Below are 57671 nucleotides of genomic sequence, written 5' to 3'. Positions count from 1 at the left end.
GCTGCATTAGCTGCTATCAAAGAAGCCGTTGAGAAAGCAGGTTACGTTTTAGGTAAAGACGTTACTCTGGCTATGGACTGTGCAGCTTCTGAGTTCTACAACAGTGAAACGGGTAACTACGAACTGAAAGGCGAAGGCAAAACCTTCACTTCACAAGAGTTCACTCATTACTTAGAAGAACTAACTAAACAATACCCAATCGTTTCTATCGAAGATGGTTTAAATGAATCTGACTGGGATGGTTTCGCATACCAAACTAAAGTTCTTGGTGACAAAATCCAACTGGTTGGTGACGACCTGTTTGTAACTAACACTAAGATCCTGAAAGAAGGTATCGACAAAGGTATCGCTAACTCAATTCTGATCAAATTCAACCAAATCGGTTCACTGACAGAAACGTTAGCAGCAATCAAAATGGCGAAAGATGCAGGCTACACAGCTGTTATTTCTCACCGTTCTGGTGAAACAGAAGATGCAACTATCGCTGACTTAGCAGTTGGTACAGCTGCTGGTCAAATCAAAACGGGTTCTATGAGCCGTTCTGACCGTGTTGCTAAATACAACCAACTGATCCGTATCGAAGAAGCATTAGGTAACAAAGCGCCTTTCAATGGTCTGAAAGAAGTTAAAGGCCAAGCATAATCTTGTATCTTTGATTAAAAAATCTTATTAATTATAAAGAGGCGAACCTTGTGTTCGCCTCTTTTTTTTGGATTTTTTTATAGGAAAAAAGAATATTTATTCTGGAGCACTTTGAAAAAGTGTGACGTGTAAGAGGAAATAGTGTTCAATTATTACTCTTTTATTAATAAATTGGTTAATTCTCGTGGATGAGATCCCAATTATACGTTTTGCACATTTTCAATGGTGCGAAATGTTTTTATATTTCACATATAACCTATTTCGTTAACAATTATGGCTTAGTGAACCTAATGTTCATATCAGCTAATGTGGAGTATTATCAATGGACGCGTCCAATTTAGCCCCATCGGCGAAATCAAGCCCGATAAACAAACGAGGGTTAATTATTCTGGCAATCGATGTCGTTTTATTATTACTTTTGCTTGAATTTTTACCTTATGATCCGAAGGCCAATGCAGGTTTAGCATTAATGGTGTTTGTGGGAGTGTTATGGCTAACTGAAGCTGTTCACGTTACGATCACAGCATTATTTATTCCTATTTTAGCCGTCGTACTTGGGCTAATGAATACAAATGAGTCATTAAAATCATTTGCGAATCCTATTATTTTCTTGTTCTTCGGTGGATTTGCTTTAGCAACGGCGCTTCATATTCAAGGGCTAGACCGCTTAATTGCTAACCGTTTATTAATGATTGCAAAAGGTAAACTCTCAATTGCGGTATTGTTGTTATTTGGTGTCACTGCATTATTGTCAATGTGGATCAGTAACACTGCAACAGCAGCAATGATGTTACCTTTAGTGTTAGGTATCTTATCTAACTTAGATATTCGTTCAGAACGTAATACTTTTGTATTCGTATTATTAGGTGTTGCTTACAGTGCGAGTATTGGTGGTTTAGGTACGTTAGTAGGAAGCCCGCCAAATGCGATTGCAGCAGCTCAATTAAACTTAGATTTCATTACGTGGATGAAGTACGGTGTCCCAATCATGCTGGTATTATTACCTATCATGTTTATCGTGATGTATCTGATGTTACGTCCTAACTTAAAACATAAGTTTGACCTGAAATTAGAAGTCTTAGAGTGGAATAACAAACGTGTTATTACCATGATCATCTTCTTAGTTACTGTATTTTGCTGGATCTTCAGTTCTTTCATTAGCAGTGCTTTTGGTGGTGTGAAAGATTTGGATACCGTGATTGCTGTAAGCGCAGCAATTGTTATCGGTGTGACAGGGGTAGCAAGTTGGAGCCAAATTCAAGAGAACACAGAGTGGGGTGTATTAATGCTGTTTGGTGGTGGTTTAACACTGAGCGCAATTCTACAATCTTCTGGTGCAAGTTTGGTGATGGCTGACTTTATGAAAAATACCTTTGGTAATAGCCATTGGTTCGTGATTATTCTTGCAGTAACGACCTTTATTATTGTGTTAACTGAATTTACCAGTAATACGGCGAGTGCGGCGTTATTAGTGCCAATCTTCGCCACAGTAGCTCAAGCATTAGGTATGCCAGTTATGGCATTAACAATGATTATTGGTATCGGTGCATCATGTGCGTTTATGTTACCTGTTGCAACACCACCAAATGCGATTGTCTTTGGCTCCGGTTATATTAAACAGACAGAGATGGTGCGAGTCGGTGGGGTGCTTAACCTAGTTTGTATTTTAGTTATCTCTCTGTTTGCTTGGTTCTTCTGGCTGTAGTTAATACACCAAATTAATCTAAATAGAGCGCTTGATAGTCATATCAGGCGCTTTTTTATTGCCTACATCTTGTTATTCTTTGAATTGACGTTGTTAAGGCCATAGAGATCGCTTTAGAAAATAAATCAAGCAAGGGGGGAATGGCATGATTTGTCTTAGTCATAAAAAACCATCAATATTAAGACCAAAGATGTCATAACATTGATGGCTTTAATCAATATAGAATATAAATTAGCTATTTTGTGTAAAGTGTAAGTTGTGTACCCGGTTTTAACATTTTAATGTCTGAGTTCCAACTCATTAATAATTTAAGGTTAATACCGTGGCGACGAGCGATGCTGTAATAAGAATCTCCCTGTCGAACTTTGTAATAACTCGGAGACGGTTTTGTCGGTTTTGTTACCGTGCTATTACTGATACTACCTGCATTATGAATTTTTAATGTTTGTCCTACTAATAGGGTGCTTTTTGCATTTAATCCATTAATACGTTGTAAGTCTTTTATGCTCATATTGTAGCGACGAGCAATAGCGTAAAATGAATCCCCAGAGCGAACTTTATAAATACCTTCTTGCTTAATAGACTGATTTGTTTTGGCAACAGCTAAACGAATAGTCTCTAATACCGCTTCATCTGCAAAAGCATTACGGAATTGCTCAAGCTTATTTCGAGGCAACATAATGACATGAGGGCCATTTGGTGCGGTTATTCCTCGTTTATAGCCAGGGTTATAATCTTTCACTGTATTTATAGGTAACTGGCTTAATTCAGCAACTTTATTTAACGTGATTTGTTCGCCGACATCAAATGAGGCCAATGCTTTATCGCGATAGTTACTTTTTGGAAAAGTAATATTTTGTTCGTTTTCACGAATAACTTTACTTAATGCGAGAATTTTCGGTACATAATTCATCGTTTCTTTAGGTAAAGAAAGAGACCAATAATCTGTTGGTAAGTTTTTACTTTCATTTGCCTTTATTGCTTGCATAACACGGCCTTCACCAGCGTTATAAGCAGCAAGGGCAAGTGCCCAATCACTATCAAACATTACATACAGGCGTTCAAGTAAATCAAGTGCAGCTTTGGTTGACGCCATGACATCACGACGGCCGTCATACCATTGGTTTTGTGCCAAACCATAGTAATTACCGGTTATTGGAACAAATTGCCATAAACCAGCTGCATTTGCAGATGAGGTAACATGGGGATTAAAGGCACTTTCAACAACAGGAACGAGAGCAAGTTCCATCGGTAATTCACGTTTTTCAATTTCATCAATAATTGAATACATATAAGGTTCAGCGCGAGAAGCTACGCTCTGTATATGTTTGGGATTATTTAAAAAATACAACTCTTGCTGCGAGATCCTTTCATTTTCGGGGAGTTCCATTTTCAATTCACTTACCACATAACCCCATAAATTGGTTTTTACATCATATTGAGGTTGGTGAGAAGTTGAAGTCCCTTTCGTTGATAGTGGTGTGATCGCAGACAAATTAGGTTTAATGTTCTCAGATTGCTGGCAACCCGCCAATAGCAATATGGAGAACAAAATCGCTTTTGTCTTCATAATAGAAAAATTCATCCTGTGTGTTTTTTGAACCAAATGATACTTAGTGTGCCCAAATAAAACAACCAATAGGCACTAAAAGTTGTCTTTTAATTCTCTTAATTTTGTAAATGTCTTAATTGGAGCGTAAGTATTAGTGGTTATACCTAAAATCCTTTGTAAATCAATATCGTCAGATTTCAAAAAAAGATTAATACTCTTTTCATTTTTCAGTGTTATCGGCACAGTAGGCTGCAAGTTTTTACGCATTTCACTAACTTGGGCTAAATAATCGGTAATAAGTGCATTTTCTGGCATGATATGATGTGCAAAGTTCATATTTGAAAGCGTATATTCATGCGCACAACAAATTAATGTGCTATCAGGTAATGCACTTAATCTTTGTAATGAGCTAAACATCTGTTGCGCAGTCCCTTCAAATAAACGGCCACACCCCCCTGAAAACAGGGTATCGCCACAAAATAGATAAGGCTCACAATAATAAGCAACATGACCCAATGTATGGCCTGGTGTACCAATCACATTAAAAGTAAAAGAGCTAATAATAATATGCTCTTGGTTATGAATAATATTTTCAGCCCCTTTACTTTGTGTTTCTTGTGGGCCAAAAACGTCGATGTTAGGATATTTTTTTACAAGTTCAGCGACACCACCAACATGATCATCATGGTGATGGGTTAATAAAATTGCGATAGGTGTTAGTGACCGTTGTGAGAGTATTTCAATAACAGGCTTAGCTTGTGAAGGATCAACAATCACACATTCACTATTTTCATTACTTAATAGCCAAATGTAGTTATCGGATAAAGCAGGAATTCTGATAAGCTCCATATAAGTTACCTTACTTATAAATTATAAAGGGTTAAACGATGAAAGCAGCACGTTCAGCAACACCGATTATTATGCCAGATTCTTGGCGAGATATTCCTTGGGGAGAATATTATCGCATGGCGATTGAATTGCGTTTACAAAATTGGTGGCCGAAAATGTATGGCTTTCATTTGTTGAAACTCGGTCAACTCAGTGCCGAACTGGATACCAAATTAAGTATCGTTTCACATCAAGTCAATGTGACATCAAATGCAATAAATGCGGATGTTATCGCGTCTTTAAATTATCTACCCTTTGAAAATAAATCGATTGATGTTTGCCTTATGGCACATATGCTTGATTATAGTGCGGATCCCCATTGGCTATTACGAGAAGCTGATCGCGTTTTAATCGATGATGGCTGGATAGTATTAACGAGCTTTAACCCAATTAGTTTATTAGGACTGGGAAAATGCACGCCTTTTTTACGACAAAAACAGCCTTATTCTAGTCGTATGTTTTCACTTCGTCGCCAAATAGATTGGCTTAGTGTGTTAAATTATGAAGTGATGACGCAACAGAATTTCCAGATTATGCCATTTTCAAGACCAATAAAACGTGATGGTAGCCGCTATCATACTGGTGGCTGTTTAAATTTAATCATTGCACGTAAAAGAACGCTTCCTTTGACACCCACAGCCTTGAAATTTGCCTTACCACGCATGAGTGTAAAAGGTCGAGTTTTAGGGGCGACTCGTAATCATCCAGAGTCATAATGCTTACTAATCTGTGGTTTTATCTTTTTGGCTTTCGATATAACCTGTGTCTTCTTGAGTTGGTGCTTGTGCAGCTGCTTTCGCTAATTCATCACAACGTTCATTTTCATCATGACCTGCATGGCCTTTCACCCAATGCCATTCAATTTCATGACGAGTAATAGCACTATCTAATCGCTTCCATAAATCGACATTCAGCACAGGGCTTTTGTCTGCTTTACGCCATTGACGCTTTTTCCAGCTATGGATCCATTGTGTAATACCTTGCCTGACATATTGGCTATCTGTTGTTAGTGTAATTTTACAAGGGAATTTTAACGTTTCTAATGCTACGATAGCGGCAAGAAGTTCCATTCGGTTATTGGTGGTCATAAAAAAACCTTCACTCAGGGTTTTTTCATGTTGTTGATAGCGTAAAATAGCGCCATAACCACCGGGGCCTGGGTTGCCTAAGCATGAACCATCGGTGAATATTTCTACCTGCTTGTGCATAAAGGCGACTTATCCTTTTTGATTAATACGAAAAATTAACCCTAAGTCTGACATAAAAACGGATTATGAGCACTCCAATCACACGACAAATTGTACTTGATACCGAAACTACCGGTATGAATAAACTGGGCGTTCATTATGAAGGTCATAATATCATTGAAATTGGTGCCGTAGAGGTTATCAATCGTCGATTAACAGGGCGAAATTTCCATGTGTATATTAAGCCTGAAAGATTAGTTGATCCTGAAGCCTTTGAAGTTCACGGTATTAGTGATGAGTTTTTAGAGGATTGTCCTTCTTTTGCGGATATTGCTGACGAGTTTTTAGAGTATATTCGTGGCGCTGAACTGATTATTCATAACGCATCGTTCGATATCGGCTTTATGGATTATGAGTTTAGAAAACTTAACCGTGATATTCCGCCTACCGAAACGTTCTGCCAAATTACTGATAGCCTTGCAATGGCAAGGGCATTATTTCCCGGTAAGCGAAATAACCTTGATGCTTTATGTGATAGATACTTAATAGATAACTCTAAACGTACTCTTCACGGCGCGTTATTGGATGCTGAAATACTTTCTGATGTCTACTTGGCAATGACCGGTGGACAAACCGCATTAGCATTTTCAATGGAAGGCGAATCAAGTAACGAACAAGAGCAAAATGATATTCAACGTATTGAGCGTCCAATTTCAGGATTAAGAGTCATAAGAGCAACCGCAGAAGAGCTTGCTGAGCATGAGTCTCGGTTAGATTTAGTTGAGAAAAAAGGCGGGCATTGTTTGTGGCGTCCTGCATCAAATGATGATGCCGTTTGAATATAAAAAAAGCAGAAATGGTTAGCTGAGATTAAAAACTATCCAAATGCATCTTTTTGTTAGAAAAACAGTTGACGACAAGGCAAGAGATTCGTAATATTCACCTCGTCCGAAAGGATACGCGGAGCGGTAGTTCAGTTGGTTAGAATACCTGCCTGTCACGCAGGGGGTCGCGGGTTCGAGTCCCGTCCGTTCCGCCAATATTCCAAACCCCAGCATTTATGCTGGGGTTTTTGCTTTTATAGCCTTAAATAATTTTCTCTCTTCATATTTTTCTAAGTTATTATTCTTTACTTTTAATATTTGATACCACTATCTTAGAATTTATTAATGAAATATATAAAGAGTTATTTGAGGATAACCTCAAACAATATAATGAAAGGTTAAATAGGCAAGATCCAGAGCATTACTATGAAGGTACTTTCTCTCAAATGAATAAATTTTTTGTTAATTTATCAGAAAAATAAAGGCTGTCAGTAATTAATATATTGAAAATCGTGATGACAGATACGGCATCAACAATATTCGGAACACTCGACGGTACATATTTTATTAATAATATCGATAAAGATTTTCAGCTTATTTATGATGACGAGGAAATTCAAGGCGACCTTCAAGATCATTTTTTAGCGTTAGTGGAAGATAATCATCGCTAAACAAAGATTTATTCTAGTAAGGATCTCATTGCCATAAAGGATATTACGTATTTTATCAATATTCATACATTTAGGATCAGCATGTTATGTTGAAATCAGATAGAATTAACGTAAAAATAATTGAGTCTATTAGCCATGAGCTTTTTTAACGAAATTCAACAAAAAATGGGTACTACTCCTTTTTTTTCTAATATGGGAAAGGGAAACTTCGATGATAAAAAAATTATCTATTTTCACAGTATCCAAGCTTGTTTTGAATCGCCTTTAAATGTCGTATGGTTGCCAACTTCCCCCACTCAAGACGATCCTTTCTATATAAAACAAGAATATCCCAAAGATTTGGTTGAGATGCGATTACTTGTCAGTAAAGCGGTGATAGAGAGTTTAAAAGCGTTCCCTGTGCCAGATAATCAATTTCAATTCGATGCACATAACTTTAAAATTGCAGCAAGAAATGCGATATGTTACGCCTTTAGACAGTATCTTACTGAAAAATATTTCAATTATGGTGATAATTGGGAAAATATTATTCAGATTTACTGCCAAGGCCATTTTCCGATAGGTTTTTGTAAAAAGACATTAGTGGTGATTTAGTTCTGGTTATTTAAAATAAGTTTTCAGTTAGAGTGAAAAATAGAATTAAATTTGTTTTTATCCTTTGTTATTAATATTAAAAAGCAACATTTGCTTTACGCTGATTTTTCCTTTAATTCATATATGATGTAAATGAAACTTTTATTATGTAATCAATGAATTATCTTTTTTTTTATCTTTTTTAATCTCTTATAATTCTACGTTCTCGTAACAAGTACAGTCAGTTATTAGGTTATGATTAAAACAAAAGCGATATTTATTTGATTTGTTGGATAATTCGGCAATGAAATTTTATCTTGATTAGTCACATCAAGCTAAGGTTTAATAGCTGCTTCTCAATTGCGCAAATAATTATGTTTTTTGTTTTTTGTTGCGCAATAATGCAGTGATGTAATGTTATTTTCCGCTTTTATCGTAAAAAATGCTGTGTAAATCAAAGAATTATTGTTTTAAGCTAATTACGATAACCACCTTTGTGGATTTTTTATATTGCGGTTTTTTGCCTGCATTGAGAGAATCAGCTATCTAGATGCTTTTTATCCGACTTGGAGTAGAAAATGACCACTCGTAAAACCCTTGCTAATGCGATCCGTTTTTTAAGTATGGATGCTGTGCAAAAAGCGAAATCAGGACACCCTGGCGCCCCTATGGGTATGGCTGATATTGCAGAAGTATTATGGCGTGATTTTTTAAATCATAACCCGACTAACCCTAACTGGGCTGATCGTGACCGTTTTGTATTATCTAACGGCCATGCTTCAATGCTGATTTATAGCTTACTGCACCTGTCTGGTTATCAAGTTTCTTTAGATGATTTGAAAAACTTCCGTCAATTGCATTCTAAAACACCAGGTCACCCAGAATATGGTTATACCCCGGGTGTTGAAACAACAACGGGTCCTTTAGGTCAAGGTATTGCAAATGCAGTGGGTTTTGCAATTGCAGAACGTACATTAGCGGCTCAATTTAACCGTCCTGGTCATGATATCGTTGACCACTACACCTACGCCTTTATGGGTGATGGTTGTATGATGGAAGGTATCTCTCACGAAGCGTGTTCTTTAGCTGGAACATTACAGTTAGGTAAACTGATCGCATTTTATGATGACAATGGTATCTCTATTGATGGTCAAGTGCATGGTTGGTTTACCGATAATACAGCAGAGCGTTTTGACGCTTATGGTTGGCATGTCATCAGTGGTATTGATGGTCACGATGCAGCAAGCATCAAAGCAGCTATTGAAACTGCAAAACAGATCACTGACAAACCTTCACTGCTGATTTGTAAAACCACTATCGGTTTTGGTTCTCCTCATAAAGCAGGTACTGCAGATTCTCACGGTTCTCCATTAGGTGATGCAGAAATCGCTGAAACACGCAAAGCGTTAGGTTGGGAATACGGCGCATTCGAAATTCCACAAGAAATTTATAAAGAGTGGGATGCGAAAGAAGCAGGTAAAGCAAAAGAAGCAGCATGGGATACTAAATTTGCAGCCTACGCAGCACAGTTCCCTGAATTAGCGGCTGAATTCAAACGTCGTATTTCTGGTGAATTGCCAGCTAATTGGGAAAAAGATTCCAAAGCATTTATTGAAAATCTGCAACAAAACCCTTCAAGCATTGCAAGCCGTAAAGCGTCTCAAAATGCATTAGAAGCATTTGGTAAAGTATTACCAGAATTCATGGGTGGTTCTGCGGACTTAGCACCAAGTAACCTGACTATGTGGTCTGGTTCTAAAGCATTAAACGAAGATAAAGCGGGTAACTACATCCATTACGGTGTACGTGAATTCGGTATGTCTGCAATCATGAACGGTATTGCATTACACGGCGGTTTTGTTCCTTACGGCGCAACCTTCTTGATGTTTATGGAATATGCACGTAATGCTGTACGTATGGCTGCTCTGATGAAGATCCGCAGTATCTTTGTTTATACTCATGACTCTATCGGTCTGGGTGAAGATGGCCCAACTCACCAACCTGTTGAGCAAATGGCAAGTCTGCGTGTAACACCAAACGTGAGCACATGGCGTCCATGTGACCAAGTTGAATCAGCTGTTGCATGGAAATATGCAATTGATCGTAAAGATGGCCCAACAGCTCTGATTTTCTCTCGTCAAAATCTTGCACAGCAACCACGCACTCAAGAGCAATTGGCAAACATCGAGAAGGGTGGTTACATCCTGAAAGATTGTGACGGTACGCCAGAGCTTATCTTTATCGCTACGGGTTCAGAGGTTGAACTAGCCGTCAATGCTTACGATCAATTAACTGCAGAAGGTCGTAAAGTTCGAGTGGTTTCAATGCCAGCAACGGATGCGTTTGATAAACAAGATGCAGATTACCGTGAAGCAGTATTACCAACATCTGTGAAAGCACGTGTTGCTATCGAAGCCGGTATTGCTGACTACTGGTTCAAATATGTTGGTTTAGATGGTGCGATTGTAGGTATGCACAGTTTTGGTGAATCAGCTCCTGCAAATGAATTATTTGAAGAGTTTGGTTTCACTGTTGAAAATGTGGTCACACAAGCAAAATCTTTACTGAAATAATCAATAAGTGTTAACAAGAGCACATTTTTGGGAAGAATTTCTCAGATGTGCTCTTTTTTTATCCTTCCATCTTTGTTTACTATTGCGATCTTCTCGCATTTCTCGTAATCTGATTATCAGTAAGCTGAACCGTTTCAGTTATCTCTAAAATGTCGGTGACTGCACAATTTCTAGATTTACTTGATTTATCGTTGTTGATTAGTATCGTGCTCTATTATTCTAAGCGGTTGCAAATTACTAGTTATCAAGGAAGTCACATGACAATCAGAGTCGCTATTAACGGTTTTGGTCGTATAGGGCGTAATGTGTTAAGAGCGCTTTATGAATCAGGTAAACGGGCTGAAATAACGGTTATTGCAATAAATGAATTGGCTGATGCGCAAGGTATTGGGCATCTTCTCAAGTATGACTCCAGCCACGGACGTTTTGCTTGGGATGTACGAATTAATAACGATTTATTGCAAGTAGGTGATGATACTATTCGTCTCTTTCATCACGCTGATATTACTGATTTACCTTGGGGTGAACTTGGTATCGATGTCGTACTTGATTGTAGTGGTGCTTACGGCTCTCGTGTTGATGGCGAAGCGCATATTGCACAAGGTGCCAAAAAAGTGCTCTTTTCTCATCCCGGCACAACAGATTTAGATGCAACAGTGGTTTTTGGTGTTAATCAACATGAACTTAAAAAAGAGCATCGTATTGTTTCAAATGCATCTTGTACAACAAATTGCATTATTCCCATCATTAAAATGATGGATGATGCGTTTAATATAGAATCAGGAACAGTAACAACAATCCATGCAGCCATGAACGATCAACCCGTGATTGATGCATATCATAAGGATTTACGCCGTACTCGTGCCGCAGGACAATCTATTATTCCTGTTGATACGAAATTGGCCGCAGGAATTACTCGGATTTTCCCAAAATTTAAGGATCATTTTGAGGCAATTTCTGTACGAGTTCCTACAATTAATGTGACGGCAATTGATTTAAGTGTGACTGTAAAAACAGCTGTAAATGTGTTAGATGTCAATCGGTTAATTCAAAAATCAGCAACTGGCGCATTTCGTGGTATAGTGGATTACACAGAATTGCCATTAGTCTCAACTGATTTTAACCACGATCCTCATAGTGCTATCGTTGATGGCACACAAACAAGGGTCAGTGGGCAACACCTGATCAAGACGTTAGTCTGGTGTGATAATGAATGGGGCTTTGCTAATAGAATGCTTGATACAACGTTAGCTATGGCTGCAACTGGTTTTAAATAATCATGTTTTAATGACGGTGTCGCGTAATATTACAACGCACTGAACAGAAGATTACTAAATTTTAGAGAATCAATGAGAGGATTCATCATGTCTGTAATTAAGATGACCGATTTAGACCTAGCGGGTAAACGAGTTCTTATCCGTGCTGACCTGAACGTTCCAGTTAAAGATGGTAAAGTGACTTCAGATGCGCGTATCCGTGCTTCTTTACCAACAATTGAAGCCGCGTTAAAACAAGGCGCTAAAGTGATGGTAACTTCTCACTTAGGTCGTCCTACCGAAGGTGAGTACAACGAAGAGTTCTCTTTAAAACCAGTTGTTGACTATCTGAAAGACAAATTAACCGCACCAGTTAGCCTTGCTAAAGACTATTTAAATGGTGTTGAAGTCAATGCAGGTGAGTTAGTTGTTCTTGAAAACGTTCGTTTTAACAAAGGCGAAAAGAAAGACGACGAAACACTGTCTAAACAATACGCTGCATTATGTGATGTATTCGTAATGGATGCATTCGGTACGGCTCACCGTGCTCAAGCATCAACTCATGGTGTAGCTAAATTTGCACAAGTTGCTTGCGCGGGTCCACTGTTATCAGCAGAGCTTGAAGCATTAGGTAAAGCATTAGACAAACCAGCTCGCCCAATGGTTGCGATTGTTGGTGGTTCTAAAGTTTCAACTAAACTGACTGTATTAGATTCTTTATCAAAAATTGCTGACCAATTAATTGTTGGTGGTGGTATTGCAAATACCTTTATCGCAGCAGAAGGTCATCCAGTAGGCCGCTCTTTATATGAAGCAGACCTTGTTGATGATGCCAAAAAGCTAATGGAAAAATGTGATATTCCAGTACCAAGCGATGTTCGTGTTGCGACAGAATTCTCTGAAACAGCTGAAGCTGTTTTAAAATCAGCAAGTGACATCAAAGATGATGAACAAGTACTGGATATCGGTGATGTAACAGCTGAACGTTTAGCTGAAATTCTGAAAAATGCAAAAACTATCCTGTGGAATGGTCCTGTAGGTGTGTTTGAATTCCCTAACTTCCGCAAAGGGACAGAAATTATCGCGAATGCGATCGCAGAAAGTGAAGCGTTCTCTATCGCTGGTGGTGGTGATACGCTGGCTGCGATTGATTTATTTGATATTGCAGACAAAATCTCTTACATTTCAACCGGTGGTGGTGCTTTCTTAGAGTTCGTTGAAGGGAAAAAACTGCCCGCTGTTGCAATGTTAGAAGAACGCGCTAAACAGTAATTAAGTCAGCTCATTTACAGGTAGAAAGTTACTTTCTACCTGTTCCAAATATAGGATCTTATTACATGTCTAAAGTTTTTGATTTCGTGAAACCGGGTGTCATCACGGGTGATGATGTACAAAAAGTATTTGCAGTAGCAAAAGAAAATAAATTTGCTCTACCTGCGGTTAACTGTGTAGGTACTGACTCAATTAATGCTGTGTTAGAAGCTGCGGCGAAAGTTCGTTCTCCTGTTATTGTACAGTTCTCTAACGGTGGTGCTGCATTTATCGCAGGTAAAGGCCTTAAATCAGATGTACCACAGCAAGCTGCTATTTTAGGCGCAATTTCTGGTGCGCATCATGTACACCAAATGGCTGAATATTACGGTGTGCCTGTTATTTTGCATACTGACCACTGTGCAAAAAAATTATTACCATGGATTGATGGTTTGTTAGATGCAGGTGAAAAACACTACGCGAAAACAGGTAAACCTCTGTTCTCTTCTCATATGATTGACTTATCAGAAGAGTCATTAGAAGAAAACATTGAAATCTGTGCTAAATATTTAGCGCGTATGGCTAAAATCGATATGACTTTAGAAATCGAATTAGGCTGTACTGGTGGTGAAGAAGACGGTGTTGATAACACGGGGATGGATAGCTCAGCGCTTTATACTCAACCAGAAGATGTTGCTTACGCATACGAAAAACTGAGTGCAGTAAGTCCTCGCTTCACTATCGCTGCTTCTTTCGGTAACGTTCACGGTGTTTATAAACCAGGTAACGTTCAGTTAACGCCAAAAATTCTCCGTAATTCACAAGACTACGTATCAGAGAAATTCAACCTGCCACACAATAGTTTAGATTTTGTTTTCCACGGCGGTTCGGGTTCTTCAGCAGAAGAAATCAAAGAAGCAGTTGATTACGGTGTTATCAAAATGAATATCGATACTGATACTCAGTGGGCAACTTGGGATGGTATTTTACAGTTCTACAAAAAGAACGAAGGCTATCTACAAGGTCAGTTAGGTAACCCAGAAGGTGCAGATAAACCTAACAAGAAATACTACGATCCACGTAACTGGTTACGCCAAGCACAATCATCTATGGTTGTTCGCTTAGAGCAAGCATTTAAAGAATTGAATGCGATTGATGTTCTGTAATTAATTCGTTCTTTGAAATGAAAAAAAACCCGCTTATTTTGCGGGTTTTTTATGCTTGATAGAAAGTTATCAGGTAGCCTGGCTATGATGACATTTATATTCAAAAATTAGGTATGAAATTGTGTCGATAACCAATATCTTTAGTCTCTAGTCGTGATATTTGACCCACACGAAAGAAGATCTAATATTGAGATAAAGCAGACATAAAAAAGCGCCTATCAATAAATAGACGCTTAAATTTAGTAATCTATTAACTGAAAGATTAGCCCGTGACTTTAACGCCTTTGCTTTCTTCTTTCATCATTCGGTTAAGTAGAGGCACTGTTGCCCACATAACCAGACCTACAATTAAGGTCACCATACCAATTTTACCAAATACATCGGTATAAATAGGTAAAGTCTGTAGCGGATCTGTAATACCTTCTGGTGCAGCGGTGAAGGTGGCAACATAACCACCTAATAAATAGGCTGTTGCTTGAGTCAAGAACCACATACCTAAAATAAAGCCCATCATATATTGCGGTACGAAAGCCGCAACCATAGCTAAGCCTAACGCACTGATCATTAGCTCACCTAAACTCTGGAATAAATAAACCAGAACGATAAACCAAGGTGATGTTAAGCCTTGAGCATCTGCAAACCACATCCCCGATGCAGCAGCTGTAAGGAATCCTAACGAGCACAGAAGCATACCTGCGGTAAACTTCGCTGGCATTGAGAAGTCTTTGCCTTTCGCGCCTAAACGGCTATATATGATCGCTAAGATTGGGCTCGCAATAATAATCCAGAATGGGTTTAAAGCTTGGAAGCTTACAGGATGGATCTCAAAACCCAATAAATTATGATGAACGTTGTGAATAGCAAAGAAGTTTAGTGAGGTTGGCATTTGTGCGTAAAGGATGTAGAAAATAACGGCTTCTAACATCAGAACAAAGGCAACATACATTTTATTGCGCGCAACTCTGTCTTTTTGTTTAAAGGCTTCACGGAAATAAATGAAGACAACAATAATAGACAAGCTAACTAAAACAATATTCGCAATCATTACGTTGTGCAGTAACCATGCACAAGCAAATACCATAGCTACAGAGCCCGCGATGACTAATAGTAGTTTGTTGTAATTCATTGGTAAATGGTCTGGTTCAGACCCAATATTTGCCACCATCTTACGACAGAAGAAATAAACCAATAAAGCGATAATCAAGCCAATACCACAAATATTATAAGTCAGGCTATATCCATAACGATCGGCAAGCACTGGCGCAATAGATAAAGAGATTAGTGAGCCGACATTTATCGACATATAAAATAGTGTAAATGCACCATCAAGACGAGGATCTTTAGGGGGATAGCATTTTGCTAATAAGCTTGCAGGATTAGCTTTAAATAAACCGTTACCTACAGCGATAGTTCCTAATGCGTAGAAAATTAAATTAGGGTACATGATTGACATACCCGTCATGAAATAACCGATAGCCAGAACAATAGCACCTAAAACAATTGTTCGTTTTGTTCCTAATAAGTGATCACCAACATAGCCACCAATAGAAATAAGCCCATAAACCAGTGCTGAGAATGCACCAAAAGTAATAAAAGCTTGTTCTTGAGAGAAACCGAGTTTACTAACAAAATAAACGGCAAGAATACCTTGTACGCCGTAGTAACCAAAACGTTCCCATAATTCTACAAAGAAAATCATAAAGAATGGTTTAGGTTGTTGTAATAAACCGACTTGAGCGGGTTTATCCATATCTGTAATGCCCCTAATTATTATTTATTTTCAACAACGATGTTATTTACTCAAACTGATGAGATATGTTACACGACGATAACATTATCTGCCGTATTTAGAGTGATGTTTGCAAATTTAAGAAGGTAATCAGCAAGTCGAGTAGACTAATATATTGATAGAATGACTTCTCAAAGGTTGATCACACTGTAAGGAAGATTAATACCAGATTGAAAAAAATATTCATTAATTTATTTTCAAATAAAGTCATTTAATGGATTTTTGGTATAAAATATCACCTGTAAGATTATTCTTTGTGCATGTTTTAATCTGATCAAATTAAATAGAGATGAATGATTAAAGCGAAAAGAAAATATTTTTTATGATATGACTGATTGATTATAAGAAGAATTTTTTCATTATAATTAAAATATATTCTTTTATAACAAACGGATGTTAATAAAAGTTTAATAAAGACTAAAAAATTAGGAATCATTACTTAAATAAATAAGTATTCACTTATTTTAGATAAATATTTATTTTTATGAAGACATTAATAAAAATAAAAAACGCCCTTATTAAAAGCGCGTTTTCATCTTGAGCCAGAAATAGTCAACGTTTAAATGGAGATAGGCACCAATTCATTTTTAACAGAATGGAAACGACGTTTAAAATAAATGAGTCCGTCACCATCTTCACGTACAGCAATATTTTTAATTTCAGCCATATAAACAAAATGTGTGCCAACTTGGCGAACATCATAAATATCGCCTTCTAAGCAGGCGAGTGCATTTGTTAATACCGGTTGTTGTAATTGACCGTTTTGCCATCCTGGTTGGGTAAAACGTTCTGCCATCGCAAGCCCAGTCATTCCGGCGAAATGACAGGCCATTTCTTCCTGTTCATGATTCAATATATTAATGCTTAATTTTCCATTTTCTTGAAAAATGGTATTCATCTGACTTTTACTGTTGATACAAACCATCACGGTTGGTGGGGTGTCAGTCACTGAGCATACTGCTGTTGCGGTTAAACCACAGCACCCAGCATGGCCATTTGTTGCAACGATATTGACCGCAGCACCTAAGCTTGCCATTGCATCCCGAAAAAGTGGGTTAGCCTGTTTTTCCTCAGACATTCTTTACTCCTACTGCCAGACTTCTCGTCTGTGGGCGTCTTCACTTAAAATAATGATTAGTTAAGGTCGTTAAAACATGTTCTAACGACTTCGCTTAACAAAGTTGTTATGAACGCTGGTTTCTTTGCTACACGAGTTTAAAGCCGTAACGCTACCGCGCATAAACAAAGATAGCAATCTTTCTTTGTTACAACCTGTTAACTTTATCTCAAAAAAACGTGAGTCAACCTTATCGCTATGATTATTATTCCTAATTTATCGCTAAGGTAATAGGTAAATTAGGCGACTTTTTTTGATTGATAGAGGAATAACACAAATTGCAAACTAATAATAATTGCAGATAAGCCAAATGGTTGTGAAAAGAGGAGTTAAAATCAATAAAAGGAAAGGGTGATAAATTGCACAAAGAGAATAAAATTGCAAAAATTGAGTCAACTTTATTTATTTGTTAATATGAATAATTGTAACAAATAGTTTATTCTTAGAATATAGTCATTTTTATAAACCATAAATAGCGGTACTTTTTCACTGTCTATACTGAGTGATTTTTCGTCCATTCACCTATAGCACCATATAAAGAGCTTCTTGATTATGCATGAATCATTAACTATCGCGCTATTGCAAGCTCGGGAATCTGCGATGGGGTTTTTTCGACCTGTTCTTAAAGAGCATAATCTGACAGAACAACAATGGCGGATTATTCGAGTGCTTGCTGATAAGCGTTCTATTGATTTTCACGAATTAGCACAAAAATCGTGTATTCTTCGACCAAGTTTAACGGGTATTCTTATTCGAATGGAAAGAGATGAGCTTATTTGTCGACTAAAACCCGTTAGTGACCAACGAAAGCTTTTTGTTTCACTTTCTACCAACGGTCAGAACTTATACGATAAAATTCAACCTAAAATTGAAGAAGGTTATCAATTACTTGAGCAAAAGTTTTCAACTGAAAAGTTACAACAGTTATCAGGATTATTAAAAGAGCTGATGGCACTTAATTCAGATAGTGTAGAACGTTCAGAAAAATAAAAGATTGAGAGTTGATTGATAATAAAAAGGAGATGCTAGAGCATCTCCTTTTTTGCTTTTTCATGTAGATAAAATTATTGCTTACCTAACACATGTAAAAAGTGAATGTGTTTTTCATACTGATCAAGAATATCGTGAATGATTTGTTCTTTTGTCCAACCCATGACATCGTAATCTTGTCCACCTTCTTTTAAGTGGATTTCCGCACGATAATATTTATGTTCTTCGTCTCTTTCTTCATCACTTAATCCAGCTAAAGCAAAGGCTGGTTGGGTATAAAAACGCAGACGAACTTCATAGAAGAAATTCATGTCATCGCCTAAATCGACTTCGAAGCCAATGCGATCATCTTCTTCATTATGTATATAGCATTGAGTTGCTTGTTTGCTTAATTCAGCAGAGACCATTTCCATTGAAGGTTGAATTACTTCATCCATAAAACGTTTTACATGGGAACGTTTTGGAAAATAAGCAATATTTCTTAAACGACGTTGCCAAGGAATTGGATTACGGCTTGCTGGTGGTGCAATCGTAGTTAACTGTTGGCTGTCTCGTTTATACACATCAACTCTTAGTGCTTTTATTAACCCATAAATAGAAGCGAGTAATACAATAGAGAAAGGTAATGCACTTGCAATCGTAACAGTTTGAAGTGCCGTTAATCCACCCGCTAATAATAAGGTGATGGCTGAAATACCCATTAAGGCAGCCCAGAAAATACGTTGCCATACAGGTGTTTCACTATCTCCCCCTGATGCTAACGTGTCTACAACCATAGCTCCAGAGTCCGCAGATGTTACAAAAAATACAATGACCATCAGCATCGCAACAAAGGATAATACGGTTGAAAATGGAAAATAGTTTAAGAACTCAAATAAAGCCAAGGAAACATCTTGTTGCACAATATTGGCAAGTGTTTCGGCACCTTTGTCTTTGATTAAATGGATTGCTGTGTTACCAAACACTGTCATCCAAAGTAAAGTAAAGCCAGCAGGAACAAACAGAACACCGACAACAAATTCGCGGATAGTACGGCCACGAGAAATACGAGCAATAAACATACCGACAAATGGGGACCATGATAACCACCAACCCCAATAAAGTAGTGTCCATCCTCCTAACCAATCGCTCGATTTTGGTTCATAAGCATAAAGATTAAAGGTTTTACTCACAATTTCAGATAAATATCCACCAGTATTTTCAACAAATGATTTTAATATCAATACTGTTGGGCCGAGAATGATCACTAATAAAAGAAGAATAACGGCTAAACCTAAGTTGAGCTCGGATAAAAAGCGGATCCCTTTTTCTAATCCAGACACAACGGAAATAGTAGCAAGAGCCGTGATTACAACAATTAAAATAACTTGAACAGTTGGATTAATCGGAACACCAAAAAGGTGATTTAAACCGGCATTCACCTGTAAAACACCAAAACCCAGAGAGGTTGCAACACCAAATACCGTTCCCATAACAGCAAAAATATCTACAGCATGGCCAATAGGGCCATGTATGCGATCACCAATAATAGGATAAAGTGCTGAACGTAATGTTAATGGCAAACCATGGCGATAAGAGAAAAAAGCCAAGATTAAAGCGACAATGGCATAAATAGCCCATGCATGTAATCCCCAGTGGAAAAAAGTAAGTCGCATAGCTTCTTTGGCTGCTTCTATGGTTTGGGCATCGCCAGTAGGAGGCATTAAATAATGCATGACGGGTTCAGCCACACCAAAGAACATTAATCCAATACCCATTCCCGCAGAAAAGAGCATGGCAAACCAGGCAAAATAGCTAAAGTGAGGGCGTGCATGATCGGGACCTAGTTTTATTTGACCAAAACGGGAAAGACCTAAATAAGTCACACTCAGCAAAACCAATGCTACGGCTAGAATGTAGAACCAACTTGCATTCGTGAAGAGGTTTTCCTGAAGATGACCTAATTTATCATTAGCCAGCTCTGGAAATAACGCAGAGAAGCCAACGACCAATAAAATTAACAGCGCTGATGTATAAAAAACGGGAGGATTAATTTTCATCCTAACTTTTTGAGGGGTTATATCGTTTTGTTGACTCATAGTTAACCTATTTTTTGTTATCTTCCTACAAATAAACTTTCCACTATCTGATTGCTTACGTTATCAGAAAAGAAAAGTTCATAAGAAAATTTGAATAAAATATCAAATCAATCTGATATTTTATAAAAGAACGGAAATAAATTGTTTTTTCCGTAAGGTGAAGAAAACTATATTTAAAATCAATTAATTACTATTGTTGTGATATAAGTGCTTTCGCTCTTTAATAGGTTTCTCCTGTTGAAAAAAGGATAACATGGTTACATTTTTTGCTTAATCGATCAACCCTTGTCTTTTTTTTGCACAAAAAAAACCAGTGGAGAACCACTGGCTTTCAATTCATCAAAAATTCTGAAATCTGATTATTTGTTCTCAGCTTTTAAATCATCAATTTTTTGTTTTGCTTGATCGGTCAATTGATCAGCTTTATCAAGTGCTTGATTTTCTGTCTCTTGAGCTTGTTGCTTTATATCGCCACTTGTTTTTGAAGCATCACTTTTTAGCTGATCAACTTTATTGTCAGCTTCTTGCATTAGGTTATCAGCCGTTTTGCTGGCGTCTTGTTTTAGCTCCGCAGCTTTTTCAGAGAGTTTATTACTTTCAGCTTCTAGACTTTGTTTGATCTCTTCCACTTTTGTTGCACTTGTATCTTTTAATTCATCTGTTTTTTGTGAAATATTCTCTTTTAGCGCATCTGTTTTTTCATCAGCTTGTGCTTTTAATTCTGCAGCTTTTTGTTCTGCCTTATCTTTGAGCTCTTGAGCTTGTTGTGATAATTCATCAGCTTTTGCTGATGCATCCTCTTTCAAGTCGGTTGCTTTATCTTTTGCTTGCTCTGTCAACTCGTTGGCTTTATCTTGCGCTGTTTCAGTGACTTGAGTTGCTGTTTCTTTTGCCTTATCAATACCTTCATTCACTTTTTTAGATGAATCATCACAGCCTGCTGTGATAGTAACAAGACCCGCTAGAACCAATGAAGTAAGTAGTTTTTTATTCATTTTTTTCTCCAAAATGTGTGTTCAAAAACAATTCAGTGATATCCCGCGTAAGTAGTAGAAAAGGCGAGAAGCTATTACGCTGATAGTAAGATATTACAGTCAAACTATCGTAATAAGTATAGTGTCAGTCTTAAAATCAACAAACCTTAAGTATATTAAGTGTTTCTTCTTAGTCAAATATCATGAAAAATAATTTGAATTTTATCAGGATAGCGTTTTCTGCTTTATAATAATGAGGGCAGACATTATTGAAAATGTGAGATACAAATGGAATATTACTTTCTGGTTATTATTAAATTTATTATTGGTTTCACTATTATATTAGTTCATATGAATTTATCAGGGAAAACACAACTTTCTCAATTAACTCCCATTGATTTTATTGGTAATTTTGTTCTGGGGGGAATTATGGGAGGGGTGATCTATACGGATGCTATTCCTCTTTATCAATATATTACTGTCTTTTTAATTGGTGTTTGTTTTATTTCTTTGCTCAATTATATCAGCAAACGATTCAATTTTTTTCGTGCAGTTGCGATTGGAAACCCCATTCCCATAATAAAGAAGGGGGAATTTATTATGGAAAATATTACGGAAAAGAAAAATAAAATAGATATTCTTAATATTACTTCACGTCTTCATGCTCAAGGTATTCATACATTTCAAGAAGTTAATTACGCACAAATCGAACCTGACGGACAAATCACCGTAGTGTGTGATGGGGCAAAAATGCCTTCCTTGATTGTGATGAAAGACGGCATTATTCGTACTTCAGAATTAGTACAAATAGAAAAAGATGAAGCATGGTTACAAGAAGAGATGAAAAAACAACATATTGATAAACCTGAAGATGTTTTTTTAGCTGAGTTTTGGGATGGAAAAGTGAACTTTATTTTGCAAGATGGCAAGATAAAACGTACCGCATCACTGCAGGAGCATTAACGAAAATACAAGCGATGCTCCTGTGCTTTGTGTAGAGTAACAACGGCGACATCATGTCGCTATTGTTACTGTGTGATTGTAAAGCTACAACCTAAAAATGGCAAAATCAGACGCAATTTCCGTATGGCTAAAAACGTGTTGGCTTTCTTTGAGTAACTCAACATAATCTTCTGGTAAATAACGGCTACTAATATGCGTAAGAATCAACTTTTTGACATTCGCGTTTTTTGCTAACGTTGCTGCTTGTACTGTTGTTGAATGCCCACGGCTATTTGCTTGCTCTGCCATTTCATGCTTGAACGTTGCTTCATGCACAATGACATCTGCATTATTGGCAAGATTTAATGCATTTGGTGTGGGTTGCGTATCACCAAAAATAGCAATACATCGTCCTTTTATTTCGGGGCCAATATACGCTTTGCCATCAATGGCTCTTCCATCTGGCAATGTAATGGTTTTACCTTGTTTTAAATCTTGTAACCAAGGGCCAGTCGGAATATTTTCAGCTTTTAGCTTCTGGGCATCGAGTTTACCCGGACTATTTTTTTCTTCTAAGCGATAACCAAAACAAGGAACGGGATGAGAAAGCGCTTCACAACTGACTTTTATGCCTTCTTCATCAAAAAGAAAACCAGCATCTTCTATTTCCATAATATCAAGAGGATAAGTCAGATAAGATTGGCTTAATGTCAGGGCTGTTTCTATAAAGGCTTTTATACCTTTAGGGCCATATACCGTTAAGCGAGTCTCAGTTCCTCCCATTGAACGACTACACAGTAATCCTGGCAAACCAAAAATATGATCACCATGTAAGTGGGTAATAAAAATTTTATTTAAACGCGGTAATTTCACGCGGGTATGCAATATCTGATGCTGTGTGGCCTCACCACAATCAAACATCCACATACTTTTTTGTTTATTTTGTAAATCAAGTACCATACTGGTGACGTTACGATCTTTAGAAGGTACACCTGCATTAGTGCCTAAGAAGATAAGCTCCATAATGATATATTATTCTCCATGTTGAATTTGTTCCCAGCTTAAGCCAAATTTTGCAAGGTATTTGCGTAAGCGATCGGCATCGTTGGGTTGTTTTTTGTTTTGCCTTGATACAGCGAAAAGTTTTCTACCAGCCTCTGAGAGCGTTGATGATTGCTGGCAAGTTTGGATAACCGTATTCAGTTGACTGAGATCGAAAAGATCGATATCCGAGTCCTTTAATAAAGAAGAGCTTATTCCCCAATTATGTTTTAAACGGCCAATTTCTTCCTCAACAAGTGTTAGAGTAATACGACCATTTTCGGCAAGTGTTGCCATTCGCGTTATGCTCGCACTTAGTTCACGAAAATTACCACGCCATAATGCCTGCTCAGATGTGGCAAACCGAATATAGTGAGATTTTGCATCTGAATTAAAGCGGATCGCTTTTTGATAGTGTGTTGCAAAATGATGTAGTTCATAGTCAATATTGGGTTCAATATCCTCTTTGCGATCGACTAATCCTGGTAGTGAAAAAGACCACATATTAATCCTTGCATAGAGATCTTCGCGAAAAAGCCCTTCCTTAATGTGCTTATCCATATTTCGATGTGTACCTGCTATCAACTGGAAATCGCTTTGTACTTCAGTATCTGAGCCATACGGATAAAACGATTTTTCTTCTATTGCTTTCAGTAACATCGCTTGCTCATCAAGCCCTAATTCTGCAATTTCATCCAGAAATAAAATCCCTTTATCGGCTTCTCTTAATAATCCTTGTCTTGCTTGTAATGCGCCTGTAAATGCGCCTTTGACATGGCCAAATAAGGTAGACATGGCATTATCACCACGCAATGTTGCACAGTTAACAGCAATAAAACGCCCTTTTACAAAATGGCGAGATTGCCGTAATTCATAAATACGTTGAGCAAGAAATGATTTTCCTGCACCGGTTGGGCCTGTTAATAAAATGGGGGCAAAAGAGCGCAATGCGACTCGTTCAATTTGAGCAATTAAGGTATTGAATCGTTCATTACGTGTGGCAATCCCCGATTTTAAGAAAGAGAGTGACTCTTTATGGTAGTGTTCAAATCGGCTCGTTAATTTTGTATAACGACTTAAATCGAGATCAATAACAGCATAACTGCCTGTGGCTGACGGTATGGTTTTGACACCGTCTTTATTGTCTACTTTAGAGGAGGGAGAGGTTTGTAATAGTTTTGCTGGTAAGTAATGTGCTTCTGTCAGTAAAAACCAACAAATTTGAGCAATATGTGTTCCCGTTGTGATATGCACATAATATTCTTCATTTTCAGTATCAAATGGATAATTTACTGCAAAATCAAGAAAATGGCTGTAAACCTCTTCAAGATCCCACGGATCACAAATAGCAATTTCATAAGGACACACCTCAGTATTAGGCGAGATAGTATGGATATCTTGTGTAATTTTAGATGCTAGCATTGTGTCATTAGGCTGGTGGATCATCACTAATCGGCTAACAGGGAAATCCTTTTGATGACAAATGGAAATTGTTGGGCGCCATGAGTTCCACCTTTTATGGCTTTTGCCTCTTTTATCTAATGTTGTGCCTAAAACACCAATCACGACTTTACGTTTCATTAAGTTATCCCTACTTATCTTTTTATCTATTTTTATAAATATATAGATAAAAAGATAGTGATCTGTTGTTTTTAATTTAATGGGTAAATATCTAAAAATAGGCATTCAAATATTTTTGTCAATAAAAACAATAAATTAAAAATATTTTTTGTGTGTTTTAAAAATTGGCACGATATTGGCAATGTTATGACTGTCTTGAGCAGATTTTAAATCTGGTAGGCACATAAAGAACACGCTGTGGTGTTATCCAAATGTGTTCCTCCACATCGAGACTCTGTAGGTGAAGAGGGTTATTTTCAGGTTCGATTCCTGACACCAAAACCATTACAAATCCAAATGTAAAATTAACGATAAAAAACCGTTGTGACAGCAGTACCGTCACCTTACTTATCCACCAGTAACTGAGCCGGGTTGAAAGCAGAAGAAGAGACAAACAAAGTATCGTTCCTCTCTTGTTTACCTTTCAGTTTCGCAAAGCTTGCCCGTGGAAAAGTAAGTTACGATAAATTGCACGATATAAAGAAGAAAAGAAGAAGGAACGAAAAATGATAAAAACAACAATAGTAGTAAAACAGGGGCAATTAGCACTTCTAAAGAAAAGAGATGAGTATATTGATGTGTTAATGGCAGGTGAACATAAATTTTTTGATTTAGGGCGTCAGCTCAGTGCGGATATTTTCCCTTTAAATGGTGGGGCATTAGAAAGTGAGAAAGCAGAATTTTTGCGTCAATATTATCCTCAATGGGTGACTGAGTATGGTTTTGATATCGTGTTATCGGATGAAGAGATTGGTCTTTTATATGAAAACGGCTCTTTAAAAGAGATCTTAGCGCCGGGAACGCGACGTTTATATTGGCGTTATGCTGACCGTTATTTGGAAATTGTATCTATCGATGAACTTGAAGTATCTGCAACATTGATGAAAAAACTTCAGCATCCCAAATTACGAAATCAAGTCATAAAGGGAAGCGAAGGGGTACTCAATGTGGATATACCTGCTTGGCACGCAGGTATTATTCGAATCGACGGTGAAACGCAAGCTTTATTGCCACCAGGATCAAAAGGCTATTGGCGTTATCAGCATAAAGTGGATGTTGAAGTAGTCGATATGCGTTTACAAACACTGGATGTTAGTGGGCAGGAGATCCTAACGAAAGACAAAGTGACACTGCGTATTAATTTATCAGCTAACTGGCGTTATAGCGAGGTGCTTTTAGCATATCAACAACTAACTTCACCGTTGGAGTTCTTATATAAAGAGTTGCAATTTGCTTTACGTGAAGCAGTAGGAACAAGGACGCTTGATGAATTATTAGAAAATAAAAGCCTGATAGATAGTTTAGTCAGTGAAAAAATCAGTGAAGTCACTCAAGGATATGGTATTGAAGTGGCTTCATTAGGGGTAAAAGATATCGTTTTACCCGGTGAAATGAAAACGATTTTAGCGCAAGTCGTTGAAGCGGAAAAATCAGCACAAGCTAATGTTATTCGTCGAAGAGAAGAGACATCGGCAACACGTTCTTTATTAAATACCGCGAAAGTGATGGAAAATAACCCGGTCGCTTTACGACTAAAAGAGCTAGAAACGGTGGAACGTATTGCAGAACGTATTGATAAGATCTCCGTTTATGGCGGTTTAGATCAAGTATTAAACGGATTAGTCCAAATTAAAGGAGCACAAGCATGATATTGGATCACCAAATAGTAAAAGAAGCAGGGACTGCTGAAATAAAAATGTGGACGAATGGTGTGCCTGTTGAAGTAGATGCTCTAAAGCAGCTTATTAATACCGCCAAGATGCCATTTATCTTTAAACATATGGCAGTCATGCCTGATGTTCATTTAGGTAAAGGTTCAACAATAGGGAGTGTTATTCCAACCAAAGGGGCGATTATTCCTGCCGCTGTTGGTGTGGATATCGGTTGTGGAATGATTGCCGTAAAAACATCATTACACGCAAATGATCTACCTGATAATTTATTTGCCATAAGAACGGCAATAGAGCAAGCCGTTCCTCATGGAAGAACAAGTTATCATTCAGGGAATGATCGTGGTTCATGGAAGGAGCCACCTAATATTGTCGATCAACATTGGCAACAGCTTGAAGGGCGTTTTAACGCTTTAACCGATAAGTATCCATGTTTACGTAATACCAATAACTATCGTCATCTCGGTACGTTAGGAACAGGAAACCATTTTATTGAATTGTGTCTTGATGAATCGGATAACGTTTGGGTAATGCTACATAGTGGGTCTCGTGGTGTTGGTAATGCGATTGGTACGTTATTTATACAAATGGCGCAAGACGATATGAGAGAACATATCGCTAATTTGCCAGATAAAAACTTAGCGTACTTAAAAGAAGGAACACTTTTCTATGATGACTATATAGAAGCGGTCGAATGGGCACAGGATTTTGCGCGACATAATCGAGAAATCATGATGGAACGCGTGTTAGTTGCATTATCAACACAAATTGCTAAACCTTTCACGACACAGCAACAAGCTGTCAATTGTCACCATAACTATGTGCAAAAGGAAATGCATTTTGGTGAGGAAGTACTGGTAACACGAAAAGGGGCTGTTTCAGCGCAGCGTGGTGAAATGGGGATCATTCCAGGTTCAATGGGGGCTAAGAGCTTTATTGTAAGAGGAAAAGGAAATGCCGAAAGCTTCTGTTCATGTAGTCATGGTGCCGGACGCGTAATGAGTCGAACGGCTGCGAAAAAAGCTTTTAGTGTTGAAGACCAAATTCGAGCTACAGCGCATGTGGAATGTCGAAAAGATAAAGATGTCATTGACGAAATTCCAATGGCTTATAAGGACATTGACGCTGTTATGAAGGCACAATCATCATTAGTTGAAATTGTTCATACTCTAAGACAGGTAGTTTGTGTGAAAGGATAACAAGGCGTTACACGAAATAATTACATAACTATCCCCAAACAATTATGTAGGGGATAGTGAGATATGATAGCGTGTGCATGAAATGCAAATGAATAAAAATTTTAAGAATGGAATTTTTCTTTAAATAAGATCCTTATTTTTTTGATTAAAAATCAAACAAAGAATGTTTAGTATTATTAATAAATAAAGATTGATATTAAATTTATTTCTCTCAAATAAAGATAATCAAAAATAGAATACTAATATTGAATTACTCTTTAATTAGAGAAAGATTATTAATAACAATAATCGTGATTATTTATTTAGTATAAAACAATTCCTAATTTTCTTAATTATATTAAAATTAACTTTATTCTTATTGAAAAAGTATAGCCTACTCTATTTAGTGTATTAATTTTCAGCGAGTATATTAATTAAACACTACTTGTTAATTCCTTGCATCCCAAATGTGAACAAAACGTTTTGAATTACTTGCAGTATAGATAACAGTATGTGAAATATTTCGATGTCCCAAGTAATCTTGAATTAAACGGGTATCTCTACCTAAATCTGCTAGTGCATAGCCACATGCATGGCGTAGCATATGGGGATGAGGAGAAATGGATACATTAGCATCTTTACCTAAACGGCGTAGTAATCCGTATACTTGTTGACGAGAGATTGGACCTGTTTTTTGGGATAAAAAGACCCATTCTGAATCTGATTCTCGCCATGTTTCCCTTTTTTTCAACCAGTTAACTAATGCTTCATATTCCTCTTCTATAATTGGTTGTGTTGTTGATAACCCCCCTTTTAAGCGCCTGACATAGAGTATTCGACTTTCTAAATCAATGTCGCTTAAGGTTAATCTGCATAACTCACTCACGCGAAATCCATGTAAAAAACACATTAAAAACATGCAGTAATCTCTTTCTGGATACCGGCCTTCCTTTGCTTGCTTCAAAATAGAATTGATCTCAAAACGTGTAAGAAACTTTCGTTGCTTCATTTTCATAACCTTTTCAATGAGATAACAAGGAACAAACGTCAATTGGTGCATCACTATAACAAGTAATATACATCAATAAAGAGTTGTGTTTTTTTTATGCATTTACTTTTACTTGTTCATTTTAAACAAGTTTATTGAAAGTTTATTTGTTTTTAGAAAATGAAAGTGATTGATAAAAAAAGTGAAAAATGACTATTGATAGGAGTTTGGTCATCTTTAGAGAAATAAACAGAATACACCATTATGTTCAGTAAGCAATTTCCTGAATGGGGATTAAGTGCTTACTTAAACTATAGCCATCAAACTTATTGGAATAAACCTAATAACGATAACTATAACTTGTCGTTAGCAAAAACAATGGATATTGGTGATTTTAAAAACATCAATCTCAGTTTGTCGGCATTTCGTAATAAATTCAATGGCACTAATGATAATGGTGTTTATATGAATGTCAGTATGCCTTGGAGTGATCGCGCAACAATTAGCTATAACACTGTGATCAATAAACACGGTAATTCACATAATGTCAGCTATTACGATCGTATTGATAACAATAGTAGCTATCGTGTTGGTGCGGGTTTAAGCAGTAATGGTAAGCCATCAGCAGATGCTTATCTCATGCATTATGCCGATACCGCATTAGTGACAGCCAGTGCGAGCCATATTACTGGTGAATACACTTCTGCAACATTATCACTACAAGGTGGAGCAACAATTACACCAAAAGGTGGTGCTTTACACCGTACCAGTCGTACAGGTAGTACTCGTTTACTTATTGATACAGATGGTATTTCTGATGTACCAGTGAAAAGTATCGGTGCTATTACGCGTACTAATGCTTTTGGTAAAGCAGTATTGCCTGATATCAATGATTACTATCGTAGTAGTGCCAGTATCGACCTTGATCAAATGCCAGATAATGTTGAAGCATTACGCTCAATTCAACAATTAACACTCACTGAAGGTGCTATAGGTTACCGTCATTTTGATGTGGTTTCAGGACAAAAAGCGATGGCTGTTATTCGCTTGAAAGATGGTTCTAATCCTCCGTTTGGCGCCACTGTGACAACAGAGAAAGGACGTGAGTTGGGTATTGTGAATGATGGCGGAAATGTTTATCTGACAGGTATTAATACTGGTGATGTATTAAGTGTGCGTTGGAATGGAGAAGAACAGTGTAAAGTCCGCATTCCTGCCTTAGTTGAAGGGCAAGTCCTCTCTTCATTTTTGCTGACCTGTGGTGATGGCGATATCGCGCCATCAACCTCTAATCCAAGAACCGAACCCTTACCTCAACCTCAATTGATCACTAAATAAGGTTAGGAAAAAGGGAAAGATAAAAATAATTTCAGACAAAAAGAGTAATTTAAAATGATGTTATTAAAGCGCTTATTTGTTGTAACAACCACTTTATTAACTGGAATGATGTTTACTAGTCAAGCCATTGCTGCGATTGCTTTAGATAGAACTCGCGTCATTTTCAATGGTGCGGATAAATCGATTAGCTTAAATGTCAGTAATCAAAATAAAGAATTACCTTATTTGGCACAAGGTTGGATGGAAAATGAGAATGGGGAACGTATCGATTCTCCATTGCTGGTTTTACCACCGATCCAACGTATTGAACCTGGTGATAAAAGCCAAGTAAAAGTGCAGTCATTGCCAGATATTGCCAAGTTACCCCAAGATAGAGAAAGCGTTTTCTATTTTAATTTGCGTGAGATCCCACCTCGCAGTGACAAACCCAATGTGTTGCAAATTGCATTACAAACACGAATTAAATTGTTTTATCGCCCAGCAGCGATTTATGCCACTCAAACAGATTTGACTCATCCTTGGCAAGAAAAAATCATCTTAACCAAAAAAGGGGATCGTTACGAAGTGAATAACCCGACACCTTATTATGTGACATTGGTTGATGGATTAACGGGATTACAAGGAAAAAGCCTTGATGGTTTTCAGCCATTAATGATAGCACCTAAAAGCACAGGAACGATAAATCTAAATGCCTCTGCATTTGGTGCATCACCAGTATTAAGTTACATCAATGATTATGGTGGACGTCCACAGATGAAATTTAGCTGCAATGGCAATGAATGCAAAGTGACAGAAACATCAGCAGGATACTAAATAGGTCTATTTTATGAAAATGGAACAGCGGTTTAGCCCAAGCAAAGCAGTGTTGATTTTTATTCTGGCAACATTTACTGGAGGCCTAAGTTTTACTGCTGTTGCGAATTTACCCGCGAGAGCGGTGAACAATGCTATTCCTGGAATTGTTTATATCAATATTACTGGAAATGTTATTGCACCACCGCCTTGCTTGATCAATGACGGCAAAATGATTGAGGTAAATTTTGGCGAGGTGATGAGCACGCGTATTGATGGCACCAATTATAAACAGCCAGTTCATTATACAGCGACGTGTCAAAAAATGCCGACAAATGCGATGAAGGTTTATATCACTGGTAGCGCAACGGGATTCGATTCAAATGCACTACAAACAGATATTACGGGATTAGGGGTGCGTATTTTATATAAAGGCCAACTATTAGATTTAGGTAAAGCGATTAATTTTACCTATCCTAATTTGCCTGATTTAGAAGCGATCCCTGTTCGTGATCAGAGTGCCACATTAATTGGTGGTGATTTTGTCGCCAGTGGCACACTGCATGTGGATTATCAGTGAGAGGTCAGAAAATGAATAAATTAAAATACATGTGTCTGATTATATTACTGAATTCTTACTCTGTTATGAGTGCTGACACACCAAATATGAAATTATTTGGCACATTATTAGTACCACCACCTTGTGTTATCAGTAATAACGAACTGATTGATGTCTATTTTGGGCACAACGTAGGTATTCATAAAGTGGATGGCATTAATTATACCGAATCAGTGAACTATCAATTGGTGTGTGACCCAAATTTAAAAGGTTGGGATTTGGGACTTTCTATTATTGGTCCCAAGACACAATTTGACGAGGCTGCATTACAAACCAATATTCCCGATTTAGGTATTCATCTCACTCAGGATGGTCAGCCTTTTAAATTAAATGAACGCATTGCGATATCTCCGGATAAGCCACCGGTGATCCAGGCCGTACCTGTTAAAAGACCGGGAAGTACTTTACCCGAGGGTGCATTTGAAGTTTCAGCAACACTTCTTGCTGAATACCAATAGGAGCGCATTGATGAAAATAAAAAGATTGTCGATCCCGTTCGTTTTGGGTTTAGCCACATTTATGGGATTAACACCAACTGCGTTCTCTGCACCAGACAATATGTACTTTCACGGGATATTAGTTGATGAACCTTGCACCATAAAACCGGGTGATGAAACCGTTGAATTAGATTTTGGCAATATTCCCGATAAGAACCTTTATGCGTATCAAAGAACACCGAGCAAATTATTTCAAATTCGCTTATCTGAGTGTGATTTAACGATTGGTAAGAGTGTCAAAATTACCTTTAAAGGTGATGAAAATCAAGCCATGGCAGGACAAGGCTTTTTAGCTATCAGTCCAAGTAGTCAAGCAGCAGGCATTGCGGTTGGATTGGAGTCTGAAAATGGAAATGCGTTACCTGTTAATAAAGAGACAGACAAACTTTCATTAAATGCAGATGACACGATTTTGAATTTTTATGCCTTTATTCAAGGTGAGCCGGATGCGATTGCCAACCAATCCATAAAACGCGGTCCATTTAGTGCAATAGCCACATTCCATTTGAATTATGACTAATTAGTAGGATTGAGGTTTTACATGTTGATATTAAAACGATTTCCGGCTCTATGTATCGCATTAGGCTTGTTATTTTCAGCGCCTGCGATGGCATCTATTTTTTCTTATATTACACATTCTGAAGGTGAACCTGCTCACGCCACTTATACCTATGTTATTCAGCGTTGGGATCCCGAAGATCCCTATACCCCAAATCCTTGTTATGGATGGAGTAAATGTTGGATAACAATTAACCATAAGCATGATGCAAATGGTTCCCCAGGTTCTGCGGTAAGAAGTATTGTTCGCGTTGAAAAAGAACGCTATTTAGCGGGTGTTCGTGATGCGGTCATGAGGGTTGAAAGTTTTCCAATACAAGGAACTGCGCGACATGATGGTGATCCACTGACCTCAAACCAAGAATGTGTCGGGCTATTTTATGAATCAAGGGAAGGGGGATGGTCTCCAAATGGACGCTTATTACCGGGATCATTATGTGGTATTGCTCCGCCACCTGTAGGGGCCTGCAAAATAACGGAAGGAGCTGTAAACCTTAATTACGGGGATATTGACGAAGCAAGTTTAGACAATGCAGCTCGTGCTCAAAATATTAATGTGACTTGTAACTTAGCAATGAAAGTTTTGGTTATTGCATCAGGCTCAGACAGTGGCCGAGTTCCATTACGACCAGATAACAGTCTCTATGCTGATTTATTTCTTGATGGTTATCCTGGTGAAAAAGGCTCCGTTATTAATGTACCTAAAAATGGAACAATACCCGTAGAGGTTAAATCAATTCTACACACCAATGGCCGAGTTGCACCGGGCTATTTCTCTGGTTCTGGCTCAATTATTTTAACAATGCCTTAATCATGATAATGGATGAATATATGAAGAATTACGATTTTACAGATATTGATGTTAATGCGTTAGTTGGCAAAAGAATTCAGAAAAAACGTAAAGAATTAGGTTATACCGGTGTGCAGATTGCTGAGAAAATCGGTGTAAGCCAACAGCAATTTTCTCGCTATGAGCGCGGGATGAATAAAATAGATTTAAGTTATCTCGTTTTGTTGGCGAATTACCTTAATACGCCTATTTATTGGTTTTTTGAAGACTGTTTTATACCAAAGACCTCATCTGAAAATCAGCGTATTGATAAACGCAGTAGTATTATTGCGGAAGCGACGCCTGATGTTTTTTTATACTAATACATACCACTAGTGCGATCTAAACTTGGTGTTTTAGTGTGTATGTATTTCTTTGATTGATTACCTGATTGGTAAGGCAAGGGAGACCTTGCCCTTTTTTTATCGTTACTCTTTAAGATTATTGTGTTTTTATGTTTTTCATATTAATACGTTTAATTTCTGCCATAAAACCACGAGTTAATGTTACAAAAAAGCTAAAATTTTAACCTGTCATGACCATTTATTTGTCATTATTTCCTCTTTAATAGTAATTACAACCGTTACTATCAGGTTTGGCAGAGTGTTTAATCGTTTCTGAGTATTTATTCAAGAGATTTCTAGCGATAAAAGGTTAGTAAATAATCACAATAATGTTAAAAAATGTTATCTTGTGCACATTTTTTAATTTTAGATGTTATTAATTAGTTTTTATATAAGTGATTTGTAATTGAATTATTTTGTTTTATCTTATTGTTTTTTAACTTAATAAATAATTTATTTGCTCTGTTTATTCCGATGATTATCTTAAATAACCTATTAATAATTGGTATTAACAGATAGTCATAATAAAAAAGCTTGTGTACTGTGCATTTTCTGTTTTTTTATAAAAAGGATAAATGATGCAAACAAAAAAACAGGGAGGCAGTCGCTTTCTACGCACAGTGGAATGGTTAGGAAATGCGCTACCCCATCCCGTTATTTTATTTATTATTTTAATTGCTATATTACTTGTCTCTTCAGCGGTTGGTGAATATTTTGGTGTAACAGTACAAGATCCTCGACCTGAAGGCGCTAAAGGCCGTGCAGAAGATGGCTATATTCATATTATTAGCTTGTTAGATGCTGATGGTATTCGTCGCATATTAGCCAATGTTGTCACGAACTTTACAGGATTTGCCCCTTTAGGTACGGTGCTGGTGGCATTATTAGGTGTCGGTATTGCCGAACGTGCAGGTTTATTATCTGCAGTTATGCGTTTAGTCGTCATGAAAGCACCTCGTAAAATGACCACGATGGCCATTGTATTTGCGGGTATTATGTCAAATACTGCTGCTGAATTAGGTTATGTGGTATTAATTCCATTATCCGCGATTATCTTCCATTCGTTGGGACGACATCCTTTAGCAGGTCTTGCCGCTGCATTTGCGGGGGTTTCTGGAGGTTACTCTGCAAACTTGCTCTTAGGTACGATAGATCCATTGTTATCGGGTATTACACAGCAAGCAGCGCGTATTATTGATCCAACCTATATCGTGGGTGCTGAAGCGAACTGGTACTTTATGTTTGTCAGTACATTCCTAATCACTTTCTTAGGTTACTTCATCACAGAAAAAATCGTTGAACCTCAATTGGGGCCATATAACGGTAATGAACTTGATGAAGAAGAAAATGATTTAAGGAATGCAGCAGAAGTTACACCACTAGAAAAGAAAGCGTTATGGGCTGCCACAGGTACATTCATTGTTATGGGCGTGATTTTGGCGCTCACTGTTGTTCCTGAAAATGGTATATTAAGAAACCAAGAAACAGGACTAATTGGTAACTCACCTTTCTTAAAATCTATCGTTGTCTTTATTTTCTTGTTCTTCGCAATCCCGGGTATTATTTATGGGTGGATTGCTAAGACAATGCGTACCGATAAAGACATTGTTGATGCTATGGCGAATTCAATGAGTACACTTGGGCTCTATTTAGTGATCATTTTCTTTGCCGCTCAGTTTGTTGCTTTCTTTGGCTGGACAAACATAGGACAGGTTATTGCTGTTAAAGGTGCCGCATTACTTAACAGTATTGATATGCCAAGTGGTTTGTTGTTCTTAGGGTTTATTTTAATCTGTGCCTTCATTAATTTAATGATTGGTTCTGCATCAGCACAGTGGGCGGTAACTGCCCCTATTTTTGTCCCCATGCTAATGCTTGCAGGTTATGCACCAGAAACAATTCAAGCCGCATATCGAATAGGAGATTCTGTCACTAATATCATCACACCAATGATGAGCTATTTTGGTTTGATATTAGCGGTTGCGACAAAATATAAGAAAGACACAGGTATTGGCACCATGATCTCTATGATGCTACCTTATTCTGTCATTTTCCTCATTGGTTGGTCACTCTTATTCTATTTATGGGTATTTGTATTCCATTTACCAGTAGGACCCGGTTCACCAATCTATTACACACCAACAGCAGGTTAAATATCTGCTTATGCCTGAAGCTTATACAGGGATGTATAGGCTTTATTCTTTTTGTTTTTTACTCATTTCTTTTTTTGTGATTTGCCAATTTTTCAGTTAGTTGAATGGCATAGTCTGCATGTAAAAACTGAGTATCTAAACCTGCTTGTTGTAGTTTCAACTCAAGTAATGCTAAACGCTTTTGTAGTGATTCATTCTCTTCTCCTGTTTCATTTAGCGTGCTTAGGATTTCGGCTAGCGATAATGCGTCTTTTCTATCTTGCATTTCAGGTGGCAAAAAACCTGCATTTTTTAATAAATGATAACTTGCTCTAAGTGACTCTGGGACATGGCTATTATCATCAAGGATCAGTGGTTTTCCTTCACCTTTAAGTGATGATAGCTCACCTTTTTGTAGCGCTTGTTCAATATGGCGTTCAGCCCATTCATCAATAATTGACATTGTAAACCTCGTTGTTTTGAGATTGTTTTAAAGAAAAAAGATCACACATACACAATTTACCTTGATTAGATTATATTGTTTGATATTATATTTTTATATTATATAAAAATATATATTAAATAAGGGATAGCTAATGAGCAAGTACAAAGAAATAGTAACAGACATTGCAAATAATATGGGCGCACTGTCTCAAAATATTCCAGAAGTGATGAAAGCTTTTATGAGCACCACTAAAGCAGGGGGAAAAGAGGGGGCATTAGATGTAAAAACAAAAGAATTGATTGCTATTGCAATTGCTGTTGCCAATCGTTGCGATGGTTGTATTGGATTCCATACTAAAACATTAGTGGAACTGGGTATTACGGAACAAGAACTAGCCGAAGCATTAGGCGTTGCTATTTATATGGGCGGTGGCCCTTCAGTGATGTATGCTGCTAACACCATGGGCGCTTTTAAAGAGTTTAGTCAATAAGATATTTATTATTATATAATTAAATCGAGTAGTAAAAAACCAGAATAAGTTCATTCTGGTTTTTTTATTTATTGTTGTTTGTTGATTTTCTGTTTAATCTAAGCGTTTATTCTTTAATAAAGAATAAACTACTGACAAAGTCATAAAGTAAGAAATATTTATTATTAAAAATAGATTAATAATAAATTTAAGTATTATTTTAAAAGCAAAAATATATATTTTTTATATGGTTATATGATTATTTGATAAAAACAAAAGGGTTGCATATTTTGTTTTTATCAAGAAGTTACATACCATTTAATTATAAATTAATAAATAATAATTGAATTTTTTATAAGATAACTCTTCTAAGTACTAGTTTGTGTAAGGCGAATTTTATTTTAATGAGGAATGTATGAGCGTCAATTTTGTAGAAAGGTACAAATGGTTTCTACTTTTTATTTTTATATTATTAACTTATTTCATTCCTTTAGAAACACGATTATTGTGGCAACCAGACGAAATTCGTTATGCTGAAATTAGTCGAGAAATGTTGGCATCAGGTAATTGGTCTGTACCTTATTTACTTGATATTCGCTATTTTGAAAAGCCTGTTTTAGGTTATTGGCTAAACAGTGTTGCACAGTGGTTATTTGGATCGGGGCATTTTTCCGTTCGCCTTGTTGTTGTCACTTCAACATTGTTAACAGGTCTATTTGTTTATCGGGTAGCTTTGTTAGTTTGGCATAATCAAGCGCTCGCTTTTAACGCATTAGTAGTGTTTTTATCTTCATTTCTCGTGTTGTCTATTGGCACTTATAATATCCTTGACCCCATTGTGACCATGTTTGTTACTGTGGCAATGTATTATTTTTTAAGTGGATTATTGGCAACAGATAAAAAATCAAAAATTTATACTTCTGTTTTAGTGGGTATTTTTTGTGGGCTAGGTTTTTTAACTAAGGGGTTTATTGCTGTTGTACTACCCGCATTAGTTTTTGTGGTTACGGCAATTAGTCTTTCTCGATTTAAAGAAGTACTTTGTTATGCCCCTATTGCATTTATGGCTATGTTGTTTATCGCTGCACCTTGGGTAATATCCGTTGCGCTTCAAGCACCTGATTATTGGCATTACTTTTTTTGGATTGAACATGTTCAGCGCTTTATCGCAAAAGGATCAGCAAGATCACAACCTATATGGTTTTATTTACCTATTGTTATTTTAGGTATTTTGCCTTGGTTGGGATTTTTATTCGGTGCACTTAAATCGGCACTTTTTTTGAAAAAAGGTACTCTCTATTTTTCATTTTGGTTATTTCTCTTTTTTACGTTCTTTTCCGCTTCAAGTGGCAAGCTATTAACTTATATGTTGCCTTGTTTTGTTCCATTATCGATTTTGATTGCGAGCTACATGGAAGAGTTGAAAAGTAAATCAAATGAAAAAATTCATACTCTAAATGCAATAATAAATACAGTTTTTGGAGTAATAGGTGTTTCTATTATTATCTATTCACTTTATTCCTCTCGATTTACACTATATGAAGCCGATGAGCAATATAAAGCACTGCTGGCGATAGGGGGATTTCTTGTATGGAGCATGATGGGAATTATTTCATTCTTTAAATCAACACGTTTGTTAACTTTATTTTGTTCTATTGGATTAAGTCTTGTTATTGGTTATGCCATTCCTCATAAAATTGAAAGTAAAAATACGCCTGAAAAAGTGATAAATGACTATTATAGCGAGTTGGTAGATAAGCCTTATATTTTAACGGATGAAGTCGGCATTGGAACCTCACTCGCATGGGGATTAAAGCGTACAGATATTCGTTTAACGGAGACAAAAGGGGAGCTAGCTTATGGTTTGGCATATCCTGATGTGCAAAATAAATACTATGATATTAAGCAGTTGGTCAACTTAATTGAAGAGAATAACTATCAAGGGATTGCGATTGTTTTAGTTCGGCCTGAGCGAAAAGAGATATTATCCGTTATAAGCCAATTAAAGGTAAAACCTACTGTGGAGAAACAAGGTGATTTAACTTTTGTTTTCTTTAATTAGCTGATATTAAACTCTATTTTTATTTTATCAAAGGCTGAAGAAATTTAGCTTAAGCTTAGAGATGACTAAAATTTGATTTTTTGTGTTGTTTTTATGTGATCTAAGCTAAAAAATAGATTTTGTTGAGAAATATATTTTGCTCTTTTTCGTTTTAATGGTAGGTTTAAAATGTGTCCATTAAATCGGAGTTAGCTAAGCATTATATGACAAGTCACTTTACTTTATCAGAACCCCCGCCCAAACAAAATGTACTTATGAATGGGGGTAATTTATGCTGATTTTTCTTGCTGAATGTTTTATCGGTCTAGCATCAATTGCTCTTACTCACCGTGTATTAACGTTGTACGGTACTAAAAAGAAGTGATGATCCCCGCTAGCTAAAATAAGTAATCAATGATTATTTATAATATAAAGTCCTATATCTATGTATGATGTAGGACTTTTTTCTTTATATTAAAATGCTATTGAAAATAACCTTCAATGAGCTTTATTTTTTCAAAATCCAGTGTATTAGTATATTGATGTAATAATGCCCAAGCTTGAATATAATCATATTTAGCTTTCATCAAATCTTGCTGAGCACGATATAATAACTCTTCAGCATTAAGGACATCTACCATTGTTCGTTGCCCTCCAATATAGCTTTTTTGAGTCGCGTCTAATTGTAACTTAGCAGAGGAAACAGATTGTTCATATGCATTTAGTTTTATATTACTGGTCGTACAAATTTGATATTGATGATGCAACTCTTGTGTAATTTGCTGAATAATAGCATCTCGTTCAAAAGCACTCATTTGATACAATGCCGTAGATTGACGCATGGACGCTGTTGTTTTCCCACCATTAAATAAAGGTAAACTGACATAAAAACCGATATTAGCGGATTGATATTTTTGATTTACCGTATTATTACTATCGGAATTACTATTAGAGTAAGAAGCATAGAGCTGTACCGTTGGAAAAAACTCACCTCTATTTTTTTCGACTTCTTGTTTGGCAATTGCCATTTCATAGCGTGCAGTTTGAATATTGAGATTATTGTGCATTACTTCTATTTCCCAAGCTTCATAATTATTGGGAGTGATGGGTTGTAATATAAAATTTTGGTTATTTAACTTTGCAATATGTTCATCATTAGGAAGGGGAGTACCAATCATTGAACTTAGCTTATTTTTGGCATTTTCTAGTTCAAGTTGAATATCAGTATATTGAGATTGAGTTAAATATAATCGTGTTTGGATTTCTGAAATATCTGTTTTCGTTCCTTCGCCTAATTCAAATAAACGTTGGCTAGAAGTGAGCTGTTTTTTATAAATCTCTTGCTGAGAAAGATTTAATAATAAATTATCTTGTGCGTAGGCTAGTTCAACATAATGGTCAACTAATCTAATCACTAGCTCAGAGAATTTTACTTGATAGCGACTATCTGTTAATAACGTTTGTATAACTGATGATTTGTAATCACTAAATGCGGTGTAATCAAATAGAGGTTGGCTAATAATTGCACTGATAGAGTGACTTTGATAATTTTGATATTCCGTTTTTTGAATATCTCCCTGATGAGTATTAATCGGATAAACTTTACGTTGCCAATTTCGTGGATTATTTTGGTAATTGACATGTACACTAGGAAGTAACTGGGATAACCCAATATTTTCATACTCTTTACCTGCAACTTGTTCTTTTATCGCAGCATTAAAAGTGGGATCGTTTTTTACAGCTAAGAAATAGAGATCAGATAATGAGATAGCAAAAGTGTGAAAACTTAGCATCCATATAAATATAATGGCAGAGAGTTTTTTTATTAGCATCATTATTCTTCCGTCAATGAAGTATGAACTCTATCTAAAACAGGCTTGAAGAGGTAATTGAGTAATGAACGATCACCAGTGTTAATAAATACATCGACAGGCATGCCCGCCTTTAATTTGTTTTTATTACCAACAAGAAGTGTATTATCTTTTACATTAATAAATACCTGATAATAGGGTTCAGTTGTTCTTTCATCGATGAGTCTATCTGCTGAAATTAATGCGACCTCCCCTGGAATTTTAGGTGTTGTATTTTGATTAAAAGCACTAAACATTAAATCAACAGGGAGACCTGGGATCACTTTATCAATTAGGTGAGGTGCTAAGCGTGCTTCAATAATTAATTGATGATCTTGAGGAACGACTTCCATTAACGTTTGGCCCGTTCTAACAACACCACCTTGTGTAAAAACAGATAAATCCATTACGGTTCCTGAAATAGGAGCAGTAATTTGCATGTTAGCCAGTTTGTCCATTTCAATAATGAGTTGTTTTTCAGTTTCACTTATTTGTAATTGAATTTGATTCAGTTCAGTACGTGCTGATTGATAGAAATTAGCATTGCGTTGTAATATTTTCTGTTCATATTCTAGTTTTTGCTTTTCTAAGGTACTTATTTGTCCAAATGTATCATTGAGATGATTATTGTTTTCAGCTAGTTCACGTTCAACCTCTTGAAAACGATGACGAGGAATATAGCCTTCATTTGCAAGAGTACGTAAGTCTTTGATTTGATTTTGTAAACTATTAATTTGATTTTGTTTATTCTGTGTCGATCTTTTTAGATGAACTAAACGATTTGAAATTCCATCAATAATGGCTTTATAGCCATTTATTTCACTATGTAATTCAATATATTTTTCATTTAGTAATCTATTTTGTAATTGCAATAATTGATTTAGGCTTTCTGAAGATGAGTAGTATTTTTCATCAGGATCTAAAATAAATTCTGTTCTTTCATTAAGTTGAGCGTAGAGACGTTGCTGAGTAATAAGTAAATTATCATATTGATCTGATAAGGATTTTACTAAGGCTTTTGATTGAGTAGGGCTTAACTGAATCAGTGTTTGACCTTTAGTTACACTATCACCATTTTTCACTAAAATATCAGTGATAATACCTTCTACAGATGCTTGAACACTTTTTTTATTGCCTGAAATTGAAACGTTACCCGTAGCTGATACACCTTTATCTAAAGGTGCAAATGCAGCCCAAAAAATAAATATAGTTAAACCTAAAAGAATTACAGACCATCCTATTATTAAGAATTTTCTAGGATCATCGGAAATGTTTTTGGTTATATCGATTTCATTTTTTTCTGTGATCATCATTATTTTCTCAATATTAAGAATTACTTTGAGTAATAGGTGTACTTGGTGATGTTGGCGTGTTTTTTATTATTGATGAGTTATTTAATTCAGCAATAACAGCGGTTGTGGAACCGAATAATTTAGAGTGCCCATCAAAAAGAACTAAGAGTTTATTGGTCACGGAGAGCAATTGTTTTTGATGAGTAATTAAAATGACTGTTTTTTTATTTTGCTTGAGCGTTTGAATTGCCTGTATTAATGCCTTAATACCTAAATCATCTAAATTAGAATTAGGTTCATCTAAAACGATTAATGCAGGATTTCCATATAATGCACGAGCTAACGCAATACGTTGTCGTTGTCCACCCGATAAACCTTCACCATGAGCGCCAATAACGGTTTCATAACCTTCAGGAAAACGTAAAATCATTTCATGAACATTGGCCATTGTGGCGGCTTGGATAACTTTTTGTGAGTCTATTTCTGAAAAACGAGCAATATTCTCGGCGATAGTACCTGGAAAAAGAGCTATTTCTTGAGGTAGGTATCCAATATATTGGCCTACTTCATTTTTATTCCATTGATATATATCTGCATTATCAAGACGTATGGAACCTGTTTTAACTTCCCATATACCCACAATAAATTTAGCTAAAGAGGATTTACCTGAAGCACTAGGACCTATCACACCCAACACGTCACCTGGGCTTAGTGAGAAATGAATATTATTTAATAGTGTCCGCTCTGTTTGAGGGTAATGCGCCTGATTAATATTAACGACTAATTCACCTTTAGGTGCAGGTAACGCCATTTTTTTATTTTCTTTAGGATAGGTTTGTAATAATGCCGTCAATCTTTTATAGGCTTCTTTACTGCTATCCCAGTTTTTCCAGACGCCAATAACTTGTTCAATCGGTGCGAGAGCTCGACCTAATAATATGGAGCCTGCAATCATCATTCCTGGGCTAATCGTATTGTCTATTGCAAGCCATCCTCCTAGGCCTAACATCAAGGATTGTAATGCCATACGAGTGACTTTAGTTATTGCATTAACACTCGCAGCATTATCACTTGCATGAGTTTGTGCTTGTAGATATTTAAAATGGGCAATTTGCCATTGGTTACGTAAATGTCCCAGCATACCCATTGCTTCAATGGGTTGTGGATGTTCAAAATGATGCCCCTGTATTATTTGTGCCTGATTAGCAAATTTGTTGGCTTCTTTTAATGATGATCTGGATAAATACTCATTAAGAATAGCTAATGAAAATAAAATGAGTGCACCACAAAATGCAAATAATCCTAACCAAGGGTTAAATAAAGCAATAACGAGAAGATAAATAGGAAACCAAGGTAAGTCAAAAAAGGCAAAAATAGCATGGCTTGTAATAAATTGGCGGATTGTGACTAAATCATTAAAAGCTAAGGAAGAGTCAATTCCCTGTGTTTTATTTAATTTAGCTTGATATGCGGCAGTATAAATACGCGAATTAAGTGATAAATCAAGCTTATTACTCATTCTAATTACAATAATGCTTCTTAAATATTCTAATCCTCCCATAAAAATAAAGAGAGCTAACATAATAAGAGTTAGCATCAATAATGTCATTTCATTACCAGAAGGTAATACGCGATCATAAACTTGCAACATATAGATTGAAGGAACTAGCATTAAAATATTTATTAGCGCTGTAAATATACCAATAGAAAGAAACACTTTCTTTCTTTCTTTTATAATACTGGTTATTTCATTGTTATGTTTTCTTTCTGGCATAATGTTATTCCTGATTTTATTTTTATCTACTTGTTTATACTTGTGATTTTTTATCTATACGCATGATAATTTATATTTATTTTTTTTAAAAAATATAAAAATAACTCCATGTAAGTAAAAAAGAGGGCAGGAGAATACTATTTCTCCTACCCAATAAATCACGACTTAAACAATAAAATCAGTTTCGTAATTAACAAATCCTACAATATCAATTTTGAAATCAGCGCTAGAGTCATAACCATAAGCATTAATAGCGAGTTCACTTGAGTTTGTTGATTGATTATATTTTATGGTTGCCTCACCTGAGTGACCTGTAAATTTATCAACAAAATTAAGGAATTTATGGCTGAAGGTATTTTCGATTAGCTCTGATAGATCAATCTTATCAATGCCTGATTTGAAATCCATTATCTTGTCCGCGGCTGAGACTAGAGAGTCGGAGATTTCTTTATAGACAAAGGTATTGCTACCTGTACCGCCCCATAATGTATCTTGGCCGCCACCGCCGATGAGAATATTATCAGCATCATTTCCATAGATAATATCATTACCAGAGCCACCGATTGCGTTTTCTATTGTAACGCCTTGGGCAATAGAAACGTTTTTCTGTAGTCCGCCAACATCAGAGAAATGACCCTCACGTAAATCAATCACTTGATCTTGATAATATCCTGAGAAGTCAAATGTATCGTTACCACCACTGTCCCAAACGGAGAATATTAATTTATCGTTACTGCTTGTTGCAGTGTAATAATCAATACCCGTATTTGAGTTGAAGCCGTAAACATCATCACCTGTTCTGGTTGTTGTATTTGCACCATAGAGGTATTGCATTGCTGAAATATCATGAAGTAAAGGAGCACCAGCATAAGCACCTTGGAAGTGTGCACCAGTTTCATATTCATCCCAATAACTCATTACAGTATATTGGCGACTATCTTCAGCATAATCAGATTTTAAATAACCCGGTACGTTTTCTCCTGCGTTATAATCTCCAGGATGCATTAAACCAAGTGCATGACCAATTTCATGAATAATAGTTAAGCGACCATAATTTCCTAATTCAGGCGTTGTATTACCCGCATAATAATAATCACTAAACCAAGCTTGGCCTGAAACATCACGCCCATAATAATCATGAGTGTTTGGTAATGTTGCATAAGCTTGGAAATTGCCATATGGATCAGTAATGTTCCCAAAAGTAATGTCTGATTTTACATTTGGCCCTACTTCTGTAAATTTAATATTTGCGATATCAGACCATGCATCTAAAGATTGTCTTGCATGTTCTTTCTGGGTTGAATTAAATCCATAGGGATTTTTATCACCAAAATCATTAAACTTTTTACCCGCCCAAGTTGGGAATGAATACGTCACTTCAGCCGCTTTTCCAATAACATATTTTCCATTCCATGTGGAATTTTCGCGTGCAATATGTTTTCCTGCGGTATCATAATCAAAAGAAGGTAGAGTTTTAGTTGAAAAATTATAAAAAATTCCACTTTTATCTAATAAATCAGAAATATTAGATAATCCAGCTGCTTTTTTTAATAAAGAAGAACCCATAATATCCTCCGGATATCAAGTTTAGCTTAAGTTTATTTTCATGTTGAAAATAGTTTATTATCTGGCGAGCGCCAGCGATAATAAAGATAGCTATTTATTGATATTAATCTAGAGGGGGAAAATATGTTTTTAAATAATTGTGAAGTGAGGTGTGTTTTAAGTCAGAATAATTTAAATAAGTAAATAGAATTAAAGTTACTTTTCCGGATGGTATTTTTTTCATTGTTATTATTTTTTTTGTTATCTCTATTTAAAAAATGAATATAACTTAAATTCTATAATTTAGTCATCTAAGTTATATCATTAAGTTATTTACAGGTTGAATATTTCATTAAAAGAAAAATTTCCAATAAGATCTATAGTGTGAAAAAATTTTGTAGATTGGGTTTCTTTTACAATGAATAGATGAGTGGTATTATTTGTATTGTGATAATTACTTGATATTACAACATTATTGTTTTTAATAAAATCTTTAATATTAAAGACATCCTTATTATTATCAGTAAAGAATATAAAATCCTCGTCTTTATCAAAGTCCATAATTTTATTATGGCTACTAGTATTATTAAGATTTATGATAAATATGTCTTTTCCTTTACCACCGCTGAGTTGGTTATATCCATTGCCTGCCCAGAGGATATCTTTTCCATCAGAACCGTACAGAATGTCATCTCCTTCACCACCATAAAGCCAATCGCTTCCTTTTCCACCATAAAGTACATCATTGCCACTATCACCATAAATCATATCGTTGCCATCGTTACCATAAAGATAATTATTAGCACTGTTACCAAGAATAATATCATTATTACTACCACCAATAGCATTTTCAATGACAGTACCATAAGCGATAGATACGTTACCTCGTAATCCTCCTATATCAGAAAAAGCGCCTTCATTTAAATCTATCTTCTGTTTTTTAGTATATTTATGAAAATTAAGGGTATCAATTCCTCCTGCATCCCATATACAACTGATGATAATATCATCTGGCGAATTTAAACTATAAAAGTCTCTTTGTGTGTTAGAATCAAAACCATAAATAGTATCATCATTTCTCGTAGTCATATTAGCTCCATAGAATTTTTGGATGATATATATATCGATTAATAATGGAGACATAGGAAAAAATCCATTAAAATTAGCATCTTCTATTTTTGGATATCGGTATGCCATTACTGAATATTTGAAACTATTTTCTTCAATATCAGGATCATTTGAATTATTATTAAAGATATGAGGTAAACCTAGAGCATGTGCTGTTTCATGTATATAATTTTTAGTTTCTCCATTTCCTTTTTCTAATGTTATTGATTGATTATTTATATGCCCATCCATATTTGTATTTTTATATAAATTAATATATAAATCTGTTTCTATAAAATAATATTTTATATTGTCTGATAGTTTCTTAAATAAATTTACTTTGTATTTCTGCTCTTCAGTCATATCATTTTTATTAAATTTTTTGATAAGTACTGTTGAAGATATATTGATCCAAACTTGCCCACTATTACTGTAATCAGTAATCTTCTCTATTCTTTTATTTTGTTTTATATTATTAACCGGATATGTTGCAACTCCACTGACTAAGTGAGAAGTATCTTTTGTTATTTCATTTACATTATTATAAACACCAAATTTAATATTAGTATCATAGTTATTTTCTTTTTTTATGAATTTAATATTTGCGACATCTGACCATTGTTGTAACGTTTTTTCTGCAATATTTTGTTGTGACTTATTTAATGTGGTGAGAGTTTTATATTCTTTTCCTCTTAGCTTACTCCAATCAGGAAAACTATATGATATTTCTGTAAAAATATCTTCTTTATTTTTTTTACTCCATCTTTTAAAAGGTGATTTGGTTTTTATTACATCAATAATAATACCTACTCCAGGTGAATATTTATGATGAGACATTTTACTTCCTTTTTAAAAATCTATTTTTGTATATATATACTATATGCTAGTCATTATTTTTCTTTTAAAAAAAGAAGTAATTCAACATGTGTTAAATTTAAAATTTAACTGTAAATGAAAATGATAATAAATCTTTTATAGATTTATTATCATTAATATAAGGTAGTAAGTGATTTATGATAATTATCAGTAAGCTATTTTTTTATTCTCTTTAAATGCAAATACAAAGATAATGGCTAATATTAATGTATATGATGCAAAAATTAACCAAATAGATTGCCAATCTTTCATTCCATTTATTGTAAAATGATCTACCACCATGCCACTTAAAATAGAACCCGCGTACGCACCGACGCCATTTACCATGGTCATAAATAACCCTTGAGCACTAGCTCTTATTTCAGGTTTAACTTCATTTTCTATATAAATAGACCCTGAAATATTAAAGAAATCAAACGCACAACCATAAACAATCATTGAAAGCATTAGCAATACAAAACCCCAAGGTGAAGGATCACCATATGCAAATAATCCAAAACGTAAAGTCCATGCAACCATACTAATTAGCATGACCTTTTTAATACCAAAGCGTTTTAGGAAGAAGGGAATAGCTAAGATAAAAGCGACTTCAGCCATTTGTGATACGGATAATAAAATTGATGGGTATTGTACAATTAAACTATCTGCAAATTCAGGATTTTTAGCAAAATCGTGAATAAATGGGCTGCCGAAGGTATTTGTAATTTGAAGCACAGCACCTAATAACATTGCAAATAAAAAGAATATTGCCATGACAGGTTTTTTAAATAAGACAAATGCATCTAATCCTAAACGGGAAGCCCAAGATGTCGATTGTTTATGCTGTACTGTTGGAATTTTAGGTAAACAGAATGAGTAGAGTGCTAAGCAAAGCGATGCAACGGATGCAATATATAATTGAGTATTGCTAAGCTCTAATCTAAATAAGCTGACACACCACATTGCAATAATAAAGCCTATCGTACCAAATACACGAATAGGGGGAAAATGAGCAACTGAATCTAGTTTATGTTTATTTAAGCAAAAATAGCCAATGGAGTTTGAAAGTGCAATGGTTGGCATAAATGCTAATGCATTAATAAACATGACCCAAAACATAATAGTTGGATCAGTGACTGAAGCCGCAAAGAATAAAGCAGTAGCACAAATAAGATGACAAATAATATATAAGCGATTTGCAGGAATAAATTTATCGGCAATGATGCCTAATAAACCAGGCATAATTAGGGCAGCAATACCTTTAGATCCATAAACCAATCCAACTTCAATTCCAGTGAAATTCAATGTTTGCATCATGTATGCACCCAGGGTAATTAACCAACTTCCCCAGATAAAATATTGCATAAACATCATGCCTTTGAGCTGTATTTTTATACCCATAACAATCTCCACTGTTGGGGATATTGATTTAAGTGGATCATAGGCAGCTATCTATGATCCATTTTTTCTTTTATTGATAAAAAGTTATAAGCGAGCGATCACTTCGCTGATAAGTTTTAAAAAGGTAGATTTTACGCGTTCTGCGGTTTCAATGACTTCATCATGGCTAAGAGGTTGTTCTAAAATGCCACAGGCCATATTGGTTAAGCATGAAATACCAATGGTATCAATGCCTGAATGGCGAGCAATGAGTGCTTCTGGAACCGTTGACATGCCCACAGCATCGGCACCTAATGTTCTTATCATGCGAATTTCTGCTGGTGTTTCGTAAGTTGGACCTGTCCACCATGCATAGACACCTTGACGTAAGGTAATGTCTTGTTCTTTAGCTGTATCAATAACAATTTGGCGCATTGTTTTATTATAAACTTGACTAACATCTAGAAAACGAACACCAAGATCAGGATTATTTGGTCCAATAAGTGGGTTATTAGCAGTGAGGTTAATGTGATCTGTAATTAGCATGAGATCGCCCGGATTAAATTCAGTATTTACTGCACCACATGCGTTAGTGATAATCAGTTTTTCAACTCCCAGTGCTTTCATTACACGAACAGGGAAGGTGACTTCATCGAGTGAGACACCTTCGTAGTAATGAAAACGACCTTTCATAGCTACAACTGTTTTTCCTGCAATTTTACCAATTACTAATTCATTAGCATGCCCCACGGCACCAGATGCGGCAAAATAAGGAATGGTGTGGTAAGGAATATGTACAGCATCTTCTAATGTATCGGCAAAAGAGCCTAAACCTGATCCTAAAATGATCCCAACCGTTGGTTTTTGTGTTGTTTTAGATTGAACAAATTCTTTTGCTTTATTGATTTCGGAAACCTGATGCATGGCTTTCTCCTGTATAAACCGTAAACCGTCATTACATTTTAAATAGTGGTTGAGAATACTTTGCCTGATAAACAGAAATGAACAACTCTCTTTTTCTCATTTTGAGATTAAGATCATGTTGTTTGTTTTGATTAAGGAACTATTGCTTTTTTTACAGTAAGATAGCGGTATTCTTCTCTTTTGCTACCCAATAATTAAATAAAGGAAGTCGCTATGCTATTGAAAAATTTAAAAGAACTTCAGTCTTCTAAGACTTCAAAAGCATTGAAACTTAAAAGTCTTTATAAATTAGTGGCAGAAAATGGTCCGATAAAAACAGAAACATTAACCGAATTAGCACAAATGAAGCCTGCGACTTGTGCTCGATTATTGGATGAATTAAATGCTCTTCAATTAATTACAACTGCAGAATTAGGGGAGTCAACCGGTGGACGAAAACCTATTTTGTATAATATTAATACAGAAGGTGTGTTTTTAGTTGGTATTGAATTAAGTAAAGTCTATTCAACGATTGTTTTAATGGATTTAAAGCTCAATATGCTGGACAAAATTAAAATATCACCAGAGCCTTACTTATCTGCATATGAAATGACAGAAAAGCTATTACCTAAAGTTGATGCCTTATTATTAAAAAATAAAATCAGCTATGAAAAAGTTTTAGGATTAGGTATTTCTATTGAGCATGTTGTCGAACATCAATTGGCTTCAAAATCCCTTGATGAAGAATTTTGTGAATTAGAAACGTTATTACGTAAAAAAGTTCCTACTTACGTTACCGTAGGAAGCGGCGTCCATTTTGCCGCTTTAGCCGAATATCGTTTATATTATCGCCAAAAAACACAACGATTTTTATTTACCTCTTGTGATACCGAAGTAAGAGGATGTGCCATTATTGGTAATCAGTTTCTAACTGATACCTCAGCAACGATGAACTGTTTTGGTCATATGACGATTGATGTAAAAGGGCCATTGTGTGAATGTGGCTCTTATGGTTGTTTAAATACATTGTGTTCTTTAGATGCCATAAAAAATAATATCATTCATCAAATAAGACGAGGAAAGCATTCTCTATTAACTTCTCTGGTAAGTACTGATGATGAAATTAACTATCACACTATTTTTCAAGCAATAGAAATGCGAGATCCTTTATGCATTGATGCATTAGAAGAAGCCGCTTATTACTACGGGCTTGCTATTGCAAATACGATTTTAATACTCCGACCTGATATTGTTGTTTGTGGTGGAACATTAATACCTAAATATACGTTTTTTGATACCGTTAAAAAAACGATTGAAACTAAACTCGCACTTTTCCCAAATATAAAAACAGATGTTTATTCAGCAAGTCATGCCTATGAAATAGTTTCTCAAGGCGCTGGTGCTATGGTATTAGAGCATTTAGTTAATTAAATAATGAAAAAGGCGCTGCAATATCAATTACAACGCCTTTTCGTTTTTTATTGTTGTTTGTTTTTACTGCTTTAACCCTGGTGAGGTTACCTGCTAGGAGACAGGTTTATTGATATAGACTAACTTTTTACTGCAAACTTTTTTTATTTACCTCATTGTGAGGAAGGTGATTCTTTTTATTTTTGGTTTAATTTAAACTATCTGAACTAACATCTTATTGTTGTGCCGTTACTTTACCCTGGTACTTTGTGCATTTGGGAGCCAATTATAAATATGCCTTACATACCTAGAGAAAAAATAGATTATCAAGCCATTGGCTATCGCTTGCGTGCTTATCGCATAGCCTCTTCATTAAAAGCGGAAGATGTCGCAGAAAGCCTGGGTATTTCTCGCGCTGCTGTATATCGGTTAGAAAAAGGCGAAATTGTTAAAATTGAGACGCTTGACAATCTTGCTCGATTATTAAATACCTCGTTAACGAGTTTATTGGGTATTAATACGGAATATTATTCAAGTGCAAATGGCTTTTTTGAACGAATGCGCCAACTTGAATCTCAATCTTCACATATTTACACCCACTTCGAACCTTTCTCTTACTTATTAACTTCAGATTGTTATGATAAAACATTGGTTGAAATGCTAACAGAAGCATCGCCTGTAAATCTTTTATCTGAAAAACAACAAGAAGTTTTGTCTATTTTAAAAGAGCGTAAGAAACATCAGTCCTTACATTCACCTCATATTTATAACCTTATTAGCCAACAGCAAATTGAAAAATTTCTTTATGTTGGTATGTTAGGTTCCGTTAATTTAACGAAAACATTGCAACAAGAAAGAAAACAGCGAGCAAAAAGCGAAATTCTTCATTTAATTGAAAAGCTAGAGCAAAAAAATAATTATCTTAATATTGCAATTATTTCAGATACTATGCCGTCTTTAACTTTCCAATTGTTTTATCAAGATAAAGTACCTCTTTCTTTAGCCGTTAGCCCGTTCCGTTTAGGTGAATTTCCTAATGTCAGTACGGGCATTGCCACCGTAACTTCTTCAACTGAGGCGATATTTCAATATCAATCTCTCTTTGATAAATTATGGTTAAAAGCGACCAAAGGGGATGATGCAATTAACCTTTTAAAACAAATAGTCAGTCATTATTGATTTGCTAATGTGCCTAGTGTTTCTGCTAATAAATCTGCAGCGACAGCAATATCACTAAACTCGGTAAATTCATCAGGATGATGACTAATACCGGCAACTGAAGGTGTAAAGATCATCGCAGTTGGATAAAGTGACGCCATATTCATTGAATCGTGGCCTGCACCGCTTAACATTGTCATATAGTCGATATTGTGTTTTTGGCACAAATTTTCAATAACTTGGCAAATTGAATCATCTAATTTTACTGGCGATTCAGCAGAAATTGGTTGAACATCAATAGCAACACCAAAATCTTTTTCTGCTTTTTCAACACTGTTATTTAAACGTTGTACAACACGCTGAATACTTTCAGTATCAATACCACGAATATCAACAGAGAATTTTACTTGCCCTGGAATGACGTTCATGGAGTTCGGAACAACGTTGAGTTTACCCACTGTACCTACAGTGCCATAAACGGCTTCAGTACATGCTGCACGGTTGATATCGGTAATAATCCCCGCACTTGCCACTAACGCATCTTGACGTTGATACATCGGAGTTGCACCAGAGTGATCCGCATGACCATTAACAGTGACTGAAAAACGTGTCGGTGCTGCAATACCATTAACAATACCTATGGTTTTCTTGTCATTTTCGAGGCGTTTACCTTGTTCAATATGAAGCTCAACAAAAGCACTATAACGATCCTCTTTGACTAAACAACTATCCAAATTATCGTGCTGATAACCTAATAACTTCAAAACGTCAAAGAAGTTATTGCCATCATCATCTCTATTTTGTTCCCAGCGTGTTCTATCTATTTTTCCTGTTAATACTTTACTGCCAATACATGAAAAGCCAAAACGACTAGATTCTTCCGCACGGAACACAACGAGTTCAAGATCACGTTTAAGCTGTTGTGGCTTGTATTGCATTAAAGCATAAAAGCCCGCAATCACACCTAAAGCGCCATCATAAGCACCACCTTGAGGCACAGTGTCGAGGTGAGAGCCTGTTCCTACTGCGGGTAATGAGCGATCTTTACCTGGTAAACGTGCATAAAGAGTTCCAATACCATCACGATAAACTTCAAGGCCCGCTTCTTTCATTAAACCCGCAAGATACAAGTGTGCGGCTTCATCTTCTTCACCATAGGCAATACGTGTGATCCCTTTGCCACTGTTGTCTTTTTTATAAATTTGCATTGTTTCAATTAATGTTTTCATATCATCAATTGAGTAATAAATTGCTGTATCTTGTTGATTCATAAGAGAATTCTCCCGTGGTTTCAGTAATATCTCTTTGTCTAAAAAATGAGACAATTTAAGGATTAAAAAAGCCATCTTCAAAGATGGTCACTGTTTTTATAATCATTGCTTATTATATTTACTGCTGTAGCTATATTTCGTCAATGACAATTAAGGTGAATTTCATATTTTGTGAGGTAGGTATTAATTAAAAGGAGATATATATATGGAGTATTTCTTAAATGAACCTAATTTGTATGATAAATGTTATAAAAGCGATCTTTTTTATTTTAAATATATAAAAACTTATATGTTTAAAATTTCAAATAAAAAAAGAATTAGTATTAATATTGCTTCTTTACTTTCATTAGGGTTCTAAAAATAATAAAAATATCAATGTATTACTGTATTCTGTTGCCACTTTTATTTTATATAATAGAAATCTTTATTTTCTGTATAAAAGGAGAGTTAGAATTTATTTGCCAATAAAATATTGATGTTTAAGTTTATTTTTATTTTTATTTAAATAATAATATTAAAAATAATCCAATATACCGTTGAGCATTTATCTCATTATCGTATATGAAAATATATGATATCAATTTTTATTTATATAATAAATATTTTATTTATGGTAAAATTACAGATTGAATACCACTAATGGGTTGGGTAACTAATTGAAAAATAATATAATAAGGATTATTTTAGATTGGATAGAAAAAAACATAAACAGTCCATTATCTCAAGATGATGTAATAAATAAGTCTGGGTATAGCAAAAGACATTTTCAAGATATTTTTTATAATGAAACGGGAAATACGATTGCTCGATATATTTTACTTAGGCGATTATCACTATCTGCAACCTTATTAAGATTAACAAGCTTATCTATATTGGAAATATCTGTTAATTATCAATTTAATTCTCAGCAAAGTTTTTCTAGAGCTTTTAAACGTCACTTTAAAGTGACTCCTATTGTTTATAGAAAAGATGCATATTGGGATTTTACATATTATCTTCCTCAGTATAATTATTTTGACTTTAAAAAATTAGAATCTAAAAAAGTTTTTATTGATATTGCTTTTAAAAAAAGTAAAGAGAAATTTTTTCATGTTAATATTCCTTTTGAGCTAACTGCATTAATATCAAGAACAGGAATGGGATTTAAAAATAAAGATGGAATAATTAAATTAAAAAATCTCATTAAAATGAACCAATATGAATATTTAAATATATATTATCGTTATGAAAAATCGCCATTCACTAAAAATATCTTAACTGTTTTTGACTATTATGAAAGTATGCATGCAATCGACTCTATTTTTTCTGAAAATGGAGATAAATATTATAAGTTTTCATTTTATGGTACCTGGGATGAATATTTAAACCTATCAAACGTAATCTATTCTAGAGAGCTTTCTAAATTGAAAGCTAAAAAGAGAAACGGATACGATATTGAAATATTTAACATTAAAGATATGAAGAGTAATAACAATATATGTTCATTAGATTATTTTATCCCAATTCTATGATTTTTTAATAATTTTTTAGGTGTTGATTTGTAATATTCTTTGAATTTTTTTATAAAATATGAGGTTGTTTTATAACCTAATTTATTTGAAATAGTATTGATGTTTAGATTTGTCGTTGTTAATAAATTTATTGCGTGCTCCATTCTTGTTTTTGTTAATATTCTTGTAAAGCTTGTTTTTTCTGTCTCTAGTTTTTTTCTGAGAGATGATGTTCCAATGTATAGCCTTTTACTAATGTCTTTTATTGTCCATTCATAACTTAAATCCTCACTAATAATATTAATTATTTTTTCTGTATATGAGGAGTTATACATCTCATATATAAAACTCATAATATTTATTTCTAATCCACTTAATAGATATGCCAATTTTAATATATGGCTATGCTCTATTTTTTCAGATGTAATAATTTCGTTGTTAAATTTACTTTTCAATTTATTAAATAGCAAGATATCTTCTGGTTGTGCTTTTTTTATTAAAATATTATTTTCAATGCTGTTTTTGTTTTCTTTTATTTTAAGATGATTAGAGGCAAGGTTTATTTTTAATGCATCTCTAAGCGTATCACAAGATAAATAAATCAAAGTAGGTTTGTTTATATTCGAAAAATACACATCAAATTTTATATCTTTTGATATTAAAGCAATACTATTTTTATCTATTGTTTTTTTTAGGCTATTAGTTTCTATTCGTATCTCACTATCTTTTGTTAAGAGCATAATGTAGTTTGATAGAGTTAAGTTTTTTAAATGAAAATAAGAATTTTCCATATAAATAGACTCACTTTAATCTGGGTTTTATGAATAAAATAGTAATTAAAATTATTAATAATCAGTCTATGATTTTATTTTTATAAATGAAATTGTATTTATTACCATGTGATTAATAGTAATACTTTTTTATCTTTTAGTGTTATTTTTCATTGGAATCATCATGTTCAAAGACTAATGACGATATTTAATTTTATGCGCGTAAGTATAACGTTTCTCATACGAATGGATTTTAACATTTTTGGCAATTTAATTAAGTTTTATGGTTGTTTTTATTTTTTTCTTCGATTGTATTTTATTGATAAATACCAAATTTATCATTTTGTGTTATTTATTTATTTCTTTGTTTGATTTGAGGCGTGATGCTAAATGATACACTGAACTTAAGTAAAATTATTTCTGTAATGTTTTTATCTCCATCCCTTATATCGGGCAGGAGTTAAGGTGCATAGATTGAATATTAATTATGTAATAGGAAGTGAGGTTAAAGCTATAAGGAAGGCGAGGTGTCTGACTGGGCTTAATATGTCAAAGAAGATGAATATAAGTCAACAGCATTATTCTCGCCTTGAACGAGGAGACGTTAAATGGTGTGTTTCTACATTAGTAGAAGTTTGCTTTATTTTAAACATTTCTATACTTCACTTTATAAAAATATTAGATAGCAAAAAGAAAATAATTATTGATTGTAATTGTGATTACGTTTGTAAAGAAGAAATAATGTAAGGAGAATAAAGAACAAATTAATTTCGTAACTTATTGTTAAAAAATGTTTTTAAATAGGTAGGTGCTTCTCTATACATGTATAGAAGTTCTATTTTAACGCTAGGTAATTATTATGAGATTTATTTTTTCTGAAAAAAATTCAGATACACAAGTGCAGTTAAATCCTAATGTAAAGCACACCGTAACTGCAAAACCAAATGAAGTTTATCAATTAATTGATACTGAAACCAATCTTTCACCATTAGATATTAAAGCAACTCGTAAATCGGATGATCTTATTTTATCGAGTAAAGAACAAGAACTTGAAGTTGTCATTAAAGACTTCTGGGAGGAGTGCAAACCAGGAGAAGAGCAGTGTTATGCAACTTTAAATGTATTAGATCAAAATGGGGTAATGGGGGAAGTCACTCTTACTCAAGATGGTCCTGTTTTAGAGCATTTAGTTGCTGGTGAAACAGGGACTCTTTCTGATAACGAGGATGGAATCGGCCTATTTTTATGGGTTGCTGGTTCTATCGGCAGTGCATTAGCAATCTTTTTAGCTAATAGAAATCATGGTGGTGACAATAAAGGTGATGAGGCTGATGTTACTGCGCCAAGTAAACCAGGATTAACCGCTGAAGATGACGGTTCTGTTTCTATTGATTTACCAAAAGATGCAAACAAAGGTGATTCTGTAGATGTTACTTTTGAGGATGAAGAGGGGAACTCAAATACTGTCACATTAGAGAAAGGTGATAATGGCTGGACATCGAGTAATCCAGACTTAATTCCTGATACAGATAACGATAAAGTCACGATTCCTAATGACAAGATAAAAGATAATAGTGATGTTACTGCAAGTGCGAAAGATCCAAGTGGTAATAAAAGTGATGAAGTTACTGTAACTGCAAAACCAGATCCTGTAACGGATATGCCTATTTTAAGTATTCCTGAAGTGGCTGATGGTTATGCGAATGCTGATGAACTGAAAGATGGTTTACAAGCTGAGGTGACACTGCCTGCAGGTACTGTAGAAGGCGCTGAAATTACGCTAACAATTACTCGTCCGGATAAATCCACTGAAACGGTTACACATACTGTCACTAAAGATGAAGCGACAGTGGGTAAAGTATCAATAGATATTCCGAAAGACGCGGTACAAAACGGTCAAAACAGTGTTGATGTTAGCTTAACGCAAGGCAGTAACCCAGCCAAACCAGGGAATAAAGTTGAATTTGCCGTTGATGGACAAATTCCAGGTGATACGGATGGTGACGGTGTGGTAGATACAACACCTGTGGTCACAATTCCTGAAGCGACTAACGGCGTAAATGCTGAAGAGCTAAAAGACGGTGTACAAACTGAAGTCACTGTGCCGGGAGGTAGTGCTGAAGGTGA

General features: G+C 35.4%; 47 protein-coding genes, 1 tRNA gene and 1 pseudogene (1 of these 49 running past the window's edge). 29 read left to right on the top strand and 20 right to left on the bottom strand.

The features are described 5' to 3' along the window. Both eno and GWJ05_RS04730 read left to right on the top strand, forming a co-directional pair. On the top strand, positions 1-642 hold the 3' portion of the coding sequence (gene eno / locus GWJ05_RS04735) for a phosphopyruvate hydratase (protein ID WP_036932722.1). The gene continues 660 nt to the left of window position 1, outside the view; only the last 642 of its 1302 coding nucleotides appear in the window; its start codon lies off the left edge, out of view; the stop codon is at positions 640-642. A 322-nt stretch (positions 643-964) separates the two neighbouring features. Beyond that, a complete protein-coding gene (locus GWJ05_RS04730) occupies positions 965-2347 on the top strand; it encodes an SLC13 family permease (protein ID WP_036932720.1) in 1383 nt (460 codons plus the stop codon). A gap of 235 nt (positions 2348-2582) precedes the next feature. On the opposite strand, the gene mltD is transcribed toward GWJ05_RS04730, so the two are convergent. Together mltD and gloB are read right to left on the bottom strand one after the other, a co-directional pair. Continuing rightward, the gene (gene mltD, locus GWJ05_RS04725; RefSeq protein WP_036932719.1) at positions 2583-3917 is read right to left on the bottom strand and encodes a murein transglycosylase D; all 1335 of its coding nucleotides are present in this window, start codon (positions 3915-3917) and stop codon (positions 2583-2585) included. Between the two features lie 75 nt (positions 3918-3992). Continuing rightward, positions 3993-4748, bottom strand: a complete 756-nt coding sequence (gene gloB, locus GWJ05_RS04720) for a hydroxyacylglutathione hydrolase (protein ID WP_036932713.1) — start codon at positions 4746-4748, stop codon at positions 3993-3995. Between the two features lie 38 nt (positions 4749-4786). Here gloB and GWJ05_RS04715 point away from each other — a divergent pair, with 38 nt between their 5' ends. Then, positions 4787-5503 carry a methyltransferase domain-containing protein gene (locus tag GWJ05_RS04715; RefSeq protein ID WP_036932710.1) on the top strand — a complete coding sequence of 239 codons (717 nt, stop codon included), beginning with the start codon at positions 4787-4789 and terminating at the stop codon, positions 5501-5503. Between the two features lie 6 nt (positions 5504-5509). Here the strand turns inward: GWJ05_RS04715 and rnhA are convergent, their stop codons facing one another. Further along, the gene (rnhA, locus tag GWJ05_RS04710; RefSeq protein WP_036932708.1) at positions 5510-5995 is read right to left on the bottom strand and encodes a ribonuclease HI; all 486 of its coding nucleotides are present in this window, start codon (positions 5993-5995) and stop codon (positions 5510-5512) included. 65 nt (positions 5996-6060) lie between these two features. On the opposite strand from rnhA, the gene dnaQ reads away from it, so the two are divergent. The 8 genes from dnaQ to fbaA all read left to right on the top strand — a co-directional run bounded on the left by dnaQ (position 6061) and on the right by fbaA (position 14288). Then, complete coding sequence (gene dnaQ / locus GWJ05_RS04705; RefSeq protein ID WP_036932707.1) at positions 6061-6813, top strand: DNA polymerase III subunit epsilon; 753 nt, start codon at positions 6061-6063, stop codon at positions 6811-6813. A 123-nt stretch (positions 6814-6936) separates the two neighbouring features. Next, positions 6937-7013 (top strand) — tRNA-Asp (locus tag GWJ05_RS04700). Between the two features lie 300 nt (positions 7014-7313). Continuing rightward, positions 7314-7469 carry a hypothetical protein gene (locus GWJ05_RS04695; RefSeq protein ID WP_158482365.1) on the top strand — a complete coding sequence of 52 codons (156 nt, stop codon included), beginning with the start codon at positions 7314-7316 and terminating at the stop codon, positions 7467-7469. Positions 7470-7604: 135 nt separating this feature from the next. Then, a complete protein-coding gene (locus tag GWJ05_RS04690) occupies positions 7605-8063 on the top strand; it encodes a hypothetical protein (protein WP_036932706.1) in 459 nt (152 codons plus the stop codon). Positions 8064-8620: 557 nt separating this feature from the next. Beyond that, positions 8621-10615 carry a transketolase gene (tkt, locus tag GWJ05_RS04685; RefSeq protein ID WP_087803018.1) on the top strand — a complete coding sequence of 665 codons (1995 nt, stop codon included), beginning with the start codon at positions 8621-8623 and terminating at the stop codon, positions 10613-10615. Between the two features lie 257 nt (positions 10616-10872). Then, positions 10873-11892: an erythrose-4-phosphate dehydrogenase gene (gene epd, locus GWJ05_RS04680; protein ID WP_036932701.1), complete on the top strand. Its 1020-nt coding sequence runs from the start codon at positions 10873-10875 to the stop codon at positions 11890-11892. 87 nt (positions 11893-11979) lie between these two features. After that, positions 11980-13143, top strand: a complete 1164-nt coding sequence (gene pgk / locus GWJ05_RS04675; RefSeq protein WP_036932700.1) for a phosphoglycerate kinase — start codon at positions 11980-11982, stop codon at positions 13141-13143. A gap of 65 nt (positions 13144-13208) precedes the next feature. Continuing rightward, on the top strand, positions 13209-14288 hold the full coding sequence (fbaA, locus tag GWJ05_RS04670; protein WP_036932699.1) for a class II fructose-bisphosphate aldolase: 1080 nt from the start codon (positions 13209-13211) through the stop codon (positions 14286-14288). 262 nt (positions 14289-14550) lie between these two features. On the opposite strand, the gene dtpB is transcribed toward fbaA, so the two are convergent. Continuing rightward, positions 14551-16038, bottom strand: coding sequence for a dipeptide/tripeptide permease DtpB (gene dtpB / locus GWJ05_RS04665; RefSeq protein WP_161681120.1), 1488 nt, complete (start codon positions 16036-16038; stop codon positions 14551-14553). A 598-nt stretch (positions 16039-16636) separates the two neighbouring features. Further along, on the bottom strand, positions 16637-17155 hold the full coding sequence (hpaC, locus tag GWJ05_RS04660) for a 4-hydroxyphenylacetate 3-monooxygenase, reductase component (protein WP_036932697.1): 519 nt from the start codon (positions 17153-17155) through the stop codon (positions 16637-16639). 591 nt (positions 17156-17746) lie between these two features. Between hpaC and hpaR the strand changes: the two genes are divergently transcribed. Further along, complete coding sequence (gene hpaR / locus GWJ05_RS04655) at positions 17747-18184, top strand: homoprotocatechuate degradation operon regulator HpaR (protein ID WP_087803020.1); 438 nt, start codon at positions 17747-17749, stop codon at positions 18182-18184. 74 nt (positions 18185-18258) lie between these two features. On the opposite strand, the gene betT is transcribed toward hpaR, so the two are convergent. Together betT and GWJ05_RS04645 are read right to left on the bottom strand one after the other, a co-directional pair. Further along, positions 18259-20262 carry a choline BCCT transporter BetT gene (gene betT, locus GWJ05_RS04650; protein WP_087803022.1) on the bottom strand — a complete coding sequence of 668 codons (2004 nt, stop codon included), beginning with the start codon at positions 20260-20262 and terminating at the stop codon, positions 18259-18261. Positions 20263-20621: 359 nt separating this feature from the next. After that, complete coding sequence (locus GWJ05_RS04645; RefSeq protein ID WP_161681118.1) at positions 20622-21257, bottom strand: hypothetical protein; 636 nt, start codon at positions 21255-21257, stop codon at positions 20622-20624. Between the two features lie 267 nt (positions 21258-21524). Between GWJ05_RS04645 and GWJ05_RS04640 the strand changes: the two genes are divergently transcribed. Beyond that, a complete protein-coding gene (locus GWJ05_RS04640; protein ID WP_036932693.1) occupies positions 21525-22199 on the top strand; it encodes a DUF421 domain-containing protein in 675 nt (224 codons plus the stop codon). Between the two features lie 84 nt (positions 22200-22283). Here GWJ05_RS04640 and rnz read toward each other — a convergent pair whose 3' ends face one another. Both rnz and rtcR read right to left on the bottom strand, forming a co-directional pair. Beyond that, positions 22284-23201 carry a ribonuclease Z gene (rnz, locus tag GWJ05_RS04635; RefSeq protein ID WP_036932692.1) on the bottom strand — a complete coding sequence of 306 codons (918 nt, stop codon included), beginning with the start codon at positions 23199-23201 and terminating at the stop codon, positions 22284-22286. Positions 23202-23210: 9 nt separating this feature from the next. Further along, positions 23211-24800 (bottom strand): RNA repair transcriptional activator RtcR, encoded by a 1590-nt coding sequence (gene rtcR / locus GWJ05_RS04630; RefSeq protein ID WP_036932691.1) that lies wholly within the window; start codon positions 24798-24800, stop codon positions 23211-23213. A 548-nt stretch (positions 24801-25348) separates the two neighbouring features. On the opposite strand from rtcR, the gene GWJ05_RS04625 reads away from it, so the two are divergent. Next, complete coding sequence (locus GWJ05_RS04625) at positions 25349-26488, top strand: slipin family protein (RefSeq protein ID WP_373364695.1); 1140 nt, start codon at positions 25349-25351, stop codon at positions 26486-26488. Further along, positions 26485-27708 carry an RtcB family protein gene (locus GWJ05_RS04620; RefSeq protein WP_087803026.1) on the top strand — a complete coding sequence of 408 codons (1224 nt, stop codon included), beginning with the start codon at positions 26485-26487 and terminating at the stop codon, positions 27706-27708. The genes GWJ05_RS04625 and GWJ05_RS04620 overlap by 4 nt, the downstream gene beginning before the upstream one ends. 427 nt (positions 27709-28135) lie before the next feature. On the opposite strand, the gene mrpI is transcribed toward GWJ05_RS04620, so the two are convergent. Next, complete coding sequence (mrpI, locus tag GWJ05_RS04615; RefSeq protein ID WP_036932685.1) at positions 28136-28696, bottom strand: phase variation DNA invertase MrpI; 561 nt, start codon at positions 28694-28696, stop codon at positions 28136-28138. A 243-nt stretch (positions 28697-28939) separates the two neighbouring features. Between mrpI and GWJ05_RS04610 the strand changes: the two genes are divergently transcribed. The 8 genes from GWJ05_RS04610 (at position 28940) to GWJ05_RS04575 (ending at position 35805) form a co-directional block, all read left to right on the top strand. Continuing rightward, positions 28940-30013, top strand: coding sequence for a fimbria/pilus outer membrane usher protein (locus GWJ05_RS04610; protein ID WP_202612555.1), 1074 nt, complete (start codon positions 28940-28942; stop codon positions 30011-30013). A gap of 54 nt (positions 30014-30067) precedes the next feature. After that, on the top strand, positions 30068-30826 hold the full coding sequence (locus GWJ05_RS04605) for a fimbria/pilus periplasmic chaperone (protein WP_036932679.1): 759 nt from the start codon (positions 30068-30070) through the stop codon (positions 30824-30826). A 13-nt stretch (positions 30827-30839) separates the two neighbouring features. Further along, complete coding sequence (locus GWJ05_RS04600; RefSeq protein ID WP_036932678.1) at positions 30840-31385, top strand: fimbrial protein; 546 nt, start codon at positions 30840-30842, stop codon at positions 31383-31385. An 11-nt stretch (positions 31386-31396) separates the two neighbouring features. After that, the gene (locus GWJ05_RS04595; protein ID WP_036938661.1) at positions 31397-31882 is read left to right on the top strand and encodes a fimbrial protein; all 486 of its coding nucleotides are present in this window, start codon (positions 31397-31399) and stop codon (positions 31880-31882) included. 10 nt (positions 31883-31892) lie between these two features. After that, complete coding sequence (locus tag GWJ05_RS04590) at positions 31893-32441, top strand: fimbrial protein (protein ID WP_036932677.1); 549 nt, start codon at positions 31893-31895, stop codon at positions 32439-32441. Between the two features lie 21 nt (positions 32442-32462). Continuing rightward, positions 32463-33290 carry an MrpH family fimbial adhesin gene (locus GWJ05_RS04585; RefSeq protein WP_087803028.1) on the top strand — a complete coding sequence of 276 codons (828 nt, stop codon included), beginning with the start codon at positions 32463-32465 and terminating at the stop codon, positions 33288-33290. 20 nt (positions 33291-33310) lie between these two features. Beyond that, the gene (locus tag GWJ05_RS04580) at positions 33311-33631 is read left to right on the top strand and encodes a helix-turn-helix domain-containing protein (protein WP_036932674.1); all 321 of its coding nucleotides are present in this window, start codon (positions 33311-33313) and stop codon (positions 33629-33631) included. A 599-nt stretch (positions 33632-34230) separates the two neighbouring features. Further along, positions 34231-35805, top strand: a complete 1575-nt coding sequence (locus tag GWJ05_RS04575; protein WP_036932673.1) for an AbgT family transporter — start codon at positions 34231-34233, stop codon at positions 35803-35805. A gap of 58 nt (positions 35806-35863) precedes the next feature. On the opposite strand, the gene GWJ05_RS04570 is transcribed toward GWJ05_RS04575, so the two are convergent. Beyond that, positions 35864-36247: a DUF1992 domain-containing protein gene (locus GWJ05_RS04570; protein WP_036932671.1), complete on the bottom strand. Its 384-nt coding sequence runs from the start codon at positions 36245-36247 to the stop codon at positions 35864-35866. Between the two features lie 133 nt (positions 36248-36380). Between GWJ05_RS04570 and GWJ05_RS04565 the strand changes: the two genes are divergently transcribed. Both GWJ05_RS04565 and arnT read left to right on the top strand, forming a co-directional pair. Continuing rightward, positions 36381-36719 (top strand): carboxymuconolactone decarboxylase family protein, encoded by a 339-nt coding sequence (locus GWJ05_RS04565; RefSeq protein WP_036932670.1) that lies wholly within the window; start codon positions 36381-36383, stop codon positions 36717-36719. 394 nt (positions 36720-37113) lie between these two features. After that, on the top strand, positions 37114-38760 hold the full coding sequence (gene arnT, locus GWJ05_RS04560) for a lipid IV(A) 4-amino-4-deoxy-L-arabinosyltransferase (protein ID WP_161681116.1): 1647 nt from the start codon (positions 37114-37116) through the stop codon (positions 38758-38760). Positions 38761-39221: 461 nt separating this feature from the next. On the opposite strand, the gene GWJ05_RS04555 is transcribed toward arnT, so the two are convergent. The 7 genes from GWJ05_RS04555 to GWJ05_RS04525 form a co-directional block, all read right to left on the bottom strand. Continuing rightward, positions 39222-40574, bottom strand: coding sequence for a TolC family outer membrane protein (locus GWJ05_RS04555; protein ID WP_161681114.1), 1353 nt, complete (start codon positions 40572-40574; stop codon positions 39222-39224). Continuing rightward, positions 40574-41902, bottom strand: a complete 1329-nt coding sequence (locus tag GWJ05_RS04550) for an HlyD family type I secretion periplasmic adaptor subunit (protein WP_226905401.1) — start codon at positions 41900-41902, stop codon at positions 40574-40576. The genes GWJ05_RS04555 and GWJ05_RS04550 overlap by 1 nt, the downstream gene beginning before the upstream one ends. A gap of 13 nt (positions 41903-41915) precedes the next feature. Beyond that, on the bottom strand, positions 41916-43655 hold the full coding sequence (locus GWJ05_RS04545; RefSeq protein ID WP_087803032.1) for a type I secretion system permease/ATPase: 1740 nt from the start codon (positions 43653-43655) through the stop codon (positions 41916-41918). A 165-nt stretch (positions 43656-43820) separates the two neighbouring features. Then, on the bottom strand, positions 43821-45221 hold the full coding sequence (locus GWJ05_RS04540; protein ID WP_103005068.1) for a serralysin family metalloprotease: 1401 nt from the start codon (positions 45219-45221) through the stop codon (positions 43821-43823). Between the two features lie 312 nt (positions 45222-45533). Further along, on the bottom strand, positions 45534-47144 hold the full coding sequence (locus GWJ05_RS04535; protein ID WP_161681112.1) for a M10 family metallopeptidase C-terminal domain-containing protein: 1611 nt from the start codon (positions 47142-47144) through the stop codon (positions 45534-45536). A gap of 186 nt (positions 47145-47330) precedes the next feature. Further along, on the bottom strand, positions 47331-48563 hold the full coding sequence (locus tag GWJ05_RS04530) for a nucleoside permease (protein WP_036932663.1): 1233 nt from the start codon (positions 48561-48563) through the stop codon (positions 47331-47333). 84 nt (positions 48564-48647) lie between these two features. Then, positions 48648-49466, bottom strand: coding sequence for a purine-nucleoside phosphorylase (locus GWJ05_RS04525; protein WP_036932662.1), 819 nt, complete (start codon positions 49464-49466; stop codon positions 48648-48650). 213 nt (positions 49467-49679) lie between these two features. Here GWJ05_RS04525 and GWJ05_RS04520 point away from each other — a divergent pair, with 213 nt between their 5' ends. Continuing rightward, positions 49680-50876, top strand: coding sequence for an ROK family protein (locus GWJ05_RS04520; protein ID WP_036932661.1), 1197 nt, complete (start codon positions 49680-49682; stop codon positions 50874-50876). A 273-nt stretch (positions 50877-51149) separates the two neighbouring features. Then, on the top strand, positions 51150-52034 hold the full coding sequence (locus GWJ05_RS04515) for a helix-turn-helix domain-containing protein (RefSeq protein WP_036932660.1): 885 nt from the start codon (positions 51150-51152) through the stop codon (positions 52032-52034). Here the strand turns inward: GWJ05_RS04515 and GWJ05_RS04510 are convergent. Then, positions 52028-53284: a Zn-dependent hydrolase gene (locus GWJ05_RS04510; RefSeq protein WP_161681110.1), complete on the bottom strand. Its 1257-nt coding sequence runs from the start codon at positions 53282-53284 to the stop codon at positions 52028-52030. The two genes, GWJ05_RS04515 and GWJ05_RS04510, sit on opposite strands and share 7 nt — an antisense overlap. A gap of 656 nt (positions 53285-53940) precedes the next feature. On the opposite strand from GWJ05_RS04510, the gene GWJ05_RS04505 reads away from it, so the two are divergent. Continuing rightward, on the top strand, positions 53941-54795 hold the full coding sequence (locus tag GWJ05_RS04505; protein ID WP_036932657.1) for a helix-turn-helix domain-containing protein: 855 nt from the start codon (positions 53941-53943) through the stop codon (positions 54793-54795). Here the strand turns inward: GWJ05_RS04505 and GWJ05_RS04500 are convergent. Beyond that, positions 54774-55565 carry a helix-turn-helix domain-containing protein gene (locus tag GWJ05_RS04500; RefSeq protein WP_036932656.1) on the bottom strand — a complete coding sequence of 264 codons (792 nt, stop codon included), beginning with the start codon at positions 55563-55565 and terminating at the stop codon, positions 54774-54776. The two genes, GWJ05_RS04505 and GWJ05_RS04500, sit on opposite strands and share 22 nt — an antisense overlap. Before the next feature lie 838 nt (positions 55566-56403). Here GWJ05_RS04500 and GWJ05_RS18405 point away from each other — a divergent pair. Next, positions 56404-57671, top strand: a pseudogene (locus GWJ05_RS18405) (beta strand repeat-containing protein); the annotation flags it as partial.

It is taken from the genome of Proteus sp. G2626 (assembly GCF_009915985.1).
GTDB classification, from domain to species: Bacteria; Pseudomonadota; Gammaproteobacteria; order Enterobacterales; family Enterobacteriaceae; genus Proteus; species Proteus vulgaris.
Note: the sequence above shows the minus strand (reverse complement) of the source record. Positions and strands in the feature narration are given on the sequence as shown.

Excerpts from the sequence above, each read along its gene's own strand:
- GWJ05_RS04730 (WP_036932720.1), top strand. The coding sequence starts at position 965 with ATGGACGCGTCCAATTTAGCCCCATCGGCGAAATCAAGCCCGATAAAC.
- mltD (WP_036932719.1), bottom strand. The coding sequence starts at position 3,917 with ATGAAGACAAAAGCGATTTTGTTCTCCATATTGCTATTGGCGGGTTGC.
- gloB (WP_036932713.1), bottom strand. The coding sequence starts at position 4,748 with ATGGAGCTTATCAGAATTCCTGCTTTATCCGATAACTACATTTGGCTA.
- GWJ05_RS04715 (WP_036932710.1), top strand. The coding sequence starts at position 4,787 with ATGAAAGCAGCACGTTCAGCAACACCGATTATTATGCCAGATTCTTGG.
- rnhA (WP_036932708.1), bottom strand. The coding sequence starts at position 5,995 with ATGCACAAGCAGGTAGAAATATTCACCGATGGTTCATGCTTAGGCAAC.
- dnaQ (WP_036932707.1), top strand. The coding sequence starts at position 6,061 with ATGAGCACTCCAATCACACGACAAATTGTACTTGATACCGAAACTACC.
- GWJ05_RS04695 (WP_158482365.1), top strand. The coding sequence starts at position 7,314 with ATGACAGATACGGCATCAACAATATTCGGAACACTCGACGGTACATAT.
- GWJ05_RS04690 (WP_036932706.1), top strand. The coding sequence starts at position 7,605 with ATGAGCTTTTTTAACGAAATTCAACAAAAAATGGGTACTACTCCTTTT.
- tkt (WP_087803018.1), top strand. The coding sequence starts at position 8,621 with ATGACCACTCGTAAAACCCTTGCTAATGCGATCCGTTTTTTAAGTATG.
- epd (WP_036932701.1), top strand. The coding sequence starts at position 10,873 with ATGACAATCAGAGTCGCTATTAACGGTTTTGGTCGTATAGGGCGTAAT.
- pgk (WP_036932700.1), top strand. The coding sequence starts at position 11,980 with ATGTCTGTAATTAAGATGACCGATTTAGACCTAGCGGGTAAACGAGTT.
- fbaA (WP_036932699.1), top strand. The coding sequence starts at position 13,209 with ATGTCTAAAGTTTTTGATTTCGTGAAACCGGGTGTCATCACGGGTGAT.
- dtpB (WP_161681120.1), bottom strand. The coding sequence starts at position 16,038 with ATGGATAAACCCGCTCAAGTCGGTTTATTACAACAACCTAAACCATTC.
- hpaC (WP_036932697.1), bottom strand. The coding sequence starts at position 17,155 with ATGTCTGAGGAAAAACAGGCTAACCCACTTTTTCGGGATGCAATGGCA.
- hpaR (WP_087803020.1), top strand. The coding sequence starts at position 17,747 with ATGCATGAATCATTAACTATCGCGCTATTGCAAGCTCGGGAATCTGCG.
- betT (WP_087803022.1), bottom strand. The coding sequence starts at position 20,262 with ATGAGTCAACAAAACGATATAACCCCTCAAAAAGTTAGGATGAAAATT.
- GWJ05_RS04645 (WP_161681118.1), bottom strand. The coding sequence starts at position 21,257 with ATGAATAAAAAACTACTTACTTCATTGGTTCTAGCGGGTCTTGTTACT.
- GWJ05_RS04640 (WP_036932693.1), top strand. The coding sequence starts at position 21,525 with ATGGAATATTACTTTCTGGTTATTATTAAATTTATTATTGGTTTCACT.
- rnz (WP_036932692.1), bottom strand. The coding sequence starts at position 23,201 with ATGGAGCTTATCTTCTTAGGCACTAATGCAGGTGTACCTTCTAAAGAT.
- rtcR (WP_036932691.1), bottom strand. The coding sequence starts at position 24,800 with ATGAAACGTAAAGTCGTGATTGGTGTTTTAGGCACAACATTAGATAAA.
- GWJ05_RS04620 (WP_087803026.1), top strand. The coding sequence starts at position 26,485 with ATGATATTGGATCACCAAATAGTAAAAGAAGCAGGGACTGCTGAAATA.
- mrpI (WP_036932685.1), bottom strand. The coding sequence starts at position 28,696 with ATGAAGCAACGAAAGTTTCTTACACGTTTTGAGATCAATTCTATTTTG.
- GWJ05_RS04610 (WP_202612555.1), top strand. The coding sequence starts at position 28,940 with ATGTTCAGTAAGCAATTTCCTGAATGGGGATTAAGTGCTTACTTAAAC.
- GWJ05_RS04605 (WP_036932679.1), top strand. The coding sequence starts at position 30,068 with ATGATGTTATTAAAGCGCTTATTTGTTGTAACAACCACTTTATTAACT.
- GWJ05_RS04600 (WP_036932678.1), top strand. The coding sequence starts at position 30,840 with ATGAAAATGGAACAGCGGTTTAGCCCAAGCAAAGCAGTGTTGATTTTT.
- GWJ05_RS04595 (WP_036938661.1), top strand. The coding sequence starts at position 31,397 with ATGAATAAATTAAAATACATGTGTCTGATTATATTACTGAATTCTTAC.
- GWJ05_RS04590 (WP_036932677.1), top strand. The coding sequence starts at position 31,893 with ATGAAAATAAAAAGATTGTCGATCCCGTTCGTTTTGGGTTTAGCCACA.
- GWJ05_RS04585 (WP_087803028.1), top strand. The coding sequence starts at position 32,463 with ATGTTGATATTAAAACGATTTCCGGCTCTATGTATCGCATTAGGCTTG.
- GWJ05_RS04580 (WP_036932674.1), top strand. The coding sequence starts at position 33,311 with ATGAAGAATTACGATTTTACAGATATTGATGTTAATGCGTTAGTTGGC.
- GWJ05_RS04575 (WP_036932673.1), top strand. The coding sequence starts at position 34,231 with ATGCAAACAAAAAAACAGGGAGGCAGTCGCTTTCTACGCACAGTGGAA.
- GWJ05_RS04570 (WP_036932671.1), bottom strand. The coding sequence starts at position 36,247 with ATGTCAATTATTGATGAATGGGCTGAACGCCATATTGAACAAGCGCTA.
- GWJ05_RS04565 (WP_036932670.1), top strand. The coding sequence starts at position 36,381 with ATGAGCAAGTACAAAGAAATAGTAACAGACATTGCAAATAATATGGGC.
- arnT (WP_161681116.1), top strand. The coding sequence starts at position 37,114 with ATGAGCGTCAATTTTGTAGAAAGGTACAAATGGTTTCTACTTTTTATT.
- GWJ05_RS04555 (WP_161681114.1), bottom strand. The coding sequence starts at position 40,574 with ATGATGCTAATAAAAAAACTCTCTGCCATTATATTTATATGGATGCTA.
- GWJ05_RS04550 (WP_226905401.1), bottom strand. The coding sequence starts at position 41,902 with ATGATGATCACAGAAAAAAATGAAATCGATATAACCAAAAACATTTCC.
- GWJ05_RS04545 (WP_087803032.1), bottom strand. The coding sequence starts at position 43,655 with ATGCCAGAAAGAAAACATAACAATGAAATAACCAGTATTATAAAAGAA.
- GWJ05_RS04540 (WP_103005068.1), bottom strand. The coding sequence starts at position 45,221 with ATGGGTTCTTCTTTATTAAAAAAAGCAGCTGGATTATCTAATATTTCT.
- GWJ05_RS04535 (WP_161681112.1), bottom strand. The coding sequence starts at position 47,144 with ATGTCTCATCATAAATATTCACCTGGAGTAGGTATTATTATTGATGTA.
- GWJ05_RS04530 (WP_036932663.1), bottom strand. The coding sequence starts at position 48,563 with ATGGGTATAAAAATACAGCTCAAAGGCATGATGTTTATGCAATATTTT.
- GWJ05_RS04525 (WP_036932662.1), bottom strand. The coding sequence starts at position 49,466 with ATGCATCAGGTTTCCGAAATCAATAAAGCAAAAGAATTTGTTCAATCT.
- GWJ05_RS04520 (WP_036932661.1), top strand. The coding sequence starts at position 49,680 with ATGCTATTGAAAAATTTAAAAGAACTTCAGTCTTCTAAGACTTCAAAA.
- GWJ05_RS04515 (WP_036932660.1), top strand. The coding sequence starts at position 51,150 with ATGCCTTACATACCTAGAGAAAAAATAGATTATCAAGCCATTGGCTAT.
- GWJ05_RS04510 (WP_161681110.1), bottom strand. The coding sequence starts at position 53,284 with ATGAATCAACAAGATACAGCAATTTATTACTCAATTGATGATATGAAA.
- GWJ05_RS04500 (WP_036932656.1), bottom strand. The coding sequence starts at position 55,565 with ATGGAAAATTCTTATTTTCATTTAAAAAACTTAACTCTATCAAACTAC.